Source organism: Georgenia satyanarayanai (genome assembly GCF_900116375.1).
GTDB classification, from domain to species: Bacteria; Actinomycetota; Actinomycetes; order Actinomycetales; family Actinomycetaceae; genus Oceanitalea; species Oceanitalea nanhaiensis.
The window spans coordinates 1-57,671 of the sequence record NZ_UETB01000017.1; the positions used below are offsets into that span (position 1 = coordinate 1).

Sequence of the window (57,671 nt, forward strand, 5' to 3'; positions counted from 1 at the left end):
CTCGCGTGGTTGTGCCCGAAGAGCTTGCCCACGCCCGCCTCGACGGACCGCTGCCCGAGCCGGTCCATCGCCTCGGCCGTGGCCAGGGTGTTCTCGTAGCTGCCGATACCGGGAGCCGGGAAGCCACCAGAACCGACGTACTGCTGACCGAGCGTCTCCACGTACTCAAGCGTCTGGTCGAAGTTCGCCTCACCCACGTTGTAGTGCGAGGACAGCACGTTCAGGCCGATGGAGTCGACCATCTCGCGGAACTGCTCGGCCGTGTAGCCATCGAAGTTCGAACCGTAGGGCTCGATGTTCTCCAGCCCGATCTCCGCCAGACGCGCCAGCACCGACGGCAGCCCCTCCTCGCCCACCCACGGGATGAGCGAGTACAGACCGATCGACACCTGGTCGGCCGGCACGAGCACCGGCGCGGCGTCGGTCGAGAAGGTGAAGGTCCACTCGGCAGTGGCGCCCTCGGCCAGGACGTACCCGTCCTGCGCGCGAGCCGTCACGGTCACGGTGCCGGTGCCCGGGTTGGGGCCGGCCGCCACGACCTCGTCGTCGACGACGTACTCCACGCCCTCGACCTCGGGCACGGTGAACGTGTCGTTCTCCGTGCCGTCCTCGTCGGCGAAGGTCACGGCCTCCGGCGTCACCTCGACCGCGCTGAGGTCCTTGACCTGGACGTCGCGGTAGTAGACCGTCTCGCCGCCGCCGTGGTTCTGGAAACCGATGAACCCGGAGCTGAGGTCACGAGCGGGGTCGGTGCTCGTGAAGTCGTTGACGAGGACGTCGTTGAGGTAGATCTTGATGTTGTCGCCCTGGACGCGGATGTCGTAGCTGTTCCACGACCCCACCGGGTTGAGGGCCTCGTCGCGGGCCTCGAGGTCGGCGCCCTGGAAGGTGTAGACCGCACCGGTCGTGCGGTCGACCTCGTCCGTCGCGTCGATCTGGATCTCGTAGCCCTGGTCGACGGCGACCCACGGGTCGTTGCCCGGGTCGGGGAACCCGACGAACACGCCGCCGTTGTCGTCCTTCACGAGCTTCCAGTCCAGCGTGAGGCTGTACTCCTCGAACTGCTGCTCGGTGTACCAGAGCAGGCCCATGCCGCCCTCGCCGCGCAGCGAGCAGTCGTCCTGACGCCCGAAGCCGCCCGGACCGGCCATCCGCCAGCCGTCGTTCAGGCTGGCGAGCGTGCCGTCGAACAGCGCGGTGTAGCCGTCCTCGGGCTCGGCGGGAGTGCAGATGTCCGGGTTCTCGCCGATGCTCAGGACGTCGAAGTTGACGTTGCCCTCGTCGCCCTCGTCGTACTGCAGGGTGATGGTGTTCGCACCGGCCTCGAGCTCAAGGTCCTTGGTGGCCCACTCCCACGTCTTCCAGTCGCCCGTGGTCGGCAGCGTCCACTGACCCAGGTCCTCACCGTTGACGTACAGGGAGACGTTCTTCGACCGCAGCTCCGGGTACGGGTGGATGCCGTTCGCGTAGCGCAGGTTGACCGGGTAGGTGCCCGCCTCGTCGACGGTCACCTCGAACTGACGGCCCGATCCCGCGGCCTGGATGTTGGCGGCGAACCCGATGCCCGAGTAGTTGCTGTGGTCCGCGGCGACGGTCGACCCGCCGAGCGTGAGCGCCTCCTCGGCCTCGTAGTAGCCGTCGTCCGGCGGCGGGACGTAGCCCGGCAGGGAGTTGAGCGTGTACCACGCCTCGGTGTTCCAGAGCTCCTGGCCGTCCTCGTCCGTGAACGGACGCGGCGAGCGCAGGTGCACGACGTAGCCGGGCGTGAGCCCGTCGATCGCGAGCGTGACCGTCGTGCGGTCCTCGGAGAGCTCGGCGTTCGACACGCTGAGCGCGTGCTCGTCGATCTTCGGGCCGCCGTACTGCTGCGTGGGCTGGTAGCGCCACTGCTCGACCTGGTACGCCTCGGCGATGGTCGCCGCCGTCTCCTCGGAGACCGGGTGCGTGTACTCGATCTCGAAGCCGCCCTCGACGACGCGGACCTCCTTCATGTCGAAGGTGTCCTCGTTCACGGGGGTGAGCTTCTGCAGTCCGTACCGGAGCTTTCCGGACTCGCCCCAGTTGCCGCCCTCACCGGTGCCACCGACGTAGATGGAGCCGTCGGGCCCGACGATCGTGCGGTTGATGCCGCTCTCGAAGCCGGCGGAGTGGCGGAAGACCGCGCCCTGGTACTCGCCGTCGACCTCCTCGAGGAACGCGCGCTGCAGACCGCCGTAGGTCACGTCACCGATGAGCATCTGCCCGGCGAACGGCCCCTCCTGGAGCAGCGCCGGCTGGCTCGGCGAGTTGCCGATCTCGTTCTGCGGAATCCACACCGCGGGCGGGCTCACCGGCTGGTCGTCGAACGGACCGTCCGGGTTGGTGTAGTGGTTGAAGAACTTGCCCTGCTCGATGTGCACGAGCTTGTTCGAGGGGAGCCATGCACCCTGGTTGTCCGTGGCGAACAGGTCGCCGTTCGGACCGAAGGCGATGCCGTTCGGGGTGCGCAGACCGCCGGCGACGTAGGTGACCTCACCGGTCTCGCGGTCGATCTTGATCGACGTGCCGCGGTTCTCGCCAGGTTGCGGGTCCGTCGTCGCGCCGCCGTTGTTGATGGCGACGGAGAGGTTCACGTAGAAGTAGTCCTCGTCGTGGACGAGGCCGAATGCGAACTCGTGGAAGTTGCCGCCGTCGGGCCAGTCCGCGATGGTCGTGCGGGCGTCGTAGAACCCGTCACCGTCGGGGTCGGTGAGCTGGGTGAGCTGGTGCCGCTCGGAGACGAAGATCGAGTCGTCGATGACCTCGATGCCCATGGGGTTGAGCAGCCCGTCGGCAACCTTCGTCACCGTGACGTCCTCGGGGCCGTCGGCCTCGAGGACCCCGTCGAGGAAGAAGACCTCACCCGACGTCGGGTCGGGCTCCCAGCCGCCGGCGCTGACCTCGCCCGTGGTGGAGACCGCGAGCTGCCCGTCGGGCGTGAGCGCGAGACCCGAGACCTTGGGCTCGAAGCCCTCGGGGCGCAGGTTGGTCAGGACGTAGTTCGGGTTGACCGAGTCGAGCCGCAGCCCGTCACCGGCGGTGTCGGTCGCGCCCTCGCAGTACTTCGTGCCGGGGGCCGTGACGCGCACGACGTCGGCCTCGGTGCTCAGCGCGGAGCTCGGCACGAGCTCGAAGTCGGAGGCGCCCGGCACCTGCCACTCGAGGTGGAGCTCCTGGCCGCCGCCGGCCTCGATGTGCTCGATGAACAGCGAGTGGTAGCCGGCCGTCAGCGTGACGCTGCCGTCCTTGGGCTCCGCGCCGTGGAGGCCGTCGTGGTCGATGACGAGCTCGTCGTCGATGTGGAGCTTGGAGCCGTCGTCACTCGTGAGGCGGAAGGTGTACTCGCCGTCGGCCGGGACCTCGAGGGTCGCGAGCACGTGCGTGAGGAAGTTGTCCTCCATGCCGAACTCGTCGGCCTCGGTCCAGCTGATCGTCGGCATGAGCTTGTCGACGTTCGGGGTGGTGCCCTCCTTGAGGGTGCAGATCTCGCTCGGCGCCTGGCCGAACGCGAAGGTGCGGAGGGTGACGCCGGGCTCCTCGCCGGCGGGCGGCGCGGCGGAGGCCGGCACGGCCAGGCCTGCCCCCATGACGGCACCGGCGGCGAGCGTCGCGACAGCGCGGCGCCTGAAGGCGGACCCCGGCGCGGGCCCTGCAGCGCGCAGGGCAGCGGATCTGAGCATCGTTACTCCTCATAGTCGTCCGTGGAGGCCCGCGACGCGACGTCCCTGCCGCACCGCGGGGCTCTTGGACGCTATCCCCGCTTTATGGCACGTGTCAACCAACTTTCAGCAACCGCGCAGCAGAAGCCGGTTGGGTGTCGGTCAGGCGCGGCGGAGCTCGACGGGGCTCATCTGGCCGATGCCGGCCATGTCGACCGCCGGGAGCGGGACGAGCTGGAACTCCGCCGCCGCGGACGAGGTCGACAGCCGCTCACTCGTGGCGGGGTCGGTGATGACGGAGTCCGGCTCGGCGACGTCAGCCAGCCGGGAGGCGAGGTTGACCACCGGCCCGAAGACGTCGCCCGACCGGGAGATGACCCGCCCCCAGACGACGGAGCCGCGCACCGGGAGCAGCCCCGGCCGGGCGCGGATCTCGCTCACGAGGGCGACCGCCACGCGCGCCGCCGTCGGGAGGTCGTCGGCGATGAAGAGGACGGCGTCGCCGATCGTCTTGACCACGCGCGCGCCGTGGGAGGTGATGACGTCCCGGGCCGTGAACTCGAAGCCCTGGACGAGCTCCGCCAGCTCGCGGGAGCCCAGGTGGGCGGAGCTGGAGGTGAAGGACACCATGTCGACGAAACCGAGCGCGCGGGGCAGCGGCAGGGAGTCGCTCGTCGTCTCCTCCACCGAGCGGCTCGCGACCTCGGCGTCCATCCGCATGGCGAGCGCGGCGAGCTGCCGGCGCCACGCGTAGACGAGCTGCCCCTCGAGCATGCCCGCGACGTCGGCGATGTTGTCGAGGACGACGACGCGCGCGCCGGTGTCGTCGAGCCGGTGCCGGCGTCCGGCGTCCTCGACGAGCGCCTCCACCTGCCACAGGGCGAGCCGGTCGGCGAGGTAGCTCTGCGCCCGGAGCAGGGAGACGGCGGTGGTGCGGTCGACGTGGACGCCGCCGACCAGGGCACCGATCGACCTCAGCGCCTCGGCGTCCCGCTCGGTGAAGGTGACGGCGTCGTCGGAGACGTTCTGGAAGCCCATGGCCCGCCAGAAGAGCCGCGCGGAGGAGAGGTCCACCCCCGCGCGCTCGGCGAGCTCGACCATGGTGAGCGTGGGCGCGCCGCCGACGAGCTCGGCCACCCTCTCCTCGACGGTGGACCGCCCCTGCGGCGCCTTCTCGGAGGGTCGCTTCGCCTGCGCGGTCGACTCCCCGAGGTCTGCGGCATCCGTCACAGTTCCAGGTTAACGTCCGACCCGCCCTCCACCGAGCCGGCGTCCGCCCGCACGTGCAGGACGTCCCCCGCGAGCACCCTGTGCAGCACCCCGGCGGCGTCGCGCACCACCAGGCAGCCGTCGCCGTCGAGAGACTCGGCGCGGCCGTGGAGCACCGCGCCACCGGGCTGCTCGACTCGCACGTCGCGGCCGAGGGTGAGGCAGACGGCGGTCACCTCGGCGAGCAGGCCGGCCGCGTGCGCGTCGCCGTCGTGCTCCTCCCAGCGGCGCACCAGACCGCCCAGCTCGTGGCCGACGGCGTGGAGCAGGGCAGCGGGCGCCGGCACCGGCAGGCCGGCGATCGCGAGCGAGGTCGCCGACGCGACCGGCAGCGTCACCGCGTCCTGGCTGAGGTTGACGCCGATCCCGACGACGGCGACCGGCCGGCCGTCGACCGACGGCGGGAGCAGCTCGGTGAGGATGCCGCCGAGCTTGCGGGCGGTGCCCCACCCCGCGAGCGCCGGCCCGCCGTCGTCGACGAGGACGTCGTTGGGCCACTTGAGTCCCACCTCGTGCGCCCGGTCCCCGCCGCCGGCACGCACCGCCCGGACCACGGCGAGGCCGGCGAGGAGGGTGAGCCAGGGCGCGCGCTCGAGCGGCACGCGCGGGCGCAGGAGGAGCGAGGCGGTGAGCGCGGCGCCCGGAGGGGTGTGCCAGCTGCGGCCGGTGCGCCCTCGCCCGGCCGTCTGGTGGTCGGCCACGAGCGCGGACAGGTGCGGCCAGGCGCCGGGGTCGGCGGCGACGGCCTCGCGCAGGGCGGTGCTCGTGGAGCCCACCTCCGCCAGGTGCAGCACGCGCGTGAAGGGCTGCTCGGTCACGCGCCCACCCAACCACAGCGCTCGGGCCCGGGCTTAGCATGGCCGGACCGCCTACCTCTGGAGCCGTTCCATGCCCGCGTCCCGCGCCCGGATCCTCGTGCCCGTGCTGCTGCTCCTCGTCGTCGTGGCGGTCGTGGCCGGGCTGCTCGTGGGCAACCGCACCGACGACACCGCGAGCGGCCCGGCGGCGACGACGGCGCCCCCGGCCACGGAGCCGCCGGCCACGGAGCCGGCGCCGGCTGCAGAGCCGACCGCACCGACGCAGGCGCAGGCGCCCGACCTCACGAGGAGGGTCGAGGGTGACCCCATGGCCGCGGGACCCGTGGACGCGCCGGTGGGCGTGGTCGTCTACTCCGACTACAGCTGCCCGTACTGCCAGAGCTGGGCGGTGGAGACCCAGCCGACGGTCCTCGAGTACGCCGAGGAGGGCACCGTGCGCCTGGAGTGGCGCGACGTCAGCATCCTCGGTGAGGACTCCACGCGCGCCGCCGTCGCCGCCGCTGCCGCTGCGGAGCAGGGCCGGTACCGCGAGTTCCACGAGCTCCTCTTCGCCGACATGGACGCGCGCTCCCCCGAGCAGCTCGCCGCCATGGCGGAGCAGCTGGGCCTGGACGTCGAGCAGTTCACCGCCGACCTCACCGACCCGGACGTCCTCGCGGGTGTGCAGCGCACCATGGACGAGGCCCAGAGCCTGGGCCTGCAGTCCACGCCGAGCTTCGTCGTCGCCGGGACACCCGTGGTGGGTGCCCAGCCGGCGGAGGTCTTCGTCGAGCTCATCGAGGCGGCCCTCGCCCCGTAGCCGGGCCCCCCTTTGTGGAGGCCCCACAACACCGCCTCGCCGAAACGCCGCGTCCAGGCAGCGAGGGTGGTGGCCCGCCACACGTACGCTCGCCGGGTGACCTCCCAACCCACAGACCTCACCGGCACCGCCGCCCGGCTCGCCGACCTCACCGCCCGGAACACCGAGCTCGCGCGCGCCGAGGCCGTCGCGCAGGACAAGCAGCACGGGCGCGGCAAGAAGAGCGCTCGCGAGCGCATCGAGGGGCTGCTCGACGAGGGCAGCTTCGTCGAGCTCGACGCCTTCGCCACCCACCGCTCGACGAACTTCGGGCTGGACAAGCGCAAGGTTGCCGGTGACGGCGTCGTCGTCGGCTACGGGACGGTCGACGGCCGCCAGGTGTGCATCTACTCCCAGGACTTCTCCGTCTTCGGCGGCAGCCTCGGTGAGGTCCACGGGCAGAAGATCACCAAGGTCATGGACCTCGCGCTGCGCACCGGGGTGCCGCTCATCGGGATCTCCGACGGCGGTGGGGCCCGGATCCAGGAGGGCGTGGCCGCGCTCACCCAGTTCGCCGAGATCTTTCGCCGCAACGTCGCGGCCTCGGGGGTCATCCCGCAGATCTCCCTCATTCTCGGGCCCAGCGCCGGCGGCGCCGTCTACTCCCCCGCGCTCACCGACTTCATCGTCATGGCCGACAAGACGTCCAACATGTTCATCACCGGACCCGACGTCATCAAGGCGGTCACCGGTGAGGAGGTCGGCTTCGAGGAGCTCGGCGGTGCGGCCACCCACAACGAGCGCTCCGGCGTCGCCCACTACCTCGCCGAGGACGAGGAGGACGCGCTCGACTTCGTCCGTGCCCTGCTGGCCTTCCTCCCTGCGAACAACCTCAGCGAGCCGCCCACCTGGCCCGCGGAGAACGAGCCGCTCGAGGTCACCGACGCCGACGTCGAGCTCGACACGCTCGTCCCGGACTCCGACAACCAGCCCTACGACATGCGCACCGTCGTCGAGCACGTCGTCGACGACGGCGAGCTGCTCGAGGTGCAGCAGCTCTACGCGCAGAACATCATCACGGCGTTCGGGCACGTCGAGGGCCGTCCCGTCGGGATCATCGCCAACCAGCCGCTGCAGATGGCCGGGACGCTCGACATCAACGCCGCGGAGAAGGCCGCACGCTTCGTGCGCACCTGCGACGCCTTCAACGTCCCCGTCCTCACCTTCGTCGACGTCCCCGGCTTCCTGCCGGGCACCGACCAGGAGTGGAACGGCATCATCCGCCGCGGCGCCAAGCTCATCTACGCCTACGCCGAGGCGACGGTCCCGCTCGTCACCGTCATCACCCGCAAGGCCTACGGCGGGGCGTACATCGTCATGGGCTCCAAGCAGCTCGGCGCGGACGTCAACCTCGCGTGGCCGACCGCGCAGATCGCCGTCATGGGCTCCGGCGGCGCCGTCAACATCCTCCAGCGCGGTGCGCTGAAGAAGGTGGCCGACGAGGGAGGGGACGTCGAGGCGGAGCGGGCGCGGCTCACCGCGGAGTACGAGGACGCGATCGTCAACCCGTGGGACGCGGCCGCACGCGGCTACGTCGACGCCGTCATCGCCCCGTCCGAGACGCGCGTCCAGGTGGTCCGGGCGCTCCGGGCGCTGGCCACCAAGCGCGCGACACTGCCGGCGAAGAAGCACGGGAACATCCCGCTGTGAGCAGCGCGACGGGCGAGTCCGGGGACCTCACCGCCGCGCAGCTGCGCGTCGTGCGGGGGGAGCCGGACGACGTCGAGCTCGCGGCCCTCGTCGCGGGGATCGTCGCGGCGCGGGTCGCGGCGGCCGACGACGACGCACCCTCCCGGCCCGCCCCCGCGCCCTGGTCCGACCACGGGCGCCGCCTGGGTCGCCCGCCGGTGGCGGGCCCCGGCGCCTGGCGCTGGTCGCTGCACCCCTGAGCGGGCGCACCGTCGCGCCCGCCGGTGCACGACGCTGACAGCGTAGCGCCGGTTGCGGCACTACTAGGACGGGCAGCCGCCAGGCCGGTCGAGAGGAAGACACCACCGACGATGGACCTCGAGATCAACACCGAGACCATGCGAGAGGCCGGCGCGTCCCTCCGCACGGTCGCCGTGGAGTTCGACGGCGCCAAGGACCACAGCCGGGAAGCCGCCGACGCCGTCGGCCACGACGGTCTCGCCGACCGGCTGCGGAGCTTCGCGGACAGCTGGGACGGGCGGCGCGAGGAGATCCTCGAGGACATCAACACGCTCTCCGAGCGGTGCACCGTGATCGCCGAGACGTTCGAGCAGCTCGACGGCGAGCTCGGGGCAGTCGCGGACGACATGCGCTCCCAGCTGGGCGCCGTGGCCGGCCCGTTCAACGACAGCCTCCGGGGAGTCTGAGTGCGTCCCGTCGACTGGTCACCGGTCTGGCCCACCGACCCCGTCCCCGGCGACCCGCCGCAGGTACTCTCCCGCGGTCAGGACTACAGCCGCGTCGCCGAGGCCATCGCCGTGGCCGTCACCGCGCTCCGCGCGATCGCCGACGTCGATTCGCGTAGCGAGGCGGTGGAGGCCCTGCGCTCCACCGCGACCGAGGTGGCGGACCGGGTCGCGGTGGCCGAGGACCGCTACCGCGAGGTGGGCGAGGCCCTGCGCGCGTACGCCCCGGTCCTGGACCAGGCACAGCAGGACTCCTACCTGGCGCTCCTCGACGGCCGGCAGGCGCACGATGACGAGGTGCGCCACCTCGAGAGGCTCTCGACCCTCGGTGACCAGGTCGTGCCCGAGGAGCAGCAGAGCGGGCACGCGGTGCTGGTGGAGGACACGGCGTCCCTGCTCGAGGACGCCCGCGGCCGTCTCGAGATGGCGCGGACCCGGATCCGTGACGCCGTCGAGGCCCGCGACCAGGCTGCCGCCGCCGCTGCGGCGCGCATCGAGGACGTCGTCGAGGGCGACGGCCTCTCCGACGGCTGGCGCGAGAACCTGCGCCAGCTCGGACGCGGCACGATGGCGGTCATCGAGGGCATCGCCACCTGGGGTGGCCTGGCCGCCCTGGCCCTCGGCTGGATCCCGGTGATCGGCCCGATCCTGTCCACGGTCGCGCTGCTCGCCGGTGCCGTGGTCCTCATCCGCGACATCGCGGACGTCGCGCGCGGGGAGGGGAGCTGGACGAACGTGGCCCTCGGGGCGCTCGGTCTCGCGACCCTGGGGGTGGGCCGGGTGGCGGCCTCCGCCTTCCGCACCGGCGTCACGGCACTGCCCGGTGTCGCCCGCGGCGCGGCCGGCCGGATGGCGGCGACCTCCAACGCCCACCGGGCGATGCACGGTGTCACGAGGGGCAGCGCGCAGCGCGCCGTGCGCTCCATGGTCGGGCCGCGGATCGCCGGCATGTCACGCGCACAGGGACGGTCGCTCGCAGCACCGCTCCGCGGTGGCCGGCGGGTGTGGAACGTCCGCAGGGACCTGGCGAGCGCGGGCCGCTCGATCCTCGACGACGCCCGGCAGGTCGTCGCGCCGCGGTGGTCGGACCTCACCAGGCGGCTGGACGACGTCAGCGACGCGGTCCGGGGCGGTCAGTGGCAGACGGTCGCGCCCCGGATGACCGGCCAGCACGACGACCTGCAGGCGCTGGCCGAGCTCCGTGGCATCGGCACGCGCAACGCGGGCCTGCCCCAGTTCGCGGACTTCACCACGCACCTGCGCGACACCCAGCTGGCCCAGGTCACCATGGGAGGCGCGTTCGGCGCCGACGTCGCCGTCCAGGGGTACGGCGTCTACCACGACGCGACGCACCCCGCCCCGGTGACGCCGTGAGGATCACGAGCTTCGCCATCGACCTGCCCGCCGACTGGTATGGGCGGGACTCCGCAGTCCCCGACGAGCTGCGCCCGGCGCTCGAGGAGGCATGGGAGCTCGACGGGCTGGCGCGGACCGACTCCCTCCTCACGGCCTTCTGGGTCACCTTCCCGGGCACGCTGCGCGGCCAGCTGCAGGTGTTCGACGCGGAGGTCGACGGCGTCAGCCCCCGCAAGCTGGTCCGGCTGACCCGCCGCTCACCGGTCGACGGTGTCCTCCTCGAGCGCGACGTGCGGGAGATCGCCGTCCCGGCGGGCCCGGCGGTGGTCGACGCACGGCTGGTCGGCGAGCCCGACGGGCTCGTCACCTTCACCCTCGACGTCACCGTCCTGCCGCCGAGGAGCGAGTCGGCTCTCGTCCTGTCGGTGAGCACGCCGGACCCGCACCTCGCCGACCCGCTCGCCGACCACGCCTGGGCCCTGGCGGCAGGGCTGACCATCGAGCAGGACGCGGGCTGATGCCGAGCGGGACACACAACGGACCCGGGCGTCCGACGATCCTCCACGGTGCCGCCCCGGTGGCAGCGTGGCGGCGCAGCGCGCTGCTCGCACCGGCACGCCGGCCCGTCCTGCACCGCGTGGCGATGGCGGCGGCTGCCGTCGCGTTCGTGCTCACCGTCATTGGCACCGAGACGGCGCGTCGGGGCGGCGACGTCGTCCCCGGCCTGCTCATCTCGACCGGCGCCGGGGCTGTCGGCCTCCTCGGTGCGCTCGCAGTCCTCGCCCTCGTCGCCGGAGAGCTGTTCGGCGGACCACATCCCCCCACCGACGCCCTCGTCGTCGTCGAGCCCGATCCGGATCGCGGGCGCGTCAGCGTCATGTTCCGCCGGCGGGCACGCCTGTGGACCGACGGACGCGTCCTCGGGTTCATCGGGGCGGAGCGGGAGGACCATCGCTGGCCCCTCCACGGGGCCGACGGACTGGCCGCCGTCGAGACCATGCCGCTGCCCGGCGGCACCGACCACCTGGTCCGCCTGCGCGGTGCTGACGGGCGGGTGCGTGGCCACCTGCTGTCGGCACAGTGGTGGCCGGCCGGTGTCGACGCGTCCGCCGGTGGGCCGCTCCATGAGCTCGCCGCATCCGCCGGCCTGCCCGTGCAGGGGGTGCCGTACCGCTCGTCCTCCTACCCGGCAGTGACGCTGGACCACCACCTCGGACCGCACTCGACGCCGGTCATGCTCTGGCAGTCCACGGCGATGCTCGACCTCGTCTCCGGCGTCTTCCTCGCCCTCGTCGCCTCCCTCAGGCTCGCCGACGCCTCCTGGGCGCCGCTGAGCCTCGGCCTCGGGGTCGTCACGACGCTGCTCTCCGCCCTGGCGATCGCCGCTGTGCACCGCCCCCACCGCCTGTCGGTCCGAGGACGGCATGGCGCCTGAGTCCACCCGGTCCGGTGCCGTGGGCGTCATCCTCCCCGAGGACTGGTTCGCCATCCCGCTGACGGACGACACCGCCCGCACCCGCGCGGTCGCGGCCCTGGTCGAGCGGCAGCTCGACGGCACCCACGCCGGACCGGCGCTGCGTCGCGACCTCCACGACCAGCTGAAGAGCCAGACCGCCGCGGCACGTCACGCCGGTGGCTGGCTCATGGCGATCTCCCTCATGCGCGTCCGCGGTGCGCCGGTCCCGGCCTCACTCGTGTGCGCACGGGAGGGTGGGGCGGGACTGCCGGGCCGCACCCTCGAGGAGATCTTCGACGACCTCAGCCGCGAGGGCGGCCCCACGGCCACGGTCGACGCGGCCCGCGGCCCTTGGAGCACCGTCGTACGACGGGTGGTCGAGCCCGCCGACGGCAGCTCCGACAGCACGCAGACACCACAGCTCACGGCCACCTACTACCTCGACCCGGGTGACGGCCACGGCGTCATCGTCCTCGCCTTCGCCAGCCCGGCGCTCGACCTGCGCGACGGCCTGCTGAAGCTCTTCGACACCGTCGCGATGGGGGTGCAGCGGCTGTCGGACGGAGGGTGAGGACGCGCGGTCAGTGCCGGCCGGGACGGCGGAAGATCGTCCAGTACATGAGGCCGATCATGACGCCGCCGCCGACGACGTTGCCGAGGGTGACGGGCAGCAGGTTCCCGACGACGACGGCGTCCCACGTCAGCGTGGCGCCCTCAACGGCGAGCTCCACGCCCGCGGTCCCCTGCAGGAGCAGCGCGAGCGGCAGGAGGAACATGTTGGCCACGGAGTGCTCGAAGCCGGCGGAGACGAACAGCGCGATGGGCAGCGTGAGGGCGAGGACCTTGTCGGTCGTCGTGCGTCCGGAGTAGGCGGCCCACACGGCCACGCACACCATGAGGTTGCACAGCACACCGAGGACGAAAGCCTCGCCGAAGGAGTGCCCGACCTTGCTGGCGGCGGTGTCGAGCACGACCCTGCCCCACGCGCCGTCGGCGGCGTGCCAGGTGCCCCCGGCGTACACGAGGACGACGACGGTCAGGGCGCCGAGGAGGTTGCCGGCGTAGACGACCGCCCAGTTGCGCAGCAGCTGGGCCCAGCTGATCCGTCCGCTCGCCCGCGCGGTGAGGGTGAGCGTGGAGGAGGTGAACAGCTCGGCGCCGGTGAGGACGACGAGCACGATGCCGGTGGAGAAGACGACACCGCCGAGCACCTTCGCCACGCCCCACGGCAGCGCCTGCGCGCCGACCTGGCTGGTGGTCCAGAAGACGAAGGCCAGGGCGATGTAGCCACCGGCGGTGATGCCGAGGAGGAAGGAGGTGAGCGGGCGGGCGGTGGCCTTGGCGCAGGCGGCGTCCTCCGCCGCACGCGCCAGCTGCGCGGCGGAGGGGATACCCGCGGACTCCGACACCGTGCCGGTCATGGCTCTCCCGTCCGAGCCGGACCGACCGGCCACCGTGTCATCGTCGCGCGGCGGGCGGGCACGCGAGCGGGCCCTTGGGCCCGGACCCGCTGGTCACCCAGCCCCTCACCCGGGCGCCCCTCCGTCTGGGGCGCCCCCGGTGACGGGCCCCGGCGCGTGGCGCCGGTTCTTGCACCCCTGACCCACCAGGCCGCGCTCACCCCGCCGCGCCCCTCCGCCGACAGCTGGACTGATGAGGGGCGGGGGGCGTCACGGTTCCGGGGTGGTGGCGCCCCGCCCGGACGACCAGACGTAGGCGCTCAGGGTGATGACGGTGCCGCCGACAGCGAGCACCCACCAGGGGAAGCGGGGCACGTGGGGAGGTTCCCCTGCGGTGTCGACGTCCTCGACCGGTGTGGGGATGATCCGTTCAGCGGTCACCAGGATCCGGTGGCTGTTGACACCGATGGGAGTGCAGGTGACAAGGGTGAGGAGGTCCTGTCCCGGCTGCGGCCGCAGCGCGTGGGTCTCGTCGGGCTCGACGACGGCGGTCGCGATGACCTCGTAGGTCAGCACCTCGCCGAAGGTCTCGATGGTGAAGCGGTCGGCGAGCTCCACCTCGTCCAGGTGGGTGAGGATCGTGGCCGCCGCAAGACCCCGGTGACCGGTGAGCACCGAGTGCGTACCGGGGCCGCCGACAGGCAGGGCAGTGCCCTGCAGGTGGCCGATGCCCTCCAGCAGGACCTGCTCGCTGGTGCCGTGGAAGACCGGCAGGTCGACGTCGATCGTCGGGATCCGCACGCGAGCCATGAGGCCGTTGTCGTCAGCGGCGAGGAGCGAGTCGTAGACGAAGGGCCGCTGGTGGTCGTCCGCTACCGGCAGCCGGGTGAAGGCGTTGACGACGGCACCCCCGGTGAGGGCCTCGTTGTAGCGGCGCGCGGCGGCCAGCGCGGCCTGGCGGCCCTCCACGCCGAGGTCCTGGACGTCCTGCGCGTAGCCCACGACCTGCTGCGACTGCTGGTACTGGGCGAACCAGCTGGACATCGTCGGGTACAGCAGGACGAGGACGCCGAGGAGGAAGACCAGGGCGATCGCCAGCGGAGTCCGCAGCAGCTGCCACCGCGGGCGGGCGTGACCGGCGGCCATCACGCCCGCCCGGCCATCTCGGTCAGCCCGCCTGTCCAGCGCGACGTCGGTGCCGCAGTGCGGCACCGACTGCCACGGTGACGAGACCCATGCCGAGCAGGGTGAACAGCACGGTGCCCGCAGCACCGGTCAGCGGGAGCTCGATGAGCGGACGCTGGTGGTTGAGGACCCCGACGGGGCTGCCTTCGGCCTCGGTCGTGGACCCTGCGTGGACGGTCACCTCGATCGGGTCGGAGGCGCCCGTGTAACCGACCGGCGCCTTTGTCTCCACGACCCAGTAGGTGGTGCCCACCTCGCCCGCGAACAGACCCGGGACCAGCACGGAGCCGTCTGCCGCGCTCGTGAAGGTGTCGGTCCGCTCGCCGTCGACGAGGACCGCGACGGGGTGGGTGCCCGCGGCGGCGTCCTCAGGAGTGCGGAAGATCTGGAACCGGGCGCCTTCGAGGCTTGCCCGGTCACCGGCTGCGGTCTCGGTGTACTTGAACAGCGCGAGCGCCCCCCACTCGGTCTGGACCCTGCTCGTGGTGGCGGTGAACTCGTTGATGGTCACCGTGGCGTCGTTCGGGATGATGCCGTCGCCGACAGACGTCACCGTCGTGTCGATCATGAGCTGGACCGTGCCACCCTGGGCGCCGTCCAGCGCCGCGAGGCCGGCGGAGGTGAAGGTGGCCGACAGCGTGCCCGCCGCATGGGTCAGCGTGACGGCGGTGGCATCCAGGCCGCTCCCGTCGAGGGTGACCTCGGCCCGCGTGTAGGCGAGGCGGTCGTCGAGCTCGTCGGTGATCGCGAAGGTCGTGAACACCTCACCCGCCGGCAGGCGGGGCACGGTCACGTCCACGCTCCAGGTGACGGCGTCCCCGAGGCCCCAGGCGGCGTCGTCGTCGACCGTCTTCCTGATGGCCGTCACCGAGTTCTTCGGGTACACGTGCACGTCGTAGTTCCACGTGCTGTCCTGCGTCGGCAGCGGGACGGAGACGAGGAACGGCTCGGCGCGGAGTGCGATCGGGTGACCGCCGGTATCGGTCTCCTCCACGAGGTAGACACCCACGGAGAGGTCGCGGAAGGACACCGTGCCACTGGCGTCCGTCCTGTCGGCGTCCGGGGTCGAGAGCGGGTACGTCGTCGGGGCGGCAGTCACCTCGGCCGCAGTGAGGTCCTCGACCGCCTGCCATCCCTCGTTCGTGGCCAGGTCGATGCTGCTGACCCGGCTGACGGTGAACTGGACCCCGGCGAGCGGGCTGTCCGGACGAGCGGCCCCCGTCAGCTCCGAACCGTCATGACCCGCGATGCCGCCGCCGTCCGGCTCCTCGAACTTGTGGATGGTGAGCGAGCCGAGCTGGTCCGGGTCGAGGTTCGGTCCGGTCGTCGTTGCGCCGGCAGGTGCGGCGCCGAGCATGCCCATGGTCAGGGCGCCGGCCGCCATGACGGTCAAGCGGCCCAGCCGCCTCGTCGTCCTACTCATTGGTGTCTCCATTTCGTTCTCCGCCGGTCGGCCGAGGTCTGAGGTGGTGCTGAGGTTGAGTGCGCCGGGAGTGCAGGTGGTGGGCCACGCCGGCGCAGAGTGCGACGGCCAGCACGAGGCTCCCCAGGGCGACGTACGCTGCGGGCCCGAGCCCACCGGTCAGCGGGAGCACAACGGCCTGGACCGGCGCGTTGACGAAGCGGACGATCGCGTGCTCGCCCCTGCTGACGGCGACTGCCGAGGGGTCCGCGACGCCCACCCAGTCACCTGCGGCGGCGTGGTCGGGACGTTGTGGGTCCTCACCCACGTAGCGCTCGACGGCGACGTGCCGGTAGGCCAGCGCGGCCGAGCCCTCGGCGAGCACCTCGGTGAGCGTGTAGGTGTGATCTGGCCGCACTGCGAAGGTGTTCGCGGGCGACACGGCTGCGTCGCCCGTGACAGTGACCGGCGCGAGCGCTGTCGAGGTCCCGGCTGGCGTGGCGGTGAGGTCCCAAGCGGCAGGGACGAAACCACTCTCCGGGTCGGCACCGTCCACGTGCTTGAGCAGCGTGAGCTCCGCACGGCACGAGACCGTGTTGGTGATCGTGTACCTGTTCTCCCCGGGTTCGAGCGTGACCGTGACAGCGTCCGGCAGCGGGACGGGTACCCCGCCGTGGAGAGAGAGGTCCACTGACTCGAGCTCGCACAGCGGGGGCAGACCACTGACCGTCTCGTCGATCGTCACCCCGTCCCCCGCGAGGTACCCCTCCCGCGGGACCGACCAGTCCTGGTCCGTGGCGGAGGCGCCGTCGGGCCCGCTGAGCGTCAGGTGCGCGTCCCAGCCGTCGGGCTGGGCGCCGTCGGCAACGGGTGGCTCGCCGTCGATGACCCACTCCTTGGCCACGATCACCGAGGCGGGTTCGACCTTCGGGAAGCTGATCCCGGCCTTGTTCGGCTCCTGGACCCGGTGGTCGGCGCGGCCGTCGACCACCGCCGTCGTCTGGTAGGCGAAGGAGTTCCAGGCCTCCGGCGGATGCACCGCGCCCTCCGGCCAGGCGTCGCCCGACTCGGTGACGACGGAGACGGTGACCCCCTCGGTCGGCCGGAGTCCGCCGTCGAACTCGAACACCCACCTCATCGCCCGGACGGCGGCGAGGTCGGCCGGCTGCTGGTCGGTCCACTGTCCAGGGGCGTCGCACCCTCGCCACGGGTCGCTGCTCGGCCCGCCGGGCACGCACTCGGCCGGGTCCCCGAGGAGGTACTCGGTGGTGACCTCGGTCCCGGCCGGTACCACCGGGTCGGCGATGCTCACCACGGTCGGCTGCCACTCGGTGCCGCGCTGCACCGAGCCGAGGCTGGGCGCCACGTACGCGTCGCCCACCCACGGCAGGATGTCGAGGATCTCGATCCGCTGGGTGTCGACGTTCCCGGTGTTGGTCACCGAGAGCTGCCACTCGGCGTGCCCGCCGGGTCGCGTCTGCACCACGCACGGGTAGCGGTGGAAGCCGTCGCCGTCGTCGGTGCAGGTCGCGCCGTCCGCAGCCCCATGCGCGGTCACGGTGCCGGTGGGACCGGCCCCCTCGGGCGTCACCTCTCGCACGAGCTTGCGGCTCTGGTACGCCTGGCCGGTGACCACGTTGACGACCGCGGTGTCCGTCCACCGGGACCCGGGGGCGGCTGACGTCACCTCGAGGGTGTTGACGAGACCACTGGCCGCAGGGTGGCCGGGACGCACGATGAGCGGCAGCGTGACGGTGTAGGTCTCACCGGGCATCAGCGCCGACCCGTCCGGGAAGGTGACGGTCACCGCTGGCTGAGAGGGCGCGTCGTCGACGACGAGTGTGACCTTCTGGGGGTCGGTCGTGATGGAGGCGGCCTTCGGTGACACGGAGTAGCCGACCGTGCCCTCCTCGAAGAGGAGCAGCTGCGGGCCGTCCGCGTCGGCCGGGAGCAGGTCGGTGATGACCGGGTCGATGATCGGGGCAGTCCCGGTGTTGGTGACCTCCAGGGTGTAGCTGACGAGCCCGCCGGCCGTCGTCGTCGTCGTGTCCTGGCCACCGGCGGTCTTGGAGACCTCCGCGGCCGTCTGCCCGGGGAGAACGGTGAAGCTGGCGTCATCGGTGTCGACGGCCTGGCTGCCCAGTCGTGCTGCGGTTCCCGTCATGGTGTTGACGACGGTGGCCGCTGTGCTCTCCCCCGGGTTCGGGACGCCGGGGTTCCCGTTCAGCTCGCCGCTGCGGAGTACCGGGCGCGAGGTCACGGCAAGGCTGAGCGAGTAGTCGCTGCGGCCCGTGACGCCGTTCCAGACTCCACCGGGCAGCGGTTCACCGTTGGTCGTCGCGATGGTGATGCGCACCCCCTGAACGGCGCCGGGCTCCACACCGTCGGGCAGCCCGGCGCCGAAGTCCTGCGGCAGGTGGTCCCCGGTCACGTCGAACGGGCCGCTGGGGACCCACTCCCCGCCCGACACCGCCAGCTCGCCCTCATCGGCGGTGAACGCAGCACCGACGAGGTACTCGGGCACCAGCTCGACCGCGCCTGACGGCGCCCAGTAGAGGAGGCTCGCGTCAGTCCACCCGTGAAGGTCGAAGGCGTTCCAGAACGTCGGGTCCACGTCCTCGAGGACGAGCCGGTCCGGCGCGGCCTGCCCGGGTGCGAGCGCGAGCTGCACAGCGACCTCGGTCGGTCGCGCGCCCGGCTGGAGGATCGTCCCGGAGCTCGGGGTGAGGGTCTTGACCGCGTCCACCGTGATGTCCGCGGGCTCGGCCGTGTCGACGGTCAGCGTGGCCGAGGCCGAGCCGCTGGCCGTGTCGGCGCCTCGCCCGATCACGGCGTCCGCCGAGTTCCTGATGACGGAGGGCGGCTCGAGCGCGGCAAGGGCCTGCTCGATGTCGGTGCCGTCGCTGCGGACCTGCCTGCGCAGCTCGGTGTCCACCGCGACCTCGACGACCGCACCGCGGGGGATGGTCGCCTGCCCGCTCGGGCTCACCAGCGCGAAGTCGAAGCCGACGACGTCGGCCCAGCTCTCACGCGAGGGGTTGAGCGCGCCGGCACCGGCGAAGCGTGACGTGCGGCCGTCGGCGAGGTACAGCGTGAGGGCGGCGTCCTCGGGCCTCGGCTGGCCCGCGGCGTTGCCGTGCAGCCGGACGGAGAGGCGGGTGATGTCGATGAGCTCGAAGGCGTTCGTGTCGCCGCCCGGCTCACTGACCTCCAGGCGGTCCACGGCGAAGGCCGAGGTGTTCCTCGCGACCAGCTGGAGCATGCTCCGCGGGTTCGGCTCGTCCGGCGAGACCGTCACGTGGGCGGGGTACCAGAGCTTGGTCACGTGCAGCCGGGGATGCTTGTCCACCGTGAGCTCCCCACGGCTCTCGTCGCTGACCCCTGCGTCGTCGGCACCCGGACCGACGACGAGGCCGTTGGAGAGGGTCAGGCCGTCCTCGAGCTCCGCGGTGACCTCGAAGTCGATCGCGGCCCGGACGTGTTCGTAGCCGAAACCGCTGCCCGCGGGATCGGCGAGGTATCTGATACGGATCCCCTCGGTGCCGGCACCGAGGGGGTAGGTGCCGGCGTCCCCGGGGATGGTGGACCAGGTGCCCTGGGCGAGCCGCTCGACGACGACCGTCTGCGCCTCGCGCGCATCGAGGACCCGTACGGCCGTCGCCGTGAGCGCGGCCGACAGCTCGGCGTTGAAGACGTCCTCCTGGACGATCTGGTGGACGGGGCCGTGGCGTTCCCCGACCCAGCCCTGGAGGATCGCCGTGACAGTCTCGCCCGGGACGCCCTCGATGGTCGGCGTGGCGCCCGGGTTGTCGCCGAAGTACTTGTTGGCGCCGAAGACGACGCGCCTCTCGCCGATACCGAGGTACGCGGTCGCCTGGTGGTGGACGGCGTCGTTGCCACCGCCCGCGCCGGTGGCCTCCACGGTGTTCCAGTACCCGCCCGGTGCGGACCCGGTGACGGCGAAGCGCGCGCCGATCGTCGCGCCGGGTGGGAAGGCGCCGGAGAACTCCAGGACAAAGCCACTGACATCCTCCGGCACCGGGGCGGGCCACCTCACCGTGCCACCGTCGTTCATCAGCGGGTACGTTGTGCCGCCCACGGTGAGGGTGGCGGTGTCCGCGCCGGCGGGCCAGGACGTCTGCCGGAAGCCGGTGAAGTCGACACCCGGGCCGAAGAAGCTCGCGGCTGTCTCGGTCAGGCTCATGGTGTCGAACCACTGGTTGGACGCGTTCCGGGCACCGATGGACACGACGGCCTCGTCCCCCTGGATGACCCAGCCCGGCTGGACGCTCTTGGTGGCCTCGACGGCATAGCTCGGTGGATCGACGGTGAACGAGGCCGCGGCGGTCACCGGAGCGGACTCGCCCTGCGGCGTGTGGGCGACGACGGAGACCTCGTTGTCGACCCGCCTCTCACCCACACCGCTGCGCAACCGGGTATGGAGCTCGACCGAGCCGCCGGCTCCGCCTGCGACGATCCCGCCGCTCGCGCTGGCGTCCGCGAAGATCACCCGCAACCCGGTGATCGTGGCCGGATCGACGCCGGCGGGCAGCTGCGGGTTCGCCGACCACGGACCGGGCACCTCCCCGCCGGCGGTGAGAGCGATGACCTGCGCCTCGTCGGCACCCTGCGGCAGGGTGACGCCCGCCAGCCCGATGATCTCCACGAGGTCGAACGGGTTCGTCCCGCCGCTCGGCTCACGCAGCTCCAGGGAGCTGGCGCCGATGTTCGATGTGTTGGCGATGCCGGTGAGGTGCAGAGGGATCGTCTCGGTCGAGCCGGTGCCGACCGAGGGGACGCCCCACCGCTTGGTGACCTCAGCTCCCAGGCTCACCGGGACGTCGAGGGTCAGCCGCGCCTCCGCGCGCACCGCCGCGGCGTTGCGCGCACTGAGCTCAGCGGAATTGAGGAGACTCTGGCCGTTGAGCTCCGGAGGAGTGCCCTCCGGAAGACTGACGGTGATGAGGACGTCCGCGGTGCTCCCGGCCGTCATGCCGGTGGTCCCGTCGGCCCGGGTCTCGGTGAAGTAGACCGTCACGCGGTTGCCGTCCTGCTCGACGGTCGCGCTCGTCGCGGACTCCACGCTCTCCACGACCAGGGGCGCGGGCACCTGGTCCGTCAGTGTCGCCCCCTCGCACATCGCCGTGCCGCTCGAGCAGCCGACACCGAGTCTGTAGGTCACCCTCTGCCCGGGTGAGAGGGTGTCGCGGTCGACGCTCTTCTCGAGGGTGAGCGCTGCCGCGCTCTGCGCATGCGTCGGCACCGTGCCGGCACTCGCCACGAGGAGGACCAGCAGCGCGGTCAGGAGCGCGACGAGCTGGCGCCGCTGGTCGCGGGACAGACCGGGTACGGACATGGAGTCATCCCAAAGCAGGAGGGCGGCTAAACAAAAGGACGGGTTTACCTGCCCTACCTATCGTCCATTAGTCCCAGATCGTGAGTTCTCGAGATTCCCACTCCGGCACGCCGACAGTCGCGCCACGTCGGGACGTGAGCCCAACCTCCGGACGGCCGGTGGACGTTCACCCCGGCTCTCACCCCGGCGCCGAGGCGAACGTGACCTGGCTCTCAACCCGTACACCCGTGTGGCGCCCACCGCGGGCACGGTGTATACGGCATACGCTCAAACGTGTGAGCACCCCCCGCGCCAGCACCGCCCTGGACGCCATCGCCGAGCAGTACGTCGTCCGTCTTGCCGAGCTCGACCCCGTCACGGCGACCACCCTGGGGATCCCCGGCCACGACGACGAGCTGCCCGACCTCTCCCCCGACGGCCAGCTGGCCCGCGCGGAGGCGGCCATGGAGGCGGTGGCCCGGGTGGCGGAGACCGACGCCGCCGACGAGGTCGACGCGACGACCAAGGCCGCGATGGCCGAACGGCTGGGCCTGGAGGGCGAGCTGTACCTGGCCGGTGAGACGGGGCGGGAGCTCAACGTCATCGCCTCCCCGGTCCAGGACCTGCGGGACGTCTTCGACCTCATGGCCACCGACACCGCCGGGGACTGGGAGTACGTGGCGGCCCGCCTGGCCGCGCTGCCCGCGGCGATGTCCGGCTACCAGGAGTCGCTGCGCGTCTCGGCGGCCGACGGGAAGGTCGCCGCGCTGCGTCAGGTCGAGGCGTGCATCGCCCAGGCCGAGGAGCTCGCCGCGGAGGGCAGCTCGTTCTTCGACACCTTCGTGGCCGGCGCACGACCCGACGGCGCCGAGCCCACCGGCGCCCTCGCCGAGTCGCTGCTCAGCGGCGCCACCGCCGCGCGCCGCGCCTACGGTGAGCTCGCCCAGATGCTGCGCGAGGAGCTCGCACCGCGCGCGGGCACGCAGGATGCCGTGGGCCGCGAGCGCTACGCGCTGTGGTCGCGCCACTTCCTCGGCGCCGTCGTCGACCTCGACGAGACCTACGAGTGGGGCGTGGAGGAGCTCGCCCGCGTCACCGCCGAGCAGGAGACCGTCGCCGCGCGGCTCTACGGCCCCGGCACGAGCCCGGCCGAGGCGATGGCCCGGCTCGACGCCGACCCGAGCCGCCAGCTCCACGGCACCCAGGCCCTCCAGGCCTGGATGCAGGAGACGTCCGACCGCGCCGTCAGCGAGCTAGCGGGCACCCAGTTCGACATCCCCGAGCCGGTCCGCCGCCTCGAGTGCCGTATCGCGCCCACGCAGAGCGGCGGCATCTACTACACCGGCCCCAGTGCCGACTTCTCGCGCCCCGGACGGATGTGGTGGTCCGTGCCGGCGGGTGTCACGGAGTTCAGCACGTGGCGCGAGCTCACCACCGTCTTCCACGAGGGCGTCCCCGGCCACCACCTCCAGATCGGGCAGACCGCCTACCGCTCCGAGCTGCTCAACACCTGGCGCCGCCTCGCCTGCTGGGTGAGCGGCCACGGCGAGGGCTGGGCACTGTACGCGGAGCGCCTCATGGCGGATCTCGGCTACCTCGACGACCCGGCCGACTACCTCGGCATGCTCGACGGCCAGCGCCTGCGCGCGGCACGCGTGGTCCTCGACATCGGCGTCCACCTCGGCAAGCCCGCACCGGCACGGTGGGGCGGAGGCACGTGGGACGCCCCCAAGGCGTGGGAGTTCCTCAAGGACAACGCGAACATGGCCGAGGGCTTCCTCGCCTTCGAGCTCGACCGCTACCTCGGCTGGCCGGCCCAGGCACCGTCCTACAAGGTGGGCCAGCGGCTGTGGGAGCAGCTGCGCGACTCCGCCCGTGGGGAGGCGCTCTCCCGCGGGGAGACCTTCGACCTCAAGACCTTCCACCGCCGGGCGCTGGACGTCGGCTCGGTGGGGCTGGACGTCCTGCGCTCGACCGTCCTCGGCCGGCACGACTCCGTCCGGGGCTGATCAGCCGACCTGCCGCCGACAGCCGGCTCACCGCTCACGTAGGCTCGCTGCCCGTGACGCTCGTCCTCGCCTCGGCCTCCCCCGCCCGCCTCGCCACCCTCCGTGCCGCCGGCCTGGACCCGGAGGTCCACGTCTCCGCCGTCGACGAGCCCGCACTCCTCCGCACGGCCGGCGACGACGCCACCCCGGCAGACCAGGTCCTCCTCCTTGCGCGCGCCAAGGCCCGCGACGTCGCGCCGGCCCAGCCCGGCGCCGTCGTCGTCGGGTGCGACTCGATGCTCGAGCTCGACGGCGAGGTCCACGGCAAGCCCGCCGACGCTGCTGAGGCGGTCGCGCGCTGGCGACGCATGCGGGGCCGCTCGGGCGTGCTCCACACCGGCCACTGGATCGTCGACACCCGCTCCACGCCCGCGCCCGAGGTCGGCGCCGTCTCCTCGACGACCGTCCACTTCGCCGAGCTCAGCGACGCCGAGATCGACGCCTACGTCGCGACGGGCGAGCCCCTCGCCGTCGCCGGCGCCTTCACCGTCGACGGCCTCGGCGGCTCCTTCGTCACGGGCATCGAGGGCGACCACCACGGCGTCGTCGGCATCAGCCTGCCGCTGCTGCGCACGCTGCTCGCCGAGCTCGGCGTCTCCGTCACCGCGCTCTGGCGTCGCTGAGGGGCGCCCACCGCTGACCGTCCGCGTCGACCTCGACGACGACGGCGGCGGCCGCGTGGTCGGGCAGCACGCGCCGGACCAGGTCGATGAGCGCCGTCGGCGTGACGACGACGGCGACGCACTCACCGCGGTACTCGTCGGCGATGTCGCCGATGGCGCTGAGGAGACCGTCCGGGGAGATCGGGGCGCCGGGTAGGTCACGGTGGCCGGCGTCGAGCAGGCGAGCGAGCGCGGCCACGGTGTCGCCGGTGCCCGGTGCCGCACAGACGACCACCGGCCGACGCGGTCGGAGCGCCTCGCCGTCGGCGGCGGTGTCCACGACGACGACCGTGGCCGCACACTGCAGGTCGCTCACGGTCACCCTCCCGCGCTCGGTACGACTGCGGCCGACGGTACAGCTCCGCGTGCGCCCGCGCCGGCTCGCCGGCAAGTCGACTGTCGGCGACAGCTCGACCGTCGGCGGCTCGTCGGCTGCCGGGGGGAAGGTGACTGTCTGAGGCTGTGAGGGCGCGACAAGGGGCCCGCGGCGACCGGGCGACCTGCGCCGTCGGACTTGTAGGGTCGGCACAACTCACCGCCGGACGACTTGCGTGGGCCGACAGACTTGCCCGGCACGGAGGGCGGGGAATAGGACCCGCGCCGCCGGGCGGATACCGTGGGTCGGTCCGGGCGCTGGTCCCGGGGCACCTGGCGAACAGATCGGAGCATCCATGACGAGCACCTCTGGAGCGTCGCCCACCCGGCGCCCGTTGACGAAGGTGCTCATCGCCAACCGGGGCGAGATCGCGGTGCGGGTCGCGCGCGCCTGCATGGACGCGGGGATCGCCACCGTGGCCGTCTACGCCGACTCCGACCGCGACGCCCTCCACGTGCGGCTGAGCGACGAGGCCTTCGGTCTCGGCGGCTCCCGCGCGGCCGAGACCTACCTCGACGCCGGCAAGCTCCTCGACGTCGCCCGCCGCAGCGGCGCGGACGCCGTCCACCCCGGCTACGGCTTCCTCTCCGAGAACGCCGAGTTCGCCCAGCGGGTCATCGACGCCGGGCTCGTGTGGATCGGTCCGCCGCCCGCCGCCATCCGCGCCCTGGGCGACAAGGTCAGCGCCCGGCACATCGCCAGCGCCGCCGGCGCCCCCCTCGTCGCGGGCACGCCCGACCCCGTCGACTCCGCGGACGAGGTGCTCGCCTTCGCCGACGAGCACGGCCTGCCCGTGGCGATCAAGGCCGCCCACGGGGGCGGCGGGCGCGGCCTCAAGGTCGCCCGCACCCGCGAGGAGATCCCCGAGCTCTTCGACTCCGCGGTGCGCGAGGCCAAGGCCGCCTTCGGCCGCGGGGAGTGCTTCGTCGAGCGCTTCCTCGACCGCCCCCGCCACGTCGAGACCCAGTGCCTGGCCGACGAGCACGGCACGGTCGTCGTCGTCTCCACCCGTGACTGCTCCCTCCAGCGGCGCCACCAGAAGCTCGTCGAGGAGGCGCCCGCACCCTTCCTCACCCCCGAGCAGGACACCCTGCTGCGCGAGGCGTCGACCGCGATCATGCGCGAGGCCGGCTACGTCGGGGCGGGGACCTGCGAGTTCCTCATCGGCTCCGACGGCACCGTCTCCTTCCTCGAGGTCAACACCCGCCTCCAGGTCGAGCACCCGGTGACCGAGGAGGTCACCGGTATCGACCTCGTCCGCGAGCAGCTGCGCGTCGCCGCCGGCGAGCCGCTGGGCTACACCGAGGTGCCCACCCGCGGCCACAGCATCGAGTTCCGGATCAATGGGGAGAACCCGGCCGCCGGCTTCCTGCCTGCCCCCGGCACCATCTCCTCGCTCACCTGGCCCGGCGGACCGGGCGTGCGCGTCGACACCGGCGTCTCCGCCGGCGACACCGTCTCCGGCGCCTTCGACTCCATGCTCGCCAAGCTCATCGTCACCGGCGCCGACCGGCAGCAGGCCCTCCAGCGCGCCCGCCGGGCGCTCCGCGAGCTCGAGATCACCGGCATCCCCACGGTCCTGCCCTTCGCGCGCGCCGTCATCGACGCCTCCGAGTTCGCCGGCGCCGACGCCTCCGCCTTCACCGTCCACACGACGTGGATCGAGACGGACTTCGCCGAGCGCCTCGCGGGGCTCGGCGCGCCCGAGGCTCCCACCGCCGTCACGCCCGACGCCCCCGACGACGCCACCGAGCGGGTCGTCGTCGAGGTCGGCGGCAAGCGGCTGGAGGTCGTGCTGCCCGCCGGCCTCGGCATCGGCGCCGGTCGCGGGGGCCGCGGCGCGGTCCGCCGGCCCGCCCGTCGCAGCGGCACCCGGGCCGCCGCCTCGAGCAACGGCTCCCTCACCTCGCCCATGCAGGGCACCATCGTCAAGGTCGCCGTCGCGGACGGCGCGACCGTGGAGGCCGGTGACCTCGTCGTCGTCCTCGAGGCGATGAAGATGGAGCAGCCGCTCGTGGCCCACCGCGCCGGCACGGTGCGCGGCCTGCAGGCCGCCGTCGGCCACAACGTCTCGGCCGGCACCGTCATCTGCGACATCGACGAGTAGGCGGCTACCCCAGCACGAGCGAGGGACCGGCGACGCGCGCGCCGCTCGCCGCGACGCGTCCGCGCAGCTCGCGGTCCGCCGTCACGACGACGACGTCCGCCCCCTCCCGCACGTGGCGCCCGGCCTGGGCGGCGATCTCGTCGTCGCCCTCCCCCGGCGCGTCGACGACGTCGACCCGGCCCACGCCGTCGGCGGCGGGAATCGAGCCAGGCCCGCGCCCGCGCCCCTCGGTGACGAGGACGACGTGCGGGTACCAGGTGTGCCCGGGCAGGCCGACGCGCTCGGCGGGCAGGCCGGTCGTGGCGACGGCGACGAGCTCGTCGCGCAGCCGGGCCGTCGCGGCGGCGCGGTCACGCCACCAGCCGTCGGGCCGTGAGCCCACGGTGTTGGCACCGTCGACGACGAGCACGAGCCGGCGGCCGAGCAGCTCGCGCAGCGCGGGCAGTGCGTCGGCGAAGGCCGGCAGCAGCGGGCGGTCGCGCACGGCGGCCCCGTCGACCCACGCCATCCCGATGCTCTCCGGGTCGCTGACCCGCGGCTCGACCTCCTCCACCGCCTCCGCGACGACGGTCGTGTAGGACCAGTCCGGGTGCACGAGGCGGTGGCTGGCGCGGACGGCCATGCCCGAGGGCGGGAGGGCGGCCTCCTCGTGCGCCTCGCGCAGCGCCCCCTCGACGTCCGTCTCGCCCGGGTCGATCGCCCCGCCCGGCAGGCCCCAGGTGCCGCCGTGGTGGCTCCACAGCGCCCGGTGCTGCAGGACGACGGCGTAGTCGTGCGGGTCGCGCGGGCCGCGGGTCCCGGTGGCCCCGCTCAGCGGCCGCCACAGCAGGAGGCCCGCCGCGCCGTGGCGGCCCCAGTGGCGGTGGCCGCAGCGGCACTCGACCCAGCCGTCGCCCGGCCGGCGCGGCGAGCGCGGGTCCGGCGGTGTCAGCGAGTCGGCCACCGCCCCACCCTCGCGCCCACCCCCACCCCGCGCAATTGGTGAGCTGCCCGACGACGTCGGCCCGGAAGGCGTCATCGCTCAACCGGCTGCGAAGGACGGGGGCGGGTCAGGGTGAGGCGGGGCATATGGACGGTGGACGAGTTTCTGCCCGGGCTCCTCGTAGGCTGTCCCCATGGCACGTCTCGCGCGCGGAACCGGTCTGGCCACTGTCACGGACGAGGGCACGGTCCTCGACGTCTGGTACCCCGATCCGGTGCTCGACGGCACCGAGGGGGCGGGCTCCACCGCGGCCACCGCGCTCCCGGTCGCCGAGCGCCGCGACGAGGCGCGCGGCGTCCACAGCCGGGTCGTCACCGCGGAGATCGACCTCGACGCCGCGCCCACCAGCACGGTGGACGCCTACCTGCGTCTGCACCTCCTCTCCCACCGCGTCGTGACGCCGAACTCCCTCAACCTCGACGGGATCTTCGGGGTGCTGCCCAACGTCGTGTGGACCTCCGCCGGCCCGTGCGCCGTCGAGGGCTTCGACCAGACGCGGGTGCGGCTGCGGGCCCGCGACGGCCACCTCACCGTCCACGGCGTCGACAAGTTCCCCCGGATGACCGACTACGTCGTCCCCAGCGGCGTGCGCGTCGCCGACGCCTCCCGGGTGCGCCTGGGCGCCCACCTCGCGCCGGGAACCACCGTCATGCACGAGGGCTTCGTCAACTACAACGCCGGGACGCTGGGCCGCTCGATGGTCGAGGGCCGCATCTCCCAGGGCGTCGTCGTCGGTGACGGCACGGACGTCGGCGGGGGCGCCTCGATCATGGGCACCCTCTCCGGCGGCGGTGAGGAGCGCATCACCCTCGGGCAGCGCTGCCTCCTCGGCGCCAACAGCGGCATCGGGATCTCCCTGGGCGACGACTGCGTCGTGGAGGCCGGCCTGTACGTCACCGCCGGCACGAAGGTGACCGTCCTCGCGGCCCCGGGATCGGCCTCCGCCTCCCCCACGGTCGTCCCTGCGCGCACGCTCTCGGGCGTGCCCAACCTGCTCCTGCGGCGTCACTCCGTGACCGGCGCCGTCGAGGCACTGACCCGGACGGGGACGGGCATCACGCTCAACGACGCCCTCCATGCGTAGAAGGCTGCTGCGCGGCACGGTGGGCGTGCTCGCGCTGGTGGCCCTCGCCGTCGGCGGGGTCGCGATCCTCCTCACGCGGCTGGTCCCGGACCGCGCCAGCGAGACCTGCGCCGTCGTCCTGGAGGACGGCACGCGCCACGTCCTGGACGCCGACCAGGCCGACAACGCGGCCCTCATCACCGCCGTCACCGTCCGCCGCGGGCTGCCCGCCCGCGCCGCGACCATCGCGCTCGCGACGGCGGTGCAGGAGTCGAAGCTGCGGAACATCGACTACGGCGACCGTGACTCCCTCGGCCTGTTCCAGCAGCGGCCCTCGCAAGGCTGGGGCACGCCCGAGCAGGTGACCGACCCGGTCTACGCGACCAACGCCTTCCTCGACGGCCTGGTCGAGGTGCCCGGCTACACCGAGCTGCCCGTCACCGAGGCCGCCCAGACCGTGCAGCGCTCGGGCTTCCCCGAGGCCTACGCCGACCACGAGCCGGAGGGCCGCGCCTTCGCCTCCGCCCTCACCGGCCACTCCCCCGCCTCCCTCACCTGCGACCTGCCCGGGCAGGACGACGCCGCGGCCCCGGCCGAGGCCGTCAGTGCGCGCCTGGAGCAGGACTTCGGGATCGCGACGACGGCGGCCGGCGGCGCCGTCGTCGTCGAGGCGTCCGCGCTGCCCGGGCAGGACCCGCAGCGCCTCGCCTGGGCGGTGGCGCACTGGGCGGTGGCGACGGCGGTCGACACGGGCGCCGGCACCGTCGCGGTGGGCGACCGGGTGTGGCAGCGCTCGGAGGGGAACGAGGCGCAGTGGCGCCCCGCAGAGAGGGCGCCGGCGCCCGCCGGCACCGTCCGCATCTCCTGACCTTTCGGATCCCGCCACAACCGCTGCGTGCAGGCACGCGACACGCCGGCGACACTCCGAGCGGATCCTTCACTAGGCAGAGTCTCCGAGGCGGTTGTGGCGGGATCCTGCAGGCTGCCGCGTCCACGTACGACAACGCCCCGGTGGCCCGTCCCGCGTGGGACCGGGCCGCCGGGGCGGCGTCGTGCGTCGGCTCAGCGGCCGGCGGGGTACTGCCGCTCGGTCTCACCGGTGTAGACCTGGCGCGGGCGCCCGATCTTCGTCGTGGGGTCGGCGATCATCTCGCGGTACTGGGCGATCCAGCCGGGCAGGCGCCCCATGGCGAAGAGCGGGGTGAACATCTGCGTCGGGAAGCCCATGGCCTTGTAGATGAGGCCGGTGTAGAAGTCGACGTTCGGGTAGAGCTTGCGCTCGATGAAGTAGTCGTCGTTGAGGGCGATCTCCTCCAGGCCCATGGCGATGTCGAGCAGCTCGTCGGACTTGCCGAGCTTGCCGAGCACCTCGTGGGCGGCGTCCTTGACGATGGCCGCGCGCGGGTCGTAGTTCTTGTAGACCCGGTGGCCGAAGCCCATGAGACGGACGCCGTCCTCCTTGTTCTTCACCTTGCGCATGAACTCCGAGGCGTCGCCGCCGGAGGCCTGGATGGCGGTGAGCATCTCGAGGACGGACTCGTTCGCGCCGCCGTGGAGCGGGCCGGACAGGGCGCCGACGCCGGCCGACACGGCCGAGTAGATGTTGGCGTTCGAGGAGCCCACCATGCGCACGGTCGACGTCGAGCAGTTCTGCTCGTGGTCGGCGTGGAGGATGAGGAGCATGTCCAGCGCCTTGGTGAGGGCCGGGTCGACGTCGTGGTCCTGGTAGGGCAGGTGGAAGGTGAGCCGGTAGAAGTCCTCGACGTAGGACTTGGAGGCGTCGGGGTAGAGCAGCGGCAGGCCCAGCGCGCGCTTGGCGATGTAGGCGATCATCGTCGGCACCTTGGCCATGAGCAGCACGGTGGCGAGCTCCACCTGCTCCTCGTCGCGGGGGTCGAGGGTGTGCTGGTAGTACGTGGCCAGCGCGGAGACGCCGGACTGGAGGATCGCCATCGGGTGCCCGTTGGCCGGGAAGGCGGTGAAGAACGCCTTGAAGTCCTCGTGGAGGAGGCGGTGCTTGTGGACCCGCGACGTGAAGGCCTCGAGCTCGTCAGCGGTCGGCAGCTCGCCCTTGATGAGGAGGTAGGCCACCTCGAGGAAGGAGGAGCCCTCGGCGAGCTGGTCGATCGGGTAGCCGCGGTAGCGCAGGATGCCGGCGTCGCCGTCGATGTAGGTGATCGCCGACGTCGTGGACGCCGTGTTCATGAAGCCGGGGTCGAGCGTGACCAGGCCGGTCTCCTTGAGCAGCGAGGAGATCTTCACCCCGTCGTTGCCCTCGGCCGCCGGCACCCGGTCGAACTCCAGTCGCGTTCCGTCGACCTCGAACGTTGCCGGGGTGGGGGTGGCCTCGGACATGTACTGCCTCCTCAAGGATCGGTACGCCGGGAGCTCGTGGCCCCGGCACCGTCCGCACCGTCGGAGGCGGAGGCCTCATCGGTCCGCACGGTCGTGTTGGGTGGTTCCTCCATGAAGGGTAAGCCATGCCACCGGCAGGTCCGGAACCGGGAAGCCGCCGGACTTGTCGGGCACGGCGTGACGCGTGACACCCCCGTCTCAGGGCAGCAGCGGGCCCGCGGAGAGCCGCTCGGCGGCAGCCGCGACCCGCTCGTCGCTCGCGGTGAGCGCGATGCGCACGTGCCGGGCGCCCGCGGGGCCGTAGAACTCCCCGGGCGCGACGAGGATCCCGCGCTCGGCCAGGGCGGCGACGATCTCGCGGCAGTCGGTCTCCCCCGCCGTGGTGGCCCACAGGTACAGGCCGGCCTCGCTCTCGGGGGCGACGACCAGACCGGCGTCCGAGCACGCGGCGAGCAGCACCTCACGCCGGGCGCGGTAGCGCTCACGCTGCACGGCGACGTGCTCGTCGTCGTCCATCGCGGCGGCCAGGGCCGCCTGGACGGGCGCGGGCATGATCATGCCGGCGTGCTTGCGCAGCTCGAGGAGCCGGCCCACCAGGGCGGGGTCCCCGGCCGCGAAGGCGGCACGGTAGCCGGCGAGGTTGGACTGCTTGCTCGCCGAGTACAGGACGAGCAGGCCCTCGTGGCTGTCCCCGCACACCCGGGGGTCCAGGAGGCTCGGCACCCCCTCGGAGGCCCACGGCTCGGCCCAGCCGAGCTCGGCGTAGCACTCGTCGCTCGCGACGACGGCGCCGCGGGCCCGCGCCCAGTCCACCACCTTGCGCAGGTGCTCGACGCCGAGCACCCGACCGGTCGGGTTGGACGGGGAGTTGAGCCACACGAGCCGCACCGGGCCGGGCCCGACGGCGGTGGTCGCGTCGGCCGGGACGGGCTCCGCGCCGGCCAGGCGCGCCCCGACGTCGTAGGTCGGGTACGCGATCTGCGGGTGGACGACGACGTCCCCGGCCCCCAGCCCGAGCATGGCGGGCAGCAGCGCCACGAGCTCCTTGGAGCCGATGGTCGGCAGCACCTGCTCGGGCGTCAGACCAGGCACGCCGCGACGGCGGGCGAACCAGCCGACGACCGACTCACGCAGGCGCTCGGTGCCCTGCGTCGTCGGGTAGCCGGGTGAGTCGGCCGCGGCGACGAGCGCGTCCTGGACCACCTGCGGGGTGGGGTCCACGGGCGTGCCGACCGAGAGGTCGACGATCCCGTCAGGGTGCGCCCGCGCCCGGTCCCGGGCGCCGGCGAGGCTGTCCCAGGGGAAGCTCGGCAGCGCGTCGCCGAACAGCGCCACCTCAGGCCTGCGGCGGAAGGGCGGCCACCAGCGGGTGGTCCCTGTCGATGAGGCCCATCTTGGCCGCACCGCCCGGGGAGCCGATCTCGTCGAAGAAGTTGACGTTGGCGCCGTAGAAGGCCGACCACTGCTCAGGCGTGTCGTCCTCGTAGTAGATGGCCTCGACGGGGCACACGGGCTCGCACGCCCCGCAGTCGACGCACTCGTCGGGGTGGATGTAGAGCATCCGCTTGCCCTCGTAGATGCAGTCCACGGGGCACTCGTCGACGCATGCCAGGTCCTTGACGTCCACGCAGGGCTGCGCGATGACGTAGGTCACGGGTTCCCTCCCTCTGCGGCGTCGTCCCGCCGCCTGTCGGTGCCCACCCAGTATCCCTCATCCGCCCGGCGCTGCAGTGCGTCCCGCCCGCTGGACGGGCCGGGCCGTCTCCCTCGCCGCACGATCCCTCGCCGCACGTTGCTGCCTCTCGTCCACTGTGCGCCCGGTCTACCGGGCGCACAGCGGACGCAACGGGCGCAGAGTCGTGGCGGGACCGCGCTGCAGTGCGGTCGCCCGCTGGACGGGCGGGGGACAATGGCCGGGTGAGACCTCTGTGGGCGGACTGGCCGGTGGGCACGCGCGTGGTCATCCGCTACCGGCGCGCGGAGGGCGGCTTCTCCGACGCGCTCGGTGACCTCGTCGCGGCCGACGACGACGCCGCCGTCGTCCACACGCGCCGCGGGCCGGTGCGGGTGGCCGCGGCCGACGCGGTCCTCGGCAAGCCGGTGCCCCCGCCGCCGGCGCCACGCGGGCGCCGGGACCGGAACGGGGACGGCTGAGGTCAGTCGCCGCTCGGGGCCGAGCCGCACACGACGCGGTCCCACGGGATGTATCGCGTGGTCCACGAGTTGCTGTCGACCTCCGCGCCGTCGAGGGCGACGGTGCGCGAGACCGTCACGCTGAAGCCCCGCTCGGGTGAGTTGTTCGGGACGCAGCTGGACGAGGAGTTGTAGACGGTCGAGGGCTGGGTGAAGTTGAAGCGCTCGCTCGTGCTGGTCGTCACGTCGAAGTGCTCGGTGCCCCACAGCCGCACGTGGAACCGTCCGCCGGACACCCACGCCTGGACGAGCGCGCCGTAGGGCGTGGTGTTCGTCCAGCGCATGTCCACGCTCGGGGTGAAGAGCGTCGCCTCACGGCCCTCCGGGTAGCGCGGGTAGTGGTGGGAGTGGGTCTGGAACTGGTCGAGCTGCATGCCGGCGAAGAAGGCGGCGTTGAACACCGTGGTCGACACCTGGGAGAGGCCACCGCCCATCCCGCTCGTCTCGAGGCCGTCGACGACGACGCCGGAGGACACGAAGCCCCGCTCGGCCGTGATCGGGCCCAGCGCGTCGATGAGGCTGAACGTCTCCCCCGGCTTGACGAGGGTGTTGGAGATCTTCTCCGCGCCGACGACGAGGTTGCGGGTGCGCTGGGCGTCGTTGTGGAAGGGCGTGGAGAACTCCGAGACCACCTCGGTGACCCCGAGGGCCTCCGCGTCGGCGACCGTGAACTCCGGGGCCACCTCGACGAGGCGCGCCTCGGCGGTGCGGTCGGTGCTGGAGACGGCCGCCGCGGCCACGGACTCGACGAGGACCTCCTCGTCGACGTCCATGCCCGTCGCGCCGGGCACGATGGTCGGGCGGCCGTCCTCGAGGACGATGCGGGCGTCGCGGGCCTCGGTGCGCACCTCCGGGTCCAGCTCGAGGACGAGGTCGACGAGCGCCTCGCCGTCGAGCCGGAGCTCGAGGGCACCGTCGTCGGTGGGCTCGAGGGCGGTGACGGCCGTGAGGTGCGCGGGGGTGAGCTCGACGAGCCGGCCGTCGATGTCGACAGCCACCGGGGAACGGGTGAGGGGACGGGCGATCTCGTCCATCGCCGTCTGGACGGCGTCGGCCGTGACGGCGGGAGTGACCTCCTCGTCCGGCAGGACGAGGGGGCGCTCACCGGTGATCCAGCTGTCGGCGACGACGTCGACGGCGGAGTCGACGTCGACGGACGTGCCGGCCACCGGCTCGGTCACCTCCGCCTCGCCGTCGGTGAGGGCGATGGCGCCGTCGACGGGCGCGACGTCGAGGGTCTCGGCGACCCGCTCGACCTCCGCGCGCAGCGTTTCCTCGTCGACCCGGGTCACGGGCTCGTGGTCCTCGGTGCCGAAGAGGTGGGCGAAGACGCTGCGCGGGTCGAAGGAGAGGCCAGACAGCCGGTCGACGGTGGCGGCGGCGTCCAGCTCGAGGCCGGCGGCGGCCGGGTCGAGGGTCGTCTCGTTGTCGGCGAGGGCGACCGGCACGGGCTCGGTCGCCGTCTCGGCCAGCGCCTCCTCGAGCCGCTCGGTCGCCTCCTGTGCGGTCAGGCCACCGATGTCGACGCCGGCGACCGTGGCGCCGCGCGGTACGCGGTCACCGAGGTACCAGGCCGCGGCCGCGTACCCGCCGAGCAGCACGACGAGGACGACGACGGCGATGACCCACCCGCGGCGACGGCGTCGCGGGCGCTCCTCACCGAAGTCGACGAGCAGCGAGTCGTCGGTCGACGTGTCCGTTCCCATACGTGTTTCCCTCCGGGCTGGCGTCACGACGCGCAGGTCAGGCGTCCCCGAGCGGCCGCAGCCGCCCGAGGTAGTGGACGAGGGCACCGGTGGCGGTGCGGCCGAGCGTGGCGTCGAGGACCTCACCGACGACGACGTCGTGGTCGCCGGCGGTCCGGACCCAGTGCGTGCGGCACTCGAGCCAGCCCTGGGCCTGGTCGACGAGCGCGGCGCCACTGAGCGGTCCGCGGCTGTGGTCGACCCCGACGAGCTGGCCGACGGCGGGCCGGCCCGGGCTGGCGAGGCGCTCCGCGGCGACCTTCGCGTCGGCGTCGAGGATGCTCACCGCCCACGTGTCGACGTCGTCCAGCGCCTCGCGCAGGCGGGCGTCGGTGTGGACGCAGAAGAGGACCATCGGGGGGCGCAGCGACACCGAGGTGAGCGCGGTGGCGGTCATCGCGAGGTCCGTGGAGCCGTGGCGCAGCGAGACCGCTGCCACGCCCCCGGCAAGACGCTGCATGGTCGCGCGGTACCGCTCGACGAGCTGCTCGCTCACGTACGCCTCCGCCGTGAGTGGTCACCGAACCAGCGGGCCGGCAGCAGCGCCGCCGTCACGCAGGCGATCGGTGCGCCGAAGAGCCAGGCGTAGCTGATGGCCTCGTTGGTGACGAGGACGTCGCCGCCGGGGCGGAGGAAGGCCATGGCCTGGGTGGTGCCGACGACGGCGAGCGCGGCGAGCAGGAGTCCGCCACCACCGGCGATGGCGCGGGCGGCGACGGCGGCGGCGAGCACGCCGGCCAGGCCGAGGACGATGCCCACGGGCAGGTCCTCGAGGGTGAAGCGGTGGACGACCGTGCCGAGCGCCCCCATGACGAGCCCCGCGAGCAGGGAGACGAGGACGCCCACCGTGCCCCCGGTCGTGACGAGCCGGCCGAGGACCCCGCGGCGCGGGGCGGGCTCGGCGGCACCACCGGTGGCGGCCGGGACAGGGCTCGGACCCGCCGGGTCGGCCTGCTCCCCGGAGAGGACGGGCGCGGGGGCGACGGGCGCCGGGACGCGGGTGACGCCGTCGTCGTCCGCGAGGACCGCGGCGAGGGCGCTGGCGTCGGAGCCGGGGGCGGCACGCAGGTGGACGCGGTCGAGGACCGGCACGAGCGCCGCGTTGCTCAGCGCCAGCTGACCCACGAGCGCCCGCCCGTCGATCGGCGCGACGGCCTGGACCTGGGTGGAGTGGTGACGCAGCGCCGCGAGGACCTGCTCGGCGACCGGGCGGACGTCGAAGGACGCGGTGATCGCCGCCGCGGGCGCGGCGAGCGACGACAGCTCCCCGCCGGGGTCGGGCACGCTGAGCACGGTGCCGTCCGGCGCGTGGCGGGGCTCGTGGCGGCCGGTGACGTCGGCGAGCTCGGCGAGCGCCGCCCGCAGGTGGGACTCCTCCTGGGCGACCCACAGGACCGTCGGCACCTGCCACGGGGCCAGGCCACCGAGCGGCTCCGCGGCGTCGGCCGCGATCTCGACGGCGCGGGAGGTGACCCGGTGCGCGTGGACGTGGTCGGGGTGCCCGTAACCGCCGCCGGGCTCCTCGGTGAGGACCGCCGTCGGGCGCACGTGGCGGACGACGACGGCGAGCAGGTGCGCGGCGACGTCGACGTCGAGGGCGGTGAAGGCGTCGCCGCTGGCGTCCGCTGACGGACCGGCGAGGCCGGGGCGGACCCACCGCATGCCGGAGTCCGCGAAGCGGGTGGGCCGCTGCCCTTCGAGGGCCGGGACCTGGTCGAGGAAGAGGTGGCGGTGGACACCGAGCTCGGCGAGGGCGGCGGACAGCTCCGCCTCGCGGCGGAGCGCCAGCTGCTCGGGGTCCTCGGCGAGGTGCGCGAGGTCCGGCGGGATCACCTCACCGCGCTCGCCGCGGGTACAGGTGACGACGGAGACGTCGACACCGGCGCGGGCGGCCAGCGCGAGCAGGCCACCCGCACCGATCGTCTCGTCGTCGGGGTGGGCGAAGACGGCCAGCAGCCGGTGCTCAGGTTGCGTCGTCATCACCCCATTCTGGTCCAGGCCGCCGGGCGGCCCGATGTCAGGCGCGGCGGAGGCGGGCTGCCGCCTTGGCGCGCTCGGTGGCGTCGAGGACGACCTTGCGGATGCGGATGGACTCGGGCGTCACCTCGACGCACTCGTCGTTGCCGGCGAACTCCAGCGACTCCTCCAGCGTGAGCCTGCGCGGCGGCACGAGGTTCTCGAAGGAGTCCGAGGACGCCGCGCGCATGTTCGTCAGCTTCTTCTCCTTGGTGATGTTCACGTCCATGTCGTCGACGCGGGAGTTCTCACCGACGACCTGGCCCTCGTAGACGATCGACGTGGGCTCGACGAAGAAGGAGCCGCGCTCCTGGAGGTTGATCATCGCGAAGGGCGTGACCGAGCCGGCGCGGTCGGCGACCATCGAGCCGTTGGTGCGCAGCTCGATGGGACCGTGCCACGGCTCGTAGCCCTCGGCTATCGAGGAGGCGATGCCGGTGCCGCGGGTGTCGGTGAGGAAGCGCGTGCGGAAGCCGATGAGGCCGCGGGCGGGCACGACGAACTCCATGCGCACCCAGCCGGTGCCGTGGTTCGTCATCGTCTCCATGCGGCCCTTGCGCGTGGCGAGCAGCTGGGTGACCGCGCCGAGGTACTCCTCGGGCACGTCGATGGTCATCCGCTCCATCGGCTCGTGGATCTTGCCGTCGACGGTCCTGGTGACGACCTGCGGCTTGCCGACGGTGAGCTCGAAGCCCTCGCGGCGCATCTGCTCGACGAGGATGGCCAGGGCGAGCTCGCCACGGCCCTGGACCTCCCAGGCGTCGGGCCGGTCGGTCGGCAGGACCTTGAGGGAGACGTTGCCGATGAGCTCGCGGTCGAGGCGGTCCTTGACCTGGCGCGCGGTGACCTTGGCGCCCTTGACCTTGCCGGCCAGCGGGGAGGTGTTGATGCCGATGGTCATCGAGATCGCGGGGTCGTCCACCGTGATGAGCGGCAGCGGACGCGGGTCCTCGAGGTCGACGAGCGACTCGCCGATCGTGATGTCCTCGATACCGGCGACGGCGACGATGTCACCGGCGTGGGCGACCTCGGCGGGCACGCGGGTGAGCGCCTCCGTGCGCAGCAGCTCGGAGATGCGCACGGACTTGAGGCTGCCGTCGCGGCGCGCCCAGCCCACCGTCTGGCCCTTGCGGAGCTCGCCGTTGAAGACGCGCAGCAGGGCGAGGCGACCGAGGAACGGGGAGGCGTCGAGGTTGGTGACGTGCGCCTGGAGGGGCGCGCCCTCGTCGTAGGTCGGGGACGGGATGTTCGCGAGGATGGTCGCGAAGAGCGGCTCGAGGTCGGGGCTGTCCGGCAGCTCGCCGTCGAGCGGCTGCTCGAGGGAGGCGCGCCCGGCCTTGGCGGAGGCGTAGACGACCGGGACGTCGAGGATCGTGTCGAGGTCGAGGTCGGGGACCTCGTCGGAGAGGTCGCTGGCCAGGCCGAGGAGCAGGTCGGTGGCCTCCGCGACGACCTCGGTGATGCGGGCGTCGGGCCGGTCGACCTTGTTGACGACGATGATGACCGGGAGCTTGGCGGCGAGCGCCTTGCGCAGGACGAAGCGCGTCTGGGGCAGCGGCCCCTCGCTCGCGTCGACGAGGAGCACGACGCCGTCGACCATCGACAGACCGCGCTCGACCTCGCCACCGAAGTCGGCGTGGCCGGGGGTGTCGATGACGTTGATGGTCACGCCGTCGGCGACGCCGAGAGCCTCGGCGGCGGGGCCGCGGTAGGTGACCGTCGTGTTCTTCGCGAGAATGGTGATGCCCTTCTCGCGCTCGAGGTCACCGGAGTCCATCGCCCGCTCGTCGACGTGCTGGTGGTCTCCGAAGGCGCCCGACTGCCAGAGCATGGCGTCGACCAGCGTGGTCTTGCCGTGGTCGACGTGGGCGACGATCGCGACGTTGCGCAGGTCGGAACGAACGGGCATACGCGGAGCTCCTCCGGTGAAGGGGTGCCCGGGCGGCGCCGGCATCGCTCGCAGAGCGGGAACGGTGCGCCGGTGACGGGCAGGATTGGGCACCCGAGGCCCGAGTGCCGCCGGTAGATCGTACAACCGCACACCTGTCGGGTCAGCACATGTGACCAGCCCCATACCCCCCTCTGCCTCGGGCGCGCTGACCTACCCGGTTGTCCTCCGACCTCCCCCCTCCCAGCACGTCCGGCCGAGGTGAACCGGGTAGCTCACGCCCCGGCACGCTGCTCCACAGGTGACGCTCCCGGCCTGTCCGGTCACCGCAGGGCCGCGACACATCCGCACCGCCCTCCCGCCGTCGGCACGCTCGTGGTCATGGCCGTGACGATCAGCCCGCAGGAGCTTCCGCCCGTGCTGCTCAGCCGTGAGCTCGGGAAGAACGCCGTCCGGCATGCCGAGAGCACCGGACTCGTGCAGGTGGCCCGCGGGGTCTTCGTCGACCCTCTCGACGAGGAGGAACCCCCGTGGCGCCAGACGGAGCATCTGGCCCTGGCCCGTATCGCGGGCGTCGCCCGCCGCGCGGCCGCACGGCCGGTGTTCAGCCACCGGACGGCCGCGTTGCTGCACGGGCTCTGGCTCGTCGATGGCGACACGCAGGTGCACACCTCGCAGAAGCGCCTGCCGAGCCGGTCCACCGCCGGGCGGGTGCGCCACGTGCGCGACCTGCCGGCCGATGACGTCACCGAGGTCAGCGGCCTGCGGGCGACCACGATCGAGCGCACGATCGTGGACTGCGCCAAGACGATGCACCCACGGCACGCACTCGTCGTCGCGGACAGCGGCATGCGCGCACTCGTCGCCCCCCGGCGGGACACTCCCAGGTCGAACGCCAGGAGGACGGCGGCGCTCCGAGCGCGGCTGCTCGCGATGGTGGAGCAGGGCGACCGGCGCCACCTGCGTCGCGCCCGGGCGGTCGTCACCTGGGCCGACCCGCTCGCGGAATCTCCGTACGAGACGGTCCTCCGGTGGGTCGGCGTCTCCAGGGGCCTGCCACGGCCCGTGCTGCAGCCCCGGTACGAGGTCGAGGGACACGTCTACTACCCCGACGTGCGGTGGCGGCTGCCGGTCACCGAGCACGGCGTGCTCACCGAGACCATCACGCTCCTCGGGGAGTACGACGGCGAGGTGAAGTTCGTGCCCGACGATCCTGACGGGGCCGACGCCCGCCGCCGGCTGTCGGAGCGCGTCATGGCCGAGCGGCGGCGTCAGAACAGGCTGGCGAGCCTCCCCAGCACAACCGTCGAACGCTTCGACCGCACTGATCTCTCCAACGAGGACGCGGTGTTCCGGCGGCTGTGCCGACCCTTCCCGCCGGGCTGGGTCGCCACCCTGCGACCCGTGCCGGAGCTCCTCGGCCCCACCATCCGCCGGTGAGCTACCCGCTTCTCCTCATTGCTGCGTGGGCGAAGGAGGGAGCTCTGAGGACAACCGGGGAGGTCAGCGCAGCGGTGGCGGGTGAAGGCCGCTACGCCGCCGGGTGGCCGTCCTTCAGCGTCAGGACGCTGTCGGCGCGCTGGATGAGGACGGGGTCGTGGGTGGAGACGACGGCGGCGAGGCCGCGGGCGCGGGTGAGCTCCTGGAGGAGCTCCATGATCGTGGCCGCGGTGCGGGAGTCGAGCTGGCCGGTGGGCTCGTCGGCGAGGAGGACCTCCGGCTCGGCGACGAGCGCCCGGGCGATGCCGACGCGCTGCTGCTGGCCACCGGACAGCTCGTAGGGCCGCTGGTGCACGTGGTCGGCGAGCCCGACGAGCTCGAGGGCGGCCGCCACACGTTCCTCCCGCTCGGCGGGGTCGACCTCGAGGAGCCGCAGCGGGACCTCGACGTTCTCGGCGGCCGAGAGCACCGGGATGAGACCGAAGGACTGGAAGACGTAGCCGATGCGGGTGCGGCGGACCTCGAGGACGTCCTTCTCCGGCAGGGACGACAGCTCGCGGCCGTCGCCGAGGAGCACCCGCCCGCCCGTGGGCCGGTCCAGCCCGCCCAGCAGGTTGAGCAGGGTGGTCTTGCCCGACCCGGACGGTCCCCGCACGACGACGAGCTCGCCCGCCGTCACCTCCATGCTCACGTCGGTGAGCGCGCGGACGTCACCGGCGCCGGTCGTGAAGACGCGGCTCACCGACTCTGCGGTCAGCAGCGCCTCAGCCATCGGTGCCGCTCCCGCGCAGGTCGCGCCGGCGCGGCCGCCCGGAGCGAGCCGCCCCACCCACCGGGCCTGCCGACCCGGCCATCGTGTCCGCCGTCCCGGCCACGTCGGCGTTCCCGCCCGGGTCCGCCACCCCGTCCGCCACCGACGGCCCCCGGCCGGCGCCGTCGGGCCACACGCCCACGTGGTCGGTCTCGAGCGCCAGGCGCACCCGCTCGCGCAGGGCGAGGGCGGAGACGAACTCCTCGGGCAGCTGGAGTCGCCCGGTGCGGTCGAGGACGGCGAACTCCTCGGCGACGTGCACCTCGGCACCGGAGTCGTCACGCTCGGTGCGCCGCAGCACCTCGGTGGCGGTGCGGCCGTCGCGGATCTGGACGGTGCGCCGCACGTGCTCGGACACGGTGGGGTCGTGGGTGACGACGAGGACGGTGACGCCCAGCCGCTCCGAGGCGCCGCGCAGCGCCTCGAGCACCTCGGCGCTCGTCGCGTCGTCGAGCTCGCCGGTGGGCTCGTCGGCGAGGAGCACGCGCGGGGAGTTCGCCAGCGCGACGGCGATCGCGGTGCGCTGCTGCTCCCCGCCGCTCATCTGCTCCGGCCGGCGGTCACGGCAGTGCTCGATCCCGAGGAGCGAGAGGAGCTCGTCCACGCGCTCCGCGCGCGCCTCGGCGCCGGACAGGACCAGCGGCACGGCGATGTTCTCGGCGGCGGTGAGGTAGGGCAGGAGGTTGCGCGAGGTCTGTTGCCAGACGAAGCCGACGGTGTGCCGCTGGTAGCGCACCCGGTCCGCCCTGCTCATCGTGCCGATGTCGGTGCCGGCGACGACAGCGCTGCCGCCCGTCGGCCTGTCCAGCCCGGACAGGATGCTGAGCAGCGTCGACTTCCCCGAGCCGGACGCGCCCACGATCGCGACGACGTCGCCGCGCTCCACGCGCAGGTCCAGCCCCTGCAACGCCTGCACCTCCACCCCCTCGGTGGAGAAGATCCGCACGAGCCCGTGGCACAGGATGTCCGGCTCACGGGCCTGCTCGGTCGTCGTCGTCATGCGCACCTCGTCACTCTTGTCCGGCCGGTCGCAGGCGTCATCGTCTCACCGCACGTGTGCCCGCCGTGCCGGCCCGCGCGGCGGTCTACACCGCCGGGGCCCGCCTCGCGCCCTGGGCTGCCTCGGTGAACTCCCGCTCCACCTCCTCGTCGCGGTGGTAGGTGAGCCGGCTGACGACGACGGCGACGGCGAGGTTGGCGAGGAAGCCGGGCACGATCTCGTACAGCGTGGTGCCGAGGATCTCCGGCCCGAGCTGCTTCCACAGGATGACCGTCACCGCCCCCGTCACCATGCCGGCGAGCGCACCCCACGTGGTGAGTCGGCGCCAGAAGAGGCTGAGGAGGATCGCCGGCCCGAAGGAGGCGCCGAAGCCCGCCCACGCGAAGGCGACGAGCCCGAGGATCGTGTCGTCGGGGTCGAGCGCGAGGAGCGTGGCGACGACGGCCACCGCGAGCACGGCCGCGCGTCCGAGGACGACCAGGTTCCGGGGCGACGCGTCCTTGCGGACGATCCGGTACAGGTCCTCGACAAAGGCGGAGGAGCACACGATGAGCTGGCTCGAGACGGTGCTCATGATCGCGGCGAGCACGGCAGCGAAGACGACCCCGGCGATGAACGGGTGCAGCAGTGCCTGAGACAGCGTGAGCACGACCTGCTCGGCGTCGGCCAGGTCCGTGCCGCTGCGGTTGAAGTAGGCGACTCCGAGAAGACCCGTCACCACCGCGCCGACCAGGGAGATGACCATCCAGCCGATGCCGATCCGGCGTGCGCGGCCCGCCGAGAGCGCGTCCCGCATCGCCATGAAGCGCACGATGACGTGCGGCTGCCCGAAGTAGCCCAGCCCCCAGGCGAGCGCCGACACGACACCCACGACGGACGCCCCGCTGATCCCCGCTCCGGCCAGCGGCGACAGCCGCGCGGGGTCCACGGCCCGGATCCCGTCGAGCGCCTCGCCGACGCCGCCGAGCGAGACGAGCACGACGATCGGAATGACGATCAGCGCGACCATCATCATCGTGCCCTGCACGACGTCGGTGAGCGAGGCGCCGAGGAAGCCGCCGATGAGCGTGTAGCCCAGCGTGACGCCGGCGACGACGAGCACGCCGGTGAGGTAGGAGGTGTCGAAGGCGGCCTCGAACAGCACCCCGCCCGCGACCATCATCGACGAGACGTAGAAGGTGAAGAACACGAGGACGATGGCGCCGGACGCCACACGCAGCGACCGTGAGGTGTCGTGCAGTCGGTTCTCGAAGAAGCTCGGGATCGTGATCGAGTTCTTCGCCGTCTCGGTGTACGAGCGCAGCCGCGGTGCCACGAGCCGCCAGTTGAGGTAGGCGCCGATGGTGAGCCCGACGGCGATCCACCCCTCGATGAGCCCGCTGACGTAGATGGCGCCCGGCAGGCCCATCATCAGCCAGCCGGACATGTCCGAGGCGCCGGCGCTGAGCGCGGCGGTGGTGGGAGACAGACGGCGCCCGCCGAGCATGTAGTCCTCGTGCCCGCTGGTGCGCCGGTAGGCGTAGTAGCCGATCCCCAGCATCACCGCGAAGTAGGCGACCAGGGCCACGAGCTGGTAGGTGCGGTCAGACATCGTCGTCTCCTCCCCGAGAGCACAGTCCGCCCAGTGTGGCACGGACCACAGACACGCAGGCTCCGGTCCGACGGGTCAGGTCTCCTCGCCCATCCGCAGCTCGCCCGCGACGTCGGCCCTGCTGCTCACCACGGTGGAGACGAGCACGGCCAGCGCCGTCACGAGGAGGACCCCGCCGAGCACCCCGCCGACGACGAGGGGGTCGACGACCAGCCCGGGCTGCTCCTCCCCGCCGGTGAGCGCCCGCAGGTCCATCCCGCCGAGCACGACCCACGGCACGAGGACCCCGAGGACGCCGCCGGCGAGCACCGACACCGCGGACAGCGGCCCCAGCTCCCACGCGACGATCCCGCGCGCCCGCCGCCGGTCCAGCCCGAGCGTGCGCAGCACCGCGAGCAGCCGCGCGCGGACCGGCGCGCCCATGAGCTGGGTCATGACGACGGCGACGACGACGAGCACGAGGCTGAGCACGACGGCGACCCCGAGAGCGGCGTTCATCCCGCCGGCCATCGGGGAGGAGAGGAAGCCGCTCGCGTCCCCGGCAGGGTTCTGGGCGAGGGCGACGGGCTCGACCTCGCGCACGCGCCCGAGGACCGCCGTCGGGTCCTCGCCGTCGGCGACGTCCACGAGCGCGATCCGCGGCAGCACCGCACGCCCGGCGGCGGCAGCGAAGGCCTCGGCCTCGACGAGGACGTCACCGGTGGTCCCCGCACCCGCGAGCCGCCCGACGGTCCCGACGACCTCGAGCGTCACCCCGTCCCCGACCGCGGCCTCGAGCGTGTCCCCCACACCCGCACCGAGCGCCTCGACCGCCTCGGCCGACAGCACGGCGGGGACCGCGTCACCGGTTCCCCCGGAGAGGTCCGCAGGGAGCCGGTCGATGCCCACGCCGTCGGCCTGGACGGCGCGCACGGCCGCGGGGTCGGCGACCGCGAGGTCGAGCCGCTCCCCCGCCACGCTCACCGTGCCGGCGTCACCGATCGTCGCCACTCCCGCGACCCCGGGCACGGCGGCGATCGCGGCGGCCTTCTCCTCGTCGAGCACCGGGCCGGACAGACGCAGGTCGGCGCCCACGGACTGCCACGCCGTCGCCTGCACCCCGGCGCTGATGGTCGAGCCGAGGACGGCGGAGAACATCGCGACGGACACCCCGACGACGAGCGCGACGGCGGGAACGAGCCCGCCGGCGGGCTCGCGGACCGCACGCGCCGCCCCCAGGAAGGCGGTGAGGCCACGACGACGGCGCAACGCGCCCGCGAGCGCCCGCACCGGCAGCGGGTAGACCCGCAGGACGACGACGCAGGTGGAGGCGGCGAGCAGGAGCGGCACACCGGTGAGGAGGACGTCGGTCTCGCCGGCGCCTGGTTGCACACCGCGCTGGCCGAGCAGGACGAGGGCGACGGCGGTGACCACCAGGAGCACGACCTCGGCGACCCACCGCCATCGGCTGGGTCGCGTGCCCAGGTCCGCCCGGCTCTCACGCAGGCCGCGCGGGGAGGTGCTCGCGGCGAGCACGACGGCGGGGACGAGCGCGACGAGGCCGGTGACGGCGAGGTCGGCCGGCGCGGTTCGCCCGGGCAGGAGGAGCACCGCGAGCAACGCTCCGGCCGCGGCGGCGGGCAGCCCGATGACGAGGCCCTCGAGGGCCAGCACGGACCGCAGCTGCCACCCGGACCCGCCCCGGGCGGAGAGGAGCGCGAGCCCGGACCGGCGGCGGGAGACGAGGAGCCGCGCCGCGAGGAGGAACACGGCGAGGGTCACGCCGAGCGGGCCGGACGCGATGACGGTGAGCACGGTGGAGGTGACGGCCTGCTGCTGGCGGACCCGGTCGAGCACCTCGCCGAGCTCGGTGGCGAAGCGCACCTCTGCCGCGGGGACCAGGTCGCCGGCCTCACCGAGGGGTTGGGGCGCCGTGAAGCGGGTGAGCTGGGCCGCGGCGGCATCGACGTCGTCGGCGCTGAGCGCGTCGACGACGGTGGGGAACCACATCTGGGTGCGGAAGGTCCGGACGTGCTCGGGCATGCCGGCGGGGAGCCCGCCGTCCCAGGACGGGGCGAGGTAGGCGGCTGCCTCCGCGGACGTGCCGAGGTTGAGGTCGTCGACGACGTAGGGCTGGGCCGAGTACAGGTTGTGGGCCCAGTGGTCGGCGCGGGGGTCGGTCACCTCGTAGGTGCCGGTGAGCAGGGCCGGGACCGTGTTGCCGGTGATGCGCCGCTCGGTGCCGACCTCCCACTCGAGGACGTCCGCGGCTGGGGCGGACAGGAGGACTTCGAGCGGCTCGCTGGCCGCGATGGCGGCGTTGACGAGCACGAGCCTCTCCTCCACGGTGAGGAGGCCCTCCCGCCCCTCGGCGAGCTCGGCGTAGGGGTCGACGGGGATGTGCGGCTCCGGCCACCGTCCCGCGACGAGCGTCACCCGGTCCGCCAGGTACGGGTCGACGGTGAGGCGCAGCCGCTGCCGGCCCATGAGCGGGTCCGGCGGGGGCTCGATCTCGGCCGGCTCGCTCTGCAGCCAGAAGCTCGGGTCACCGAGCAGGTCGCGCAGCGGCTCCGGCTGGGCGGCGCGCAGCTCCTCCAGCGCGGCGTACAGGCCGCCGAGGTTCTCCTCGACGTCGGGCGGGAAGGGGGTGGAGCCGGCCGGGGGCGCCGGCAGCCGCGGCAGCCCGCCGGGCAGGACGCCGACGACGTCGCGCGACAGCGGGCTCGTGGCGGCGATCTCGTGGGTGACCTGCCGGTCGTCGACGCCCGCGAGCAGGCGCGGCCAGGCGGTGACGACCGCGGAGACGAGGAGCACGAGCAGGAGCAGCGCGACGGGCACGGCACGGTGCGCGGTGGCCTGGCGGCGCGCGAGCCCGAGGAGGCCGCTCATCGCACCTCCTCCCGGTACTCCGCGTCCAGCGCCTGGCTGCGCACCCGGGCGCCGAGCACCGCGGCGACGACGGCGAGCCCACCCACGAGGACGGCGAGCACCCCCAGCGCCGGCAGCACGTCGAGCCGGCCGCCGAGGGGCAGCGGCGAGGGCTGCGTGGCCGCCGCCCGGGCGAGCGTGGGCACGAGCACCACCGAGGCCGCCCACCCCGCGAGCACGCCGAGGAGGACGCCCAGCGCGCCCACACCGAGCAGCTCGGCCGCCCGGGTGCGGGCCTGCCCTGCGGCCGGGAGGCCGAGGGCGCGCAGCACGACGACCTCACCCCGCCGCTCCCGGGCCAGGGACAGGACGACGGCGGCGACACCGGTGAGCGCGAGGAGGGCGGCACCCGCGGCAACGGTCCAGAAGGTCTGGCGCACCGAGCCCGCCGAGTCGCTCAGGCCCTCCCCGGCGATCTCGACCGCCGCCTCGGGCCCGGCGAGAGCGGCCGCTGCGTCGGCCACCCCGGTGTGGTCGGCACCGTCCTCGACGGCGAGCCACACCTCGCCCGGCAGCAGCGGGCTCGCGTGCCGGCCGAGCACGTGGGCGCCGAGGGCGCCGAGGTCGAGCAGCACGGCGTCCTCCTCGAGACCGCCGGGGACGGCGTCGACGACGTCGCTCACCGTGACGTCGACGGCGGCACCCCCGAGGGCGACGGTCGCCGTGTCCCCGTCCCTCAGGTCCGCCGACGCGGCGAGGTGGGAGGTGAGGACGGCGGGCACAGCGGGAGCGGCGCCACCGGGCACGAGGCGGACCTCCGCGTCCGGCGGGAGGTCCCAGCCCAGGCCGCCCGCCACTCCGATGGTGCCCTGCGGCTCGAGGTCCACCTCGTCGAGCGCGGCCGCCGGCCGCCACTGCTCGTCGCCGAGGCCGACCGCGGCGCCGTCGGCGGTGAGGGCGGTGACCTCCACGGACACGTCGCTGCCGAGGTCGGGCCCCGCGAGGGCGAGGTCGAGGGCGACCAGCCGGTGCTCACCGGACCCGGGCAGCTCGAGGCGGAGCGTGTGCTCGGAGGGCTCGGGGCCGAGGAGCCCGTCGCCGCCGCCGTCGGGGTCGGCCGGCAGGCGTCCACCCTCGAGCATGCTCAGGCCGCCGTCCGCGTCGGCCACCCACGCCGCCAGCTCGAGCCCGTGCTCCTCCTCGTCCCGCGCGGCGTCCTCGGCCAGCGCGGCGTCCGCCTCCTCCTCGGACATGCCGAGGCCCTCGACGTAGTACTGCCGCGCGTCGGCGAGCAGCTCGGCCTCCACCTCACGGGCCGTCGCGGACGTGCCGAGGTGGGCCCGGAGGGTGAGGTCGAGGGTCTGCGCGCCGGCGGGCAGCGGCACGCCCCAGGCGGCCGGGGCGAGGCCGGCGGCCGCGTCGGGGACCGCCGGCCCGTCGGGCAGGTGCGCGAGCTCGTCCAGGCGGGCGGCGTCGAGTGCGGTGACGGCCACGGGCAGCTCACCGAAGGTGCCGCCGGACCGCAGGACGGTCCCGGCCGCGGTGACGCCGGCGAGCTCACGGTAGGGCGCCGCGGACAGGGCCTGCGGCACCGCCTGGCGCGAGGTCGCTCCCGCGGGCACGGCGACGCGGACGTCGGTCCCGGTGGCGAGCGCGGCGACGTGCTCACGCTGGGTGGCCGTCGCCCCGGCGAAGGAGGAGGCGACCGTGGTGGCACCGACGGCGAGGACGACGAGCACGAGCGGGACGGCGTAGGCCCGCACCCGGCGGGAGACCTGCCGGGTGGCGAGCACTCCGGCCAGGCCGCGCTCCCGCTCGCGCAGCCGGGCCGCCCCGCGGGCGAGCGGGCCGAGCAGGGCCAGCGCGAGCACGGCGAGGAAGCCGAGCACCGCCCCGAGGGACACGACCGCGAGCACGTCCGCCCCGCCGTCGTCCAGGAGCGGGGTGCCGTGCCGCAGCAGCTGCCACGCGGACAGGACGGCCGCCGCTCCGCAGAGCACGACCGTGCCGACCGCGGCGGCGCCCCGGAGCCGTCCGGACCGGTCGGCCACCCTGCGTCGCGCGATCGCCCGCGCCTGCAGGCCGGCCACGGCCGTCCCGGTGAGCGCGGTGACGAGGGCGACGACCACCCCGGTGGCGACGATGACCCCCCGTTGCGCCTCCCCGCCGTCGAGCCGGCCGACGACGACGGCGGCCACCGCCGTGCCGACCGCGCCACCGACGAGCGCGACGGCGGCGAGCTCGGCCGCCGACCACGCGGTCACCTGACGGACCGCCGCGCCGCGGGCGACGAGGATCTCGGTCTCCCGGGCACGCGTCTGCCCGAGCAGGCGGACGACCTGGACGAGTGCGACGACGGAGACGACCCCGAGGAGCGCCACGGGCACCAGACCGACGGCCGCCGCGGTGGCGGTGGCCGCGCGGAGGTCGTCGATCGTGGCGGCGAGCTCGCCGGCGACGGTCAGGCCGCGGACCGCGACGGCGTCGTCGTCGCCCAGGGTGAAGTCGAGGCGCGCAAGGCCGTCGGCGAGGCCCGGGAGGTCGGCCACGGTGAGCAGCTCGGCGCGGGGCTGGACGGTCCACCGGGCGAAGGGCGCGCTGACGGCGTCACGGACGGTGCCCGCGTCGGTGAGGAGCGGACCCACCGCGTCCTCGACGGACGGGCCGGTGAACCACGCGCGCTCGTCACCCGGCTGCCACGTGCCCGCGACGGTGAGCGTGACGCCGTCGACGACGATCTCTCCGCCCGTCGTCAGGCCCGTCTCGGCGGCGGCCTGCTCGGGCACGAGCACCTCGCGGGGGCCGGGGAGCTCGCCGTCGGCGAGGACCACACCGTCACCCGCGGGCAGCTCGGCGAGGACGACGCGCAGCTCCTGCCCGCCGGCCGCGGCGCCGACCGCCTCCGACCACAGCGAGCGGGACACGTCCGTGCCGGGCCCCAGCAGCTCGCTGACGGCGGCCCGGACGGCGGCGTCCTGGGCCTCCGGGTCGCCGGCCAGGCGCGTCCGGACCTGGACGCCGGCCTCGTGCGGCGCGGCCTCGGTGAGGGCCGCGCGGACCGTGGCGACCCCGGCCGCCCGCGTGTACCCGACGCTGCCGGCGAGGATCGCGGCGACGGTCGCGGTGAGGACGAGCAGGGTGAGGAGGGCGCCCCGCTGTGCACGGCCACGCCGTAGCAGGAGTCGGGGCGCCCTCACCGGCTACTCGCGGGTGGACTCGTCCAGCGGCCCGGCGCCGACGGTGCCCCCGCCCACCTGGAGCTCGGTGACCCGCTCGCCGAAGGACGCGAGCAGCGCGTGGCGCTCCTCGCGGCGGCGCCGCTGCTCGCCGGGCTCGGGCACGGGCGCCGCGGCGAGCAGCCGCTGCGTGTACTCCTCCTGCGGGTTCTGCAGGACGTCCTCGCGGCTGCCCTTCTCGACGATCTTGCCGTTCTGCAGGACGACCACCCGGTGGGCGAGCAGGTCGACGACGGCGAGGTCGTGGGAGACGAACAGGCAGGCGAAGCGGTAGCGCTGCTGGAGCTCGGTGAACATCGCGAGCACGCTCGCCTGGACGGACACGTCCAGCGCGGAGGTGGGCTCGTCGGCGACCAGCAGCTCGGGGTCGAGGACGAGCGCACGGGCCACGGACACGCGCTGGCGCTGGCCGCCGGAGAGCTCGTGCGGGTAGCGGTTGTAGACGCTGCGGGGCAGCTCGACAGCCTCGAGCAGCTCGTGGACCTTCTGCTCGCGGGAGCTCTTGTCCCCGACCTTGTGGACGACCATCGGCTCGCTGATGATGTCGCCGATCGGCAGGCGCGGGTTGAGCGAGGCGGCCGGGTCCTGGAAGATCACGCCGATCCGCTTGCGAAGCGACTTGGCGTCCCGACGCTTGAGGGCGCCGAAGTCCTCGCCGAACATGCGGACGGTGCCCGACGCCGCGGGGATGAGTCCCAGCGCGCAGCGGCCGATCGTCGACTTGCCCGAGCCGGACTCACCCACGAGGCCGACGACCTCGCCCTGGCGCACCGAGAAGGAGACGTCGTCGACGGCGCGGAAGGGCGGCTTGCCGGCGCGCTGGTACTCGATGACGAGGTTCTCCATGCGCAGCGCGTGGACCTCGTTCTCCTCGACGGGCGGCGCCTCGACGTGCGTGATGCCCAGCTGGTCGCGGCCGCGGCCCAGGTGGGGAACGGCGTCGAGCAGGCGCTTGGTGTAGGCGTGCTGCGGGTGGTTGAGGACCTGGTCGACGCTGCCGTTCTCCACGAGGTTGCCCTTGAACATCACCGCGACGCGGTCGGCCATGTCGGCGACGACGCCCATGTTGTGGGTGATGAGGAGGATGCCGGTGTTGAGCTTGTCCTTGAGGGAGCGCAGCAGGTCGAGGATCTCGGCCTGGACGGTGACGTCCAGCGCCGTCGTCGGCTCGTCGGCGATGATGACGCGCGGGTCGCAGCTGATGGCGATGGCGATGACCACGCGCTGGCGCTGACCGCCGGAGAGCTCGTGCGGGTACTGCTTGAGACGCCGCTCCGGCTCGGGGATGCCGACCATCCGCACAGCTCGGCCGCGCGCTCGTCCGCGGCCCGCCCGAAGGCGATGCCGTGGAGCTCGAGGGCCTCGGTGAGCTGGGTGCCGATGGTGAGCACCGGGTTGAGGGCCGTCATGGGCTCCTGGAAGACCATGGCGACGTCGTTGCCGCGCATGCGGCGCAGGTCCCGCTCGTCGAGCTCGCCCACCTTCTGGTCACCGACGACGACGCCGCCCCCGGTCCGGGCGTTCTTCGGCAGCAGGCCGAGCGCCGTCATCGAGGTGACCGACTTGCCGGAGCCGGACTCACCGACGAGCGCGACGACCTCACCCGGGTGCACCTCGAGGGAGATGCCCTTGACGGCGTGGACCGAGCCGAACTCGGTCTTGAAGCGGACGTCGAGGTCGGTGAAGGAGAGGACCGGCCCGCTGGACTGCTCGGAGGTGGTGGTCATCAGTCCTTGTTCCTGTTCTGCCGGGGGTCGAACGCGTCGCGCAGCCCGTCACCGATGAAGTTCACGCTCAGCGCGATACCGAGGATGAAGATGCCGGGCCACCAGAACAGCCAGGGCCGGGACGTGAAGGACGCCTGGTAGGTGTTGATGAGGACGCCGAGGGAGGTGTCCGGCGCGTCGACACCGAAGCCGAGGAAGGACAGCGAGGTCTCGAGGAGGATCGCCGCCGCGATCGCCAGGGTGGCCGACACGATGATCGTCCCGAGCGTGTTCGGCAGGATGTGCTTGACGATGATCCGCAGCGGCGAGGTGCCCACGGCCCGGGCGGCGGCGACGAACTCCCGCTCGCGCAGGGAGAGCACCTCACCGCGGACGAGACGGGCGAGTCCGGTCCACGTGACGATGCCGAGCATGAACGCCAGGGTCCAGATCGACCCGCCGCTGATCTGGCCCAGGACGGCCGCGAGCACGAGCAGCGGGATGACGATGAGGAGGTCGGTGAGGCGCATGAGGACGGCCTCGACCCAGCCGCGGAAGTAGCCGGCAGCCGCACCGATCGCCGTGCCGATGACCGTGGAGACGATGCCGACGACGAACGCGATGATGAGCGAGCGCTGGGTGCCGCGCATGACGAGGGCGAAGTAGTCCTTGCCGACGTTGTCCTGCCCGAAGGGCTGGTCGCCGATCGAGAAGGGCCACAGGCTCAGCGAGGGCCTGCCGCCGTCGGTGACGGTGCCTGCCAACGTGTAGTCGTGCTTCCACCAGCCGGGGAGGGGCCCGAAGCCGATCGAGGTGTAGGCGAGCAGCGTGATGAAGATCAGCACGGCCATGGACACCATCGCGCCGCGGTGGCGAAGGAAGCGCCGCAGCACGAGCTGGCCCTGGGAGTAGGACCGGTCGGTCTTGCCCTCGAGGTCCTCCTCGACCGACAGCTGGTCGATGTTCTGCAGGGTGCCGGGGTCGGCGCCCTGCATGCCGGGCTGCGGAACGATGTGCTCCGGCCGGTTGCTCTTCCTGAACCTTCTCATCGCTGCCTCCGGGTCGCGGGGCTGGTACGGGTGTCTGCGTCGCTCACTGCGCTCACCGCCGGATCCGGGGGTCGAGGAAGGCGTAGGCGATGTCGGCCAGCATGTTCATCACGACGGCGGCGGTGCCGGTGACGAGGAAGAAGGCCATGACGGGCGCGGGGTCGACCTGGACCAGGCCCGTCCGGAAGAGCTCGCCCATGCCCTTCCAGCCGAAGACGGTCTCCGTCAGCACCGCTCCGCCGATGAGGCCGGCGAAGTCGAAGGCGACGATGGTCGTGATCGGGATGAGCGCGTTGCGGAAGGCGTGCTTGGTGATGACCACCCGCTCGGAGAGGCCCTTGGAGCGTGCGGTGCGCACGTAGTCCTGCTCGAGCACCTCGAGCATGGACGAGCGGGTGTACCGGCTGTAGCTGGCCACCGACACGAGGGTGAGGAGGATCGTCGGCAGCAGCAGCTGGGTGCCCTTGTCGAGGAACTCCTGCCAGAAGGTGCCGTCGTAGTTGGGGGTCTCGGCACCGATCGTCGAGATCGGCCGGCCGTTGCGGACGGAGCCGAGGTAGCCGGCCCAGGCGGACAGCGCCTGGTCCACGACGATGACGAGGCTCATGACGGTCGCGGTCGCGACAGACACCCAGATCGCCATGGTGCGGGAGTACCCGCCCCACAGCGCGCCGCTGAGGACGGCGATGACGATGGCGACGGCGAAGAGCCCGAACAGGACGCCCCAGGTGGGCTCCCCCAGCTGGCTGGAGAAGACGAAGTAGGAGACGATCCCGGCGCCGACGGTGGTGAGGGCGGCGTACAGGACGTTCTTGTTCCCCAGGCCCGAGCTGAGCATGACGATGAGCAGCGCCGCACCGATGGAGGCGACGGCGACGACGCCGATGCCCAGCGCCGGCTGGCGGTACCAGTCGACGGCGTCGAAGTAGAACATCGCCGCGAAGACGAAGAGGAAGGTGGCGCCGCCGGTGAGGAGCCGTCGTCGGGCGTCACCGCCGAGTGCCCCGGCGATGACGACGGCGAGCACGAGGGCGACGAGGGCGATCTGCCACAGCGCCAAGTCGGGCGAGACGATCCAGTCGTTGAAGCGGATCGCGCCGTACTCCTTGAGGAGCACCGCCGCCCAGAAGACCGGCAGGGAGTACATCATGAACGCGAAGAACGTCACGATGTAGTCGAAGCCCGAGTACTGACGGATCGCGGTGAGGATCCCGATCCCGATCCCGATGACGATGGCGAGCAGCGTCGAGAGGATGACGAGGCGCAGGGTCGCCGCGGCAGCGTTGCCGAGCAGGTCGATGACCGGGATGCCCGCGCGGTTGACACCGAGGTCGCAGGAGCCGACGACGCACCTGCCCACACCGGCGAGCCACGCGCCGTAGCGCTCGTACCAGGGGTCGTCCAGACCCATGTTGTTGATGCGCTGGGCGATGAGGCTGTCACGGTTGGGGTCGTTCGACTCCCGCAGGTCCGCCAGCGGGTCGCCCGAGTTGATGGTCAGGACGAACATGAGGACGGACCCACCGAGCAGGACGAGGGAGGATATTCCCAGCCTGCGCAGGATGAACTTGATCACGAGCTTGCCCTTCGGGTCTTCCGGGTGAGCCCGGACAGCCTAGTCCTCGCCCTTGTGGGACTCGGACAGGCGCCGAGAATTCACGTCAAGGCACCGTACACGCAGGCCAGTGGGGCAGAGGGAGGACCTCCCCCTGCCCCACCGGCTATTCAGCGTGCATCAGGTGATCGGAGTGAGAATCACCTCAGCTGAGGTCACTCCGGGAGCATCCACTGCTCCGCGTTCCAGGCCACACCGTTCTGGGTGGCGGTGTGACGGACGTTCTCCATGCCGGCCGTGTAGGCGATGACACCCGGGTGCGCGAAGAGCGGGATGCCGAAGAGCGTGTCCCACAGCTCCTTCTCGATGACCTTCGTCTGCTCGAGGTGGACGCTCTCGTCGAGCGAGGCGGCGAGCTCCGTCCACGCCTGGTCGACGGTCTCGTTGGAGTAGCCGCCGTAGTTCTGCGGGGCGTTGCTCGAGTAGATGTTCTGACCCGAGGCGATCTGGCCGGAGCCGGCCCAGGCGAAGAGCGCAACCTCGTAGTCGCCGTTGGGCAGCGCGTTGGCGAAGAAGTCCGCCGAGCCGACGTCGGTGACGTTGAAGCCGGCCTGGTCACAGCTCGACTTGATGAGCTCGATCTCGGAGGTACGGCGCGGGTTGGGCGCCGAGTAGCCGATGCGGACCTCGATCGGGGTCTCGATGCCCGACTCCTCGACGAGGCGGGTGGCCTCGTCCAGGTTCACCTCGTCGAAGCGGCCGTCGTACGAGGCCTCGATGACCTCGTCGTAGTTCTCCTGGAAGGGGAAGACCTCGCGGGCGTTCATGACGACGGCCTCGGGGTCGACCGGCGTGATGAGGTTGTCGACGATCTGCTGACGCGGCACGCAGTAGGCGAAGGCCTCGCGCAGGGCCAGGCCGCCCTCGTCGTCGGAGAAGACGCCGTTGTTGAAGTTGAAGTCGAGGTGCTCCCAGGTGAGCTCGGCGCCCGTCTCGATCTCGACGGCGTCGCCGAGACCCTCGAGCTGCGGCAGCGTGTCGACGGTGGCCTGCGGCTCGATGATGTTGAGGTCACCGTTCTGCAGGGCCTGGTTGTGGCCGGAGGCGTCGAGGAAGCGGAAGGTGATGTTCTCGGTCGCGGCCGGGGTGCCCCAGTAGTTGGGGTTCGCCTCGAGGGTGATCGACTGACCAGCGGTCCAGCCACCCTCCATGAACTGGTACCGGCTGCCGGACGGCGCGATCTCCGGGGCGGGGACCTCACCGGGGCTGGAGAGCCAGCCCTCGTTCCAGAACTCCGCGGCCTGGGTGAGGATGTCGACGTCCTCGTCGAGGATGGCCTGGACGAGCTCCTCCTCGCTGATGCCGATCTGCTCGGCCACGACGTGCGCGGGCAGCAGGTAGGCACCGGTGACGAGACGCCAGTCCGGGTACTGCTCGGCGTACTCGACCGTGAAGCTCTTGGCGTCGAAGCTGTCGGCCTGCGGGCCGGTCGGCACGTTGGTCTGGGTGTAGTCGGTTCCCGAGACGTGGTTGAACACGGGGCTCTCCGGGTCCGGGGAGAGCCACTCCGGGTTCTGCGACGCCCACTCGAAGAGGAAGTCCGCGTAGTCGATCGCGTTGCCGTCCGACCACACGGCGTCGTCGGCGACGGTGTACTCGATCGTCAGCGGGTCCTCGGAGGTGACCTCGGCGGTGCCGAACTCCTCGTTCTCGTAGATGGTGCCGTCGGTGCCGAAGTAGAAGAAGCCCTCGGGACGGATGCGGTCCATGATGACGTTGTTGTACGTGCTGTACGTGTCCGCCGTCAGGGAGTTGTAGCCGGTGAACTCGTCCTGGCCGGTCGAGTAGAAGATGTCACCCTCGACGGTCTGGACGTCGCCCAGGTCCTCCTTGGCCGTGGAGCTGGCCTCGCCGGAGTCGGTGGTCTCCTCGGTGGCGTTGTCGCCGCCGTCGCCCGTGGTCTCGTCGTCGCTGGGGCTGGTGCACGCCGCGAGGACGAGCGAACCTGCCGCCACCACGGCGGCAGCCTGGGCCGTACGCCTGATCTTCAATGTTCCTCCTGGATGCTGGGACGTGACCGCGGGCTGCGCCGGGGGTACCCGGTAGCCGTGCCGCGGTGCACGCCGAGGTGCCGTCACGGTACACACCGGTCAGTGGCACATACGAGGGACGAAACAACCCGGCAACCGTTTCGTTATGGACTTGAGACAGGCTGTGGGGAAGATCTCACTATGTGGACCCCCACCCTGCCCGTACCCGCATGGGCCGGAAATCCGCGGCCAGTTCGCCACCGCAGCCGCGCCTGTCCCGCACGTACGGACGGGGGGTGAGCTACGCGCCGGCGGGGAGGTGGCCGAATCGGTGGCGCGTGCGTGAGACGGCCTGCTCCCTCACGACGGCGAGGAGCTCGCGCCGGCCGGTGGCGAGCACCGGGCCGGCGAGGACCGTCACCTGCGGTGACCACAGGGCGTCGACGAGCGCGCCGGCGTCGGGGCCGACGACGCACACCCGCTCCAGCCCCTCCTCGCGCACGCGCGCGAGGAACTGCGCCTCCGTCTCCGCCCGGGTGACGTGCCCGCCCAGCCGGCGCAGCCCGGCGTGCGTCCGCGGCCCGCGCAGCGCGCGGAGGGCCGCGCTCGTCACCGGGTCGAGGCTGACGCGGACGTCCGCGCCCGCCGCCACACCCGCGAGGAGCACCCGGAGCAGCTCGACCGGGGCCGCGCCGGGCACGGTGCGCACCGTCAGCGGCGCCGGCCGGTAGCGGAAGGCGTTGGACTCGGCACGCAGCCCGGTGTGGTCCTGCGCGTGGCCGATCTCGGCCTCCCACGCCGCGGCGTCGGACCCCGCGGCACTCTCGAGCCAGGTCCGTTCGGCGGCGTCCGGCACGAGCCCGGCGTAGTCGGCGAGCGCGGCGCGCACCGCCGCGGACGGCGGCGCGGTGCGCACCGGCAGCCCGTCCATCGCCCACTCCCCCAGCTGGGCGACGTAGTTCGGGCCACCGGCCTTGGCGCCGGGGCCGACGGCGGAGGACTTCCACCCGCCGAAGGACTGGCGTTGGACGATGGCGCCGGTGATGTGCCGGTTGACGTAGGCGTTGCCGACCTCGACGCGCTCGAGCCAGCGGTCGATCTCCTCCTCGTCCAGGGAGTGCAGGCCGCCGGTGAGGCCGTAGGCGGTGGCGTTCTGCAGCTCGATCGCCTCCTCGAGGGTCTCGGCGCGCATGATGCCCAGGACCGGCCCGAAGCACTCGGTGAGGTGGAGGAAGGAGCCGGGAGCGACACCGTCCTTGAGGCCCGGGGACCACAGCCGCCCGGTCCCGTCCAGCTGTCGGGGCTCCACGAGCCAGTGCTCCCCCGGTTCCAGGGTGGTGAGGGCGCGGCGCAGCTTGCCGGTGGGCGGCTCGATGACCGGGCCCATCGTCGCGGCCAGCCCCGTGGGCCAGCCCACCCGCAGGGAGCGCACGGCGTCGACGAGCTGGCGCATCAGCCGCTCGGAACGGCCGGCGGACCCGACGAGGATCGCGATCGACGCCGCCGAGCACTTCTGTCCGGAGTGCCCGAAGGCACTCTTGACGAGGTCGGCGACGGCGAGGTCGTAGTCCGCGGCGGGCGTGATGACCAGGGCGTTCTTCCCGGACGTCTCGCCGAGCACGCGCGGCCCCGCGGGCCGGCCGGTGCGCCACGAGCAGAAGAGCTCGGCGGTGTCGGCCGCACCGGTGAGCACGACGGCGTCGACGCCGTCGTGCGCGACGAGCCCCTGGCCCACCTCGTTCTCGGCGGCGCGGACCACCTGGACGACGTCGCCCGGCACGCCCGCGGCGTGCAGGGCGGCGACGGCGGTCTCGGTGCAGCCGGGCACGGCCGGGGCCGGCTTGATGACGACGGCGCTGC

The 57,671-nt window shown here is 73.0% G+C and carries 40 protein-coding genes and 1 pseudogene (1 of these 41 running past the window's edge); 15 read left to right on the plus strand and 26 right to left on the minus strand.

Translation table 11 applies throughout. The annotated features are described in order from the left end of the window. From DSZ44_RS15935 to DSZ44_RS15945, 3 genes are all read right to left on the minus strand, one after another. A partial coding sequence (locus tag DSZ44_RS15935; protein WP_110853624.1) for a 3-keto-alpha-glucoside-1,2-lyase-like domain-containing protein occupies positions 1-3,698 on the minus strand: 3,698 nt, incomplete at its 3' end. Positions 3,699-3,839: 141 nt separating this feature from the next. Beyond that, positions 3,840-4,907 carry an adenylate/guanylate cyclase domain-containing protein gene (locus DSZ44_RS15940; RefSeq protein WP_110853625.1) on the minus strand — a complete coding sequence of 356 codons (1,068 nt, stop codon included), beginning with the start codon at positions 4,905-4,907 and terminating at the stop codon, positions 3,840-3,842. Next, the gene (locus tag DSZ44_RS15945) at positions 4,904-5,764 is read right to left on the minus strand and encodes a biotin--[acetyl-CoA-carboxylase] ligase (protein WP_181424688.1); all 861 of its coding nucleotides are present in this window, start codon (positions 5,762-5,764) and stop codon (positions 4,904-4,906) included. Before DSZ44_RS15945 ends, DSZ44_RS15940 begins: the two co-directional genes overlap by 4 nt. 70 nt (positions 5,765-5,834) lie before the next feature. On the opposite strand from DSZ44_RS15945, the gene DSZ44_RS15950 reads away from it, so the two are divergent. The 8 genes from DSZ44_RS15950 to DSZ44_RS15985 all read left to right on the plus strand — a co-directional run bounded on the left by DSZ44_RS15950 (position 5,835) and on the right by DSZ44_RS15985 (position 12,360). After that, positions 5,835-6,563 (plus strand): DsbA family protein, encoded by a 729-nt coding sequence (locus DSZ44_RS15950; RefSeq protein ID WP_110853627.1) that lies wholly within the window; start codon positions 5,835-5,837, stop codon positions 6,561-6,563. Between the two features lie 96 nt (positions 6,564-6,659). After that, positions 6,660-8,252 (plus strand): acyl-CoA carboxylase subunit beta, encoded by a 1,593-nt coding sequence (locus DSZ44_RS15955; protein WP_110853628.1) that lies wholly within the window; start codon positions 6,660-6,662, stop codon positions 8,250-8,252. Beyond that, positions 8,249-8,491: an acyl-CoA carboxylase subunit epsilon gene (locus DSZ44_RS15960; protein WP_110853629.1), complete on the plus strand. Its 243-nt coding sequence runs from the start codon at positions 8,249-8,251 to the stop codon at positions 8,489-8,491. Before DSZ44_RS15955 ends, DSZ44_RS15960 begins: the two co-directional genes overlap by 4 nt. Positions 8,492-8,602: 111 nt before the next feature. Then, entirely contained in the window at positions 8,603-8,938 is a 336-nt protein-coding gene (locus tag DSZ44_RS15965) for a hypothetical protein (protein WP_110853630.1), read from the plus strand. Beyond that, positions 8,939-10,351, plus strand: a complete 1,413-nt coding sequence (locus tag DSZ44_RS15970) for a hypothetical protein (protein ID WP_110853631.1) — start codon at positions 8,939-8,941, stop codon at positions 10,349-10,351. After that, on the plus strand, positions 10,348-10,851 hold the full coding sequence (locus tag DSZ44_RS15975; RefSeq protein ID WP_110853632.1) for a hypothetical protein: 504 nt from the start codon (positions 10,348-10,350) through the stop codon (positions 10,849-10,851). The genes DSZ44_RS15970 and DSZ44_RS15975 overlap by 4 nt, the downstream gene beginning before the upstream one ends. Then, positions 10,851-11,768, plus strand: a complete 918-nt coding sequence (locus tag DSZ44_RS15980) for a hypothetical protein (protein WP_110853633.1) — start codon at positions 10,851-10,853, stop codon at positions 11,766-11,768. Before DSZ44_RS15975 ends, DSZ44_RS15980 begins: the two co-directional genes overlap by 1 nt. Continuing rightward, a complete protein-coding gene (locus tag DSZ44_RS15985) occupies positions 11,758-12,360 on the plus strand; it encodes a hypothetical protein (protein WP_110853634.1) in 603 nt (200 codons plus the stop codon). The genes DSZ44_RS15980 and DSZ44_RS15985 overlap by 11 nt, the downstream gene beginning before the upstream one ends. A 10-nt stretch (positions 12,361-12,370) precedes the next feature. On the opposite strand, the gene focA is transcribed toward DSZ44_RS15985, so the two are convergent. From focA to DSZ44_RS16005, 4 genes are all read right to left on the minus strand, one after another. After that, positions 12,371-13,210 carry a formate transporter FocA gene (gene focA, locus DSZ44_RS15990; RefSeq protein ID WP_110853635.1) on the minus strand — a complete coding sequence of 280 codons (840 nt, stop codon included), beginning with the start codon at positions 13,208-13,210 and terminating at the stop codon, positions 12,371-12,373. Positions 13,211-13,459: 249 nt separating this feature from the next. Continuing rightward, entirely contained in the window at positions 13,460-14,335 is an 876-nt protein-coding gene (locus DSZ44_RS15995; RefSeq protein WP_258369625.1) for a class C sortase, read from the minus strand. Between the two features lie 22 nt (positions 14,336-14,357). Next, positions 14,358-15,797 (minus strand): SpaH/EbpB family LPXTG-anchored major pilin, encoded by a 1,440-nt coding sequence (locus tag DSZ44_RS16000; RefSeq protein WP_181424689.1) that lies wholly within the window; start codon positions 15,795-15,797, stop codon positions 14,358-14,360. Beyond that, a complete protein-coding gene (locus DSZ44_RS16005) occupies positions 15,790-21,132 on the minus strand; it encodes a hypothetical protein (RefSeq protein WP_110853637.1) in 5,343 nt (1,780 codons plus the stop codon). Before DSZ44_RS16005 ends, DSZ44_RS16000 begins: the two co-directional genes overlap by 8 nt. Before the next feature lie 275 nt (positions 21,133-21,407). Here DSZ44_RS16005 and DSZ44_RS16010 point away from each other — a divergent pair, with 275 nt between their 5' ends. Beyond that, positions 21,408-23,120: a DUF885 domain-containing protein gene (locus tag DSZ44_RS16010; protein ID WP_110853638.1), complete on the plus strand. Its 1,713-nt coding sequence runs from the start codon at positions 21,408-21,410 to the stop codon at positions 23,118-23,120. 53 nt (positions 23,121-23,173) lie between these two features. Continuing rightward, complete coding sequence (locus DSZ44_RS16015; protein ID WP_258369627.1) at positions 23,174-23,782, plus strand: Maf family protein; 609 nt, start codon at positions 23,174-23,176, stop codon at positions 23,780-23,782. On the opposite strand, the gene DSZ44_RS16020 is transcribed toward DSZ44_RS16015, so the two are convergent. Beyond that, positions 23,760-24,137, minus strand: coding sequence for a hypothetical protein (locus DSZ44_RS16020; RefSeq protein ID WP_146237591.1), 378 nt, complete (start codon positions 24,135-24,137; stop codon positions 23,760-23,762). The two genes, DSZ44_RS16015 and DSZ44_RS16020, sit on opposite strands and share 23 nt — an antisense overlap. A gap of 355 nt (positions 24,138-24,492) precedes the next feature. Between DSZ44_RS16020 and DSZ44_RS16025 the strand changes: the two genes are divergently transcribed. Further along, positions 24,493-26,304, plus strand: coding sequence for an acetyl/propionyl/methylcrotonyl-CoA carboxylase subunit alpha (locus DSZ44_RS16025; protein WP_110853640.1), 1,812 nt, complete (start codon positions 24,493-24,495; stop codon positions 26,302-26,304). A gap of 4 nt (positions 26,305-26,308) precedes the next feature. Here DSZ44_RS16025 and DSZ44_RS16030 read toward each other — a convergent pair whose 3' ends face one another. Continuing rightward, positions 26,309-27,247, minus strand: coding sequence for an NUDIX hydrolase (locus DSZ44_RS16030; protein ID WP_258369628.1), 939 nt, complete (start codon positions 27,245-27,247; stop codon positions 26,309-26,311). A gap of 172 nt (positions 27,248-27,419) precedes the next feature. Between DSZ44_RS16030 and dapD the strand changes: the two genes are divergently transcribed. Next, the gene (gene dapD / locus DSZ44_RS16035) at positions 27,420-28,370 is read left to right on the plus strand and encodes a 2,3,4,5-tetrahydropyridine-2,6-dicarboxylate N-succinyltransferase (protein WP_110853642.1); all 951 of its coding nucleotides are present in this window, start codon (positions 27,420-27,422) and stop codon (positions 28,368-28,370) included. After that, complete coding sequence (locus DSZ44_RS16040) at positions 28,363-29,217, plus strand: hypothetical protein (RefSeq protein WP_110853643.1); 855 nt, start codon at positions 28,363-28,365, stop codon at positions 29,215-29,217. Before dapD ends, DSZ44_RS16040 begins: the two co-directional genes overlap by 8 nt. 194 nt (positions 29,218-29,411) lie before the next feature. Here DSZ44_RS16040 and DSZ44_RS16045 read toward each other — a convergent pair whose 3' ends face one another. The 3 genes from DSZ44_RS16045 to fdxA all read right to left on the minus strand — a co-directional run bounded on the left by DSZ44_RS16045 (position 29,412) and on the right by fdxA (position 32,358). After that, positions 29,412-30,704 carry a citrate synthase gene (locus DSZ44_RS16045; protein ID WP_110853644.1) on the minus strand — a complete coding sequence of 431 codons (1,293 nt, stop codon included), beginning with the start codon at positions 30,702-30,704 and terminating at the stop codon, positions 29,412-29,414. A 198-nt stretch (positions 30,705-30,902) separates the two neighbouring features. Then, a complete protein-coding gene (dapC, locus tag DSZ44_RS16050; protein ID WP_110853645.1) occupies positions 30,903-32,039 on the minus strand; it encodes a succinyldiaminopimelate transaminase in 1,137 nt (378 codons plus the stop codon). Between the two features lies 1 nt (position 32,040). Beyond that, positions 32,041-32,358 (minus strand): ferredoxin, encoded by a 318-nt coding sequence (fdxA, locus tag DSZ44_RS16055; protein ID WP_110853646.1) that lies wholly within the window; start codon positions 32,356-32,358, stop codon positions 32,041-32,043. Between the two features lie 263 nt (positions 32,359-32,621). On the opposite strand from fdxA, the gene DSZ44_RS16060 reads away from it, so the two are divergent. After that, positions 32,622-32,858, plus strand: a complete 237-nt coding sequence (locus DSZ44_RS16060) for a putative acetyltransferase (RefSeq protein ID WP_220035237.1) — start codon at positions 32,622-32,624, stop codon at positions 32,856-32,858. Positions 32,859-32,860: 2 nt separating this feature from the next. On the opposite strand, the gene DSZ44_RS16065 is transcribed toward DSZ44_RS16060, so the two are convergent. From DSZ44_RS16065 to typA, 4 genes are read right to left on the minus strand one after another with little or no spacing between them, the layout of a single operon-like run. Continuing rightward, positions 32,861-34,603, minus strand: coding sequence for a VanW family protein (locus DSZ44_RS16065; RefSeq protein WP_110853647.1), 1,743 nt, complete (start codon positions 34,601-34,603; stop codon positions 32,861-32,863). Positions 34,604-34,640: 37 nt separating this feature from the next. Beyond that, positions 34,641-35,138, minus strand: coding sequence for a flavin reductase family protein (locus DSZ44_RS16070; protein ID WP_258369630.1), 498 nt, complete (start codon positions 35,136-35,138; stop codon positions 34,641-34,643). Then, on the minus strand, positions 35,135-36,622 hold the full coding sequence (locus DSZ44_RS16075) for a PIG-L family deacetylase (protein WP_110853648.1): 1,488 nt from the start codon (positions 36,620-36,622) through the stop codon (positions 35,135-35,137). Before DSZ44_RS16075 ends, DSZ44_RS16070 begins: the two co-directional genes overlap by 4 nt. A gap of 37 nt (positions 36,623-36,659) precedes the next feature. Next, positions 36,660-38,567, minus strand: coding sequence for a translational GTPase TypA (typA, locus tag DSZ44_RS16080; protein ID WP_110853649.1), 1,908 nt, complete (start codon positions 38,565-38,567; stop codon positions 36,660-36,662). A 360-nt stretch (positions 38,568-38,927) separates the two neighbouring features. Between typA and DSZ44_RS16085 the strand changes: the two genes are divergently transcribed. Then, positions 38,928-39,986, plus strand: coding sequence for a hypothetical protein (locus DSZ44_RS16085; protein ID WP_146237592.1), 1,059 nt, complete (start codon positions 38,928-38,930; stop codon positions 39,984-39,986). Positions 39,987-40,077: 91 nt separating this feature from the next. Here DSZ44_RS16085 and DSZ44_RS16090 read toward each other — a convergent pair whose 3' ends face one another. The 10 genes and pseudogenes from DSZ44_RS16090 to DSZ44_RS16140 all read right to left on the minus strand — a co-directional run. Beyond that, a complete protein-coding gene (locus tag DSZ44_RS16090; RefSeq protein WP_110853683.1) occupies positions 40,078-40,758 on the minus strand; it encodes an ABC transporter ATP-binding protein in 681 nt (226 codons plus the stop codon). After that, positions 40,751-41,797, minus strand: a complete 1,047-nt coding sequence (locus tag DSZ44_RS16095) for an ABC transporter ATP-binding protein (RefSeq protein ID WP_110853651.1) — start codon at positions 41,795-41,797, stop codon at positions 40,751-40,753. The genes DSZ44_RS16090 and DSZ44_RS16095 overlap by 8 nt, the downstream gene beginning before the upstream one ends. An 85-nt stretch (positions 41,798-41,882) precedes the next feature. Then, the gene (putP, locus tag DSZ44_RS16100; protein WP_110853652.1) at positions 41,883-43,388 is read right to left on the minus strand and encodes a sodium/proline symporter PutP; all 1,506 of its coding nucleotides are present in this window, start codon (positions 43,386-43,388) and stop codon (positions 41,883-41,885) included. Between the two features lie 75 nt (positions 43,389-43,463). After that, positions 43,464-46,256 (minus strand): FtsX-like permease family protein, encoded by a 2,793-nt coding sequence (locus DSZ44_RS16105; RefSeq protein WP_110853653.1) that lies wholly within the window; start codon positions 46,254-46,256, stop codon positions 43,464-43,466. Then, the gene (locus tag DSZ44_RS16110) at positions 46,253-49,432 is read right to left on the minus strand and encodes an FtsX-like permease family protein (RefSeq protein ID WP_110853654.1); all 3,180 of its coding nucleotides are present in this window, start codon (positions 49,430-49,432) and stop codon (positions 46,253-46,255) included. The genes DSZ44_RS16105 and DSZ44_RS16110 overlap by 4 nt, the downstream gene beginning before the upstream one ends. A 3-nt stretch (positions 49,433-49,435) precedes the next feature. Further along, a pseudogene (locus tag DSZ44_RS16115) lies at positions 49,436-51,198 on the minus strand (ABC transporter ATP-binding protein). Next, positions 51,198-52,172 (minus strand): ABC transporter permease, encoded by a 975-nt coding sequence (locus DSZ44_RS16125; RefSeq protein ID WP_110853657.1) that lies wholly within the window; start codon positions 52,170-52,172, stop codon positions 51,198-51,200. Before DSZ44_RS16125 ends, DSZ44_RS16115 begins: the two are co-directional and overlap by 1 nt. A gap of 106 nt (positions 52,173-52,278) precedes the next feature. After that, a complete protein-coding gene (locus tag DSZ44_RS16130; RefSeq protein WP_110853658.1) occupies positions 52,279-53,802 on the minus strand; it encodes an ABC transporter permease in 1,524 nt (507 codons plus the stop codon). Positions 53,803-53,996: 194 nt separating this feature from the next. Next, complete coding sequence (locus tag DSZ44_RS16135; protein ID WP_110853659.1) at positions 53,997-55,832, minus strand: ABC transporter family substrate-binding protein; 1,836 nt, start codon at positions 55,830-55,832, stop codon at positions 53,997-53,999. A gap of 280 nt (positions 55,833-56,112) precedes the next feature. Then, a protein-coding gene (locus tag DSZ44_RS16140) for a bifunctional proline dehydrogenase/L-glutamate gamma-semialdehyde dehydrogenase (protein WP_110853660.1) crosses the window boundary here: on the minus strand, positions 56,113-57,671 show its final stretch. Its footprint extends 1,912 nt past the window's final position; only the last 1,559 of its 3,471 coding nucleotides appear in the window; its start codon lies off the right edge, out of view; it ends in the stop codon at positions 56,113-56,115.

Coding starts and splice junctions, on each gene's coding strand:
- DSZ44_RS16000 (WP_181424689.1), bottom strand. CDS start 15,797: ATGAGTAGGACGACGAGGCGGCTGGGCCGCTTGACCGTCATGGCGGCC.
- DSZ44_RS16105 (WP_110853653.1), bottom strand. CDS start 46,256: ATGAGCGGCCTCCTCGGGCTCGCGCGCCGCCAGGCCACCGCGCACCGT.
- DSZ44_RS16045 (WP_110853644.1), bottom strand. CDS start 30,704: ATGTCCGAGGCCACCCCCACCCCGGCAACGTTCGAGGTCGACGGAACG.
- DSZ44_RS16040 (WP_110853643.1), top strand. CDS start 28,363: ATGCGTAGAAGGCTGCTGCGCGGCACGGTGGGCGTGCTCGCGCTGGTG.
- putP (WP_110853652.1), bottom strand. CDS start 43,388: ATGTCTGACCGCACCTACCAGCTCGTGGCCCTGGTCGCCTACTTCGCG.
- DSZ44_RS15985 (WP_110853634.1), top strand. CDS start 11,758: ATGGCGCCTGAGTCCACCCGGTCCGGTGCCGTGGGCGTCATCCTCCCC.
- DSZ44_RS16005 (WP_110853637.1), bottom strand. CDS start 21,132: ATGTCCGTACCCGGTCTGTCCCGCGACCAGCGGCGCCAGCTCGTCGCG.
- DSZ44_RS15965 (WP_110853630.1), top strand. CDS start 8,603: ATGGACCTCGAGATCAACACCGAGACCATGCGAGAGGCCGGCGCGTCC.
- DSZ44_RS15950 (WP_110853627.1), top strand. CDS start 5,835: ATGCCCGCGTCCCGCGCCCGGATCCTCGTGCCCGTGCTGCTGCTCCTC.
- DSZ44_RS16065 (WP_110853647.1), bottom strand. CDS start 34,603: ATGGGAACGGACACGTCGACCGACGACTCGCTGCTCGTCGACTTCGGT.
- typA (WP_110853649.1), bottom strand. CDS start 38,567: ATGCCCGTTCGTTCCGACCTGCGCAACGTCGCGATCGTCGCCCACGTC.
- DSZ44_RS16025 (WP_110853640.1), top strand. CDS start 24,493: ATGACGAGCACCTCTGGAGCGTCGCCCACCCGGCGCCCGTTGACGAAG.
- DSZ44_RS16090 (WP_110853683.1), bottom strand. CDS start 40,758: ATGGCTGAGGCGCTGCTGACCGCAGAGTCGGTGAGCCGCGTCTTCACG.
- DSZ44_RS15995 (WP_258369625.1), bottom strand. CDS start 14,335: ATGGCCGCCGGTCACGCCCGCCCGCGGTGGCAGCTGCTGCGGACTCCG.
- DSZ44_RS16085 (WP_146237592.1), top strand. CDS start 38,928: ATGGCCGTGACGATCAGCCCGCAGGAGCTTCCGCCCGTGCTGCTCAGC.
- dapD (WP_110853642.1), top strand. CDS start 27,420: ATGGCACGTCTCGCGCGCGGAACCGGTCTGGCCACTGTCACGGACGAG.
- DSZ44_RS16125 (WP_110853657.1), bottom strand. CDS start 52,172: ATGCAGGGCGCCGACCCCGGCACCCTGCAGAACATCGACCAGCTGTCG.
- focA (WP_110853635.1), bottom strand. CDS start 13,210: ATGACCGGCACGGTGTCGGAGTCCGCGGGTATCCCCTCCGCCGCGCAG.
- DSZ44_RS16095 (WP_110853651.1), bottom strand. CDS start 41,797: ATGACGACGACGACCGAGCAGGCCCGTGAGCCGGACATCCTGTGCCAC.
- DSZ44_RS15980 (WP_110853633.1), top strand. CDS start 10,851: ATGCCGAGCGGGACACACAACGGACCCGGGCGTCCGACGATCCTCCAC.
- DSZ44_RS16075 (WP_110853648.1), bottom strand. CDS start 36,622: ATGACGACGCAACCTGAGCACCGGCTGCTGGCCGTCTTCGCCCACCCC.